Source organism: Shewanella sp. SG44-2, from assembly GCF_014164215.1.
Taxonomy (GTDB): domain Bacteria; phylum Pseudomonadota; class Gammaproteobacteria; order Enterobacterales; family Shewanellaceae; genus Shewanella; species Shewanella frigidimarina.
In genome coordinates this window covers 1-45,042 of record NZ_JACJEU010000033.1, presented here as the reverse complement: position 1 = coordinate 45,042, position 45,042 = coordinate 1, and the positions used below count along the sequence as shown (strand labels likewise).

44 protein-coding genes and 1 tRNA gene are annotated in these 45,042 nt (G+C 41.6%); 27 read left to right on the top strand and 18 right to left on the bottom strand.

Annotated elements, in window-relative coordinates:
• Window positions 1-74 precede the first annotated feature (74 nt).
• From H5181_RS18115 to H5181_RS18010, 22 genes are all read left to right on the top strand, one after another.
• Window positions 75-150, top strand: a tRNA-Gly gene (locus tag H5181_RS18115).
• 746 nt (window positions 151-896) lie between these two features.
• On the top strand, window positions 897-1,352 hold the full coding sequence (locus H5181_RS18110; RefSeq protein WP_011638755.1) for a hypothetical protein: 456 nt from the start codon (window positions 897-899) through the stop codon (window positions 1,350-1,352).
• Window positions 1,353-1,524: 172 nt separating this feature from the next.
• Window positions 1,525-1,983 carry a tRNA (adenosine(37)-N6)-threonylcarbamoyltransferase complex ATPase subunit type 1 TsaE gene (tsaE, locus tag H5181_RS18105; protein ID WP_102036635.1) on the top strand — a complete coding sequence of 153 codons (459 nt, stop codon included), beginning with the start codon at window positions 1,525-1,527 and terminating at the stop codon, window positions 1,981-1,983.
• 7 nt (window positions 1,984-1,990) lie between these two features.
• Window positions 1,991-3,334: an N-acetylmuramoyl-L-alanine amidase gene (locus H5181_RS18100; RefSeq protein WP_102036636.1), complete on the top strand. Its 1,344-nt coding sequence runs from the start codon at window positions 1,991-1,993 to the stop codon at window positions 3,332-3,334.
• 1 nt (window position 3,335) lies between these two features.
• On the top strand, window positions 3,336-5,195 hold the full coding sequence (gene mutL / locus H5181_RS18095; protein WP_182751685.1) for a DNA mismatch repair endonuclease MutL: 1,860 nt from the start codon (window positions 3,336-3,338) through the stop codon (window positions 5,193-5,195).
• A gap of 1 nt (window position 5,196) precedes the next feature.
• Window positions 5,197-6,123, top strand: coding sequence for a tRNA (adenosine(37)-N6)-dimethylallyltransferase MiaA (gene miaA, locus H5181_RS18090; RefSeq protein WP_182751683.1), 927 nt, complete (start codon window positions 5,197-5,199; stop codon window positions 6,121-6,123).
• Between the two features lie 82 nt (window positions 6,124-6,205).
• Complete coding sequence (gene hfq / locus H5181_RS18085; protein WP_011638750.1) at window positions 6,206-6,463, top strand: RNA chaperone Hfq; 258 nt, start codon at window positions 6,206-6,208, stop codon at window positions 6,461-6,463.
• A 20-nt stretch (window positions 6,464-6,483) separates the two neighbouring features.
• Complete coding sequence (gene hflX, locus H5181_RS18080) at window positions 6,484-7,791, top strand: ribosome rescue GTPase HflX (RefSeq protein ID WP_011638749.1); 1,308 nt, start codon at window positions 6,484-6,486, stop codon at window positions 7,789-7,791.
• 33 nt (window positions 7,792-7,824) lie between these two features.
• The gene (gene hflK / locus H5181_RS18075; protein WP_011638748.1) at window positions 7,825-8,985 is read left to right on the top strand and encodes an FtsH protease activity modulator HflK; all 1,161 of its coding nucleotides are present in this window, start codon (window positions 7,825-7,827) and stop codon (window positions 8,983-8,985) included.
• A 2-nt stretch (window positions 8,986-8,987) separates the two neighbouring features.
• Window positions 8,988-9,866, top strand: a complete 879-nt coding sequence (hflC, locus tag H5181_RS18070; protein WP_011638747.1) for a protease modulator HflC — start codon at window positions 8,988-8,990, stop codon at window positions 9,864-9,866.
• Window positions 9,867-10,279: 413 nt separating this feature from the next.
• Complete coding sequence (gene petA, locus H5181_RS18065; RefSeq protein ID WP_011638746.1) at window positions 10,280-10,870, top strand: ubiquinol-cytochrome c reductase iron-sulfur subunit; 591 nt, start codon at window positions 10,280-10,282, stop codon at window positions 10,868-10,870.
• Complete coding sequence (locus tag H5181_RS18060; protein WP_011638745.1) at window positions 10,870-12,084, top strand: cytochrome bc complex cytochrome b subunit; 1,215 nt, start codon at window positions 10,870-10,872, stop codon at window positions 12,082-12,084. Before petA ends, H5181_RS18060 begins: the two co-directional genes overlap by 1 nt.
• Window positions 12,084-12,818 carry a cytochrome c1 gene (locus H5181_RS18055; RefSeq protein ID WP_102036265.1) on the top strand — a complete coding sequence of 245 codons (735 nt, stop codon included), beginning with the start codon at window positions 12,084-12,086 and terminating at the stop codon, window positions 12,816-12,818. Before H5181_RS18060 ends, H5181_RS18055 begins: the two co-directional genes overlap by 1 nt.
• Window positions 12,819-12,913: 95 nt before the next feature.
• On the top strand, window positions 12,914-13,543 hold the full coding sequence (gene sspA, locus H5181_RS18050; RefSeq protein ID WP_011638743.1) for a stringent starvation protein SspA: 630 nt from the start codon (window positions 12,914-12,916) through the stop codon (window positions 13,541-13,543).
• Window positions 13,543-14,013, top strand: a complete 471-nt coding sequence (locus tag H5181_RS18045) for a ClpXP protease specificity-enhancing factor (protein WP_011638742.1) — start codon at window positions 13,543-13,545, stop codon at window positions 14,011-14,013. Before sspA ends, H5181_RS18045 begins: the two co-directional genes overlap by 1 nt.
• Before the next feature lie 97 nt (window positions 14,014-14,110).
• A complete protein-coding gene (locus H5181_RS18040) occupies window positions 14,111-14,680 on the top strand; it encodes an aminodeoxychorismate/anthranilate synthase component II (protein WP_182751682.1) in 570 nt (189 codons plus the stop codon).
• Between the two features lie 128 nt (window positions 14,681-14,808).
• Window positions 14,809-17,298, top strand: coding sequence for a prolyl oligopeptidase family serine peptidase (locus tag H5181_RS18035; protein ID WP_182751680.1), 2,490 nt, complete (start codon window positions 14,809-14,811; stop codon window positions 17,296-17,298).
• A gap of 102 nt (window positions 17,299-17,400) precedes the next feature.
• Window positions 17,401-18,543, top strand: a complete 1,143-nt coding sequence (locus H5181_RS18030; protein ID WP_182751679.1) for an HDOD domain-containing protein — start codon at window positions 17,401-17,403, stop codon at window positions 18,541-18,543.
• A 336-nt stretch (window positions 18,544-18,879) separates the two neighbouring features.
• Window positions 18,880-20,097 carry an aspartate aminotransferase family protein gene (locus H5181_RS18025; RefSeq protein ID WP_182751678.1) on the top strand — a complete coding sequence of 406 codons (1,218 nt, stop codon included), beginning with the start codon at window positions 18,880-18,882 and terminating at the stop codon, window positions 20,095-20,097.
• Between the two features lie 117 nt (window positions 20,098-20,214).
• Entirely contained in the window at window positions 20,215-21,234 is a 1,020-nt protein-coding gene (gene astA, locus H5181_RS18020; RefSeq protein WP_011638737.1) for an arginine N-succinyltransferase, read from the top strand.
• 9 nt (window positions 21,235-21,243) lie between these two features.
• On the top strand, window positions 21,244-22,704 hold the full coding sequence (astD, locus tag H5181_RS18015; protein WP_011638736.1) for a succinylglutamate-semialdehyde dehydrogenase: 1,461 nt from the start codon (window positions 21,244-21,246) through the stop codon (window positions 22,702-22,704).
• 69 nt (window positions 22,705-22,773) lie between these two features.
• Window positions 22,774-23,574 carry a DUF1338 domain-containing protein gene (locus H5181_RS18010; protein WP_102037572.1) on the top strand — a complete coding sequence of 267 codons (801 nt, stop codon included), beginning with the start codon at window positions 22,774-22,776 and terminating at the stop codon, window positions 23,572-23,574.
• 77 nt (window positions 23,575-23,651) lie between these two features.
• Here H5181_RS18010 and H5181_RS18005 read toward each other — a convergent pair whose 3' ends face one another.
• From H5181_RS18005 to crp, 4 genes are all read right to left on the bottom strand, one after another.
• On the bottom strand, window positions 23,652-24,986 hold the full coding sequence (locus tag H5181_RS18005; protein ID WP_123883393.1) for an ATP-binding protein: 1,335 nt from the start codon (window positions 24,984-24,986) through the stop codon (window positions 23,652-23,654).
• Window positions 24,983-25,657, bottom strand: coding sequence for a response regulator transcription factor (locus tag H5181_RS18000; protein WP_011638733.1), 675 nt, complete (start codon window positions 25,655-25,657; stop codon window positions 24,983-24,985). Before H5181_RS18000 ends, H5181_RS18005 begins: the two co-directional genes overlap by 4 nt.
• A complete protein-coding gene (locus H5181_RS17995) occupies window positions 25,638-25,988 on the bottom strand; it encodes a PepSY domain-containing protein (protein WP_182751677.1) in 351 nt (116 codons plus the stop codon). Before H5181_RS17995 ends, H5181_RS18000 begins: the two co-directional genes overlap by 20 nt.
• A 130-nt stretch (window positions 25,989-26,118) precedes the next feature.
• A complete protein-coding gene (crp, locus tag H5181_RS17990; protein ID WP_011638731.1) occupies window positions 26,119-26,754 on the bottom strand; it encodes a cAMP-activated global transcriptional regulator CRP in 636 nt (211 codons plus the stop codon).
• A 297-nt stretch (window positions 26,755-27,051) separates the two neighbouring features.
• Here crp and H5181_RS17985 point away from each other — a divergent pair, with 297 nt between their 5' ends.
• On the top strand, window positions 27,052-27,831 hold the full coding sequence (locus H5181_RS17985) for a tetratricopeptide repeat protein (RefSeq protein ID WP_011638730.1): 780 nt from the start codon (window positions 27,052-27,054) through the stop codon (window positions 27,829-27,831).
• Between the two features lie 238 nt (window positions 27,832-28,069).
• Here the strand turns inward: H5181_RS17985 and H5181_RS17980 are convergent, their stop codons facing one another.
• The 3 genes from H5181_RS17980 to H5181_RS17970 all read right to left on the bottom strand — a co-directional run bounded on the left by H5181_RS17980 (window position 28,070) and on the right by H5181_RS17970 (window position 30,374).
• Window positions 28,070-28,966, bottom strand: a complete 897-nt coding sequence (locus H5181_RS17980) for a phosphoribulokinase (protein ID WP_011638729.1) — start codon at window positions 28,964-28,966, stop codon at window positions 28,070-28,072.
• A 133-nt stretch (window positions 28,967-29,099) separates the two neighbouring features.
• Entirely contained in the window at window positions 29,100-29,348 is a 249-nt protein-coding gene (locus H5181_RS17975) for a YheU family protein (protein ID WP_059744600.1), read from the bottom strand.
• Window positions 29,349-29,372: 24 nt separating this feature from the next.
• Window positions 29,373-30,374 (bottom strand): hydrolase, encoded by a 1,002-nt coding sequence (locus H5181_RS17970; RefSeq protein WP_182751676.1) that lies wholly within the window; start codon window positions 30,372-30,374, stop codon window positions 29,373-29,375.
• A gap of 112 nt (window positions 30,375-30,486) precedes the next feature.
• Between H5181_RS17970 and H5181_RS17965 the strand changes: the two genes are divergently transcribed.
• Both H5181_RS17965 and H5181_RS17960 read left to right on the top strand, forming a co-directional pair.
• Window positions 30,487-30,999, top strand: coding sequence for a TAT leader-containing periplasmic protein (locus tag H5181_RS17965; protein ID WP_182751675.1), 513 nt, complete (start codon window positions 30,487-30,489; stop codon window positions 30,997-30,999).
• Between the two features lie 24 nt (window positions 31,000-31,023).
• Window positions 31,024-32,613 carry a GMC family oxidoreductase gene (locus tag H5181_RS17960; protein ID WP_102036283.1) on the top strand — a complete coding sequence of 530 codons (1,590 nt, stop codon included), beginning with the start codon at window positions 31,024-31,026 and terminating at the stop codon, window positions 32,611-32,613.
• Between the two features lie 72 nt (window positions 32,614-32,685).
• Here H5181_RS17960 and H5181_RS17955 read toward each other — a convergent pair whose 3' ends face one another.
• Window positions 32,686-33,177 (bottom strand): TIGR02444 family protein, encoded by a 492-nt coding sequence (locus H5181_RS17955; protein ID WP_182751674.1) that lies wholly within the window; start codon window positions 33,175-33,177, stop codon window positions 32,686-32,688.
• A gap of 72 nt (window positions 33,178-33,249) precedes the next feature.
• Window positions 33,250-35,160, bottom strand: a complete 1,911-nt coding sequence (locus H5181_RS17950; RefSeq protein WP_182751673.1) for an ABC transporter ATP-binding protein — start codon at window positions 35,158-35,160, stop codon at window positions 33,250-33,252.
• Window positions 35,161-35,336: 176 nt separating this feature from the next.
• Between H5181_RS17950 and H5181_RS17945 the strand changes: the two genes are divergently transcribed.
• Window positions 35,337-35,534 carry a YheV family putative zinc ribbon protein gene (locus H5181_RS17945; RefSeq protein WP_059744585.1) on the top strand — a complete coding sequence of 66 codons (198 nt, stop codon included), beginning with the start codon at window positions 35,337-35,339 and terminating at the stop codon, window positions 35,532-35,534.
• A 37-nt stretch (window positions 35,535-35,571) separates the two neighbouring features.
• Here the strand turns inward: H5181_RS17945 and H5181_RS17940 are convergent, their stop codons facing one another.
• From H5181_RS17940 to sfsA, 8 genes are all read right to left on the bottom strand, one after another.
• On the bottom strand, window positions 35,572-36,090 hold the full coding sequence (locus H5181_RS17940) for a hypothetical protein (protein WP_011638721.1): 519 nt from the start codon (window positions 36,088-36,090) through the stop codon (window positions 35,572-35,574).
• Window positions 36,091-36,589: 499 nt separating this feature from the next.
• Window positions 36,590-37,444: a pantoate--beta-alanine ligase gene (panC, locus tag H5181_RS17935; protein ID WP_182751672.1), complete on the bottom strand. Its 855-nt coding sequence runs from the start codon at window positions 37,442-37,444 to the stop codon at window positions 36,590-36,592.
• Window positions 37,445-37,685: 241 nt separating this feature from the next.
• A complete protein-coding gene (gene panB, locus H5181_RS17930) occupies window positions 37,686-38,480 on the bottom strand; it encodes a 3-methyl-2-oxobutanoate hydroxymethyltransferase (protein ID WP_011638719.1) in 795 nt (264 codons plus the stop codon).
• Between the two features lie 68 nt (window positions 38,481-38,548).
• Window positions 38,549-39,034, bottom strand: coding sequence for a 2-amino-4-hydroxy-6-hydroxymethyldihydropteridine diphosphokinase (folK, locus tag H5181_RS17925; RefSeq protein ID WP_182751671.1), 486 nt, complete (start codon window positions 39,032-39,034; stop codon window positions 38,549-38,551).
• 5 nt (window positions 39,035-39,039) lie between these two features.
• The gene (pcnB, locus tag H5181_RS17920; RefSeq protein ID WP_059744576.1) at window positions 39,040-40,341 is read right to left on the bottom strand and encodes a polynucleotide adenylyltransferase PcnB; all 1,302 of its coding nucleotides are present in this window, start codon (window positions 40,339-40,341) and stop codon (window positions 39,040-39,042) included.
• Window positions 40,342-40,582: 241 nt separating this feature from the next.
• A complete protein-coding gene (gluQRS, locus tag H5181_RS17915; protein ID WP_182751670.1) occupies window positions 40,583-41,464 on the bottom strand; it encodes a tRNA glutamyl-Q(34) synthetase GluQRS in 882 nt (293 codons plus the stop codon).
• A gap of 140 nt (window positions 41,465-41,604) precedes the next feature.
• Entirely contained in the window at window positions 41,605-42,048 is a 444-nt protein-coding gene (dksA, locus tag H5181_RS17910) for an RNA polymerase-binding protein DksA (RefSeq protein WP_011638715.1), read from the bottom strand.
• Window positions 42,049-42,166: 118 nt separating this feature from the next.
• Window positions 42,167-42,871: a DNA/RNA nuclease SfsA gene (sfsA, locus tag H5181_RS17905; protein WP_102036220.1), complete on the bottom strand. Its 705-nt coding sequence runs from the start codon at window positions 42,869-42,871 to the stop codon at window positions 42,167-42,169.
• Between the two features lie 144 nt (window positions 42,872-43,015).
• Here sfsA and pepB point away from each other — a divergent pair, with 144 nt between their 5' ends.
• Window positions 43,016-44,290, top strand: coding sequence for an aminopeptidase PepB (gene pepB / locus H5181_RS17900; protein ID WP_011638713.1), 1,275 nt, complete (start codon window positions 43,016-43,018; stop codon window positions 44,288-44,290).
• A 54-nt stretch (window positions 44,291-44,344) separates the two neighbouring features.
• On the opposite strand, the gene thpR is transcribed toward pepB, so the two are convergent.
• On the bottom strand, window positions 44,345-44,890 hold the full coding sequence (thpR, locus tag H5181_RS17895) for an RNA 2',3'-cyclic phosphodiesterase (RefSeq protein ID WP_182751669.1): 546 nt from the start codon (window positions 44,888-44,890) through the stop codon (window positions 44,345-44,347).
• Between the last annotated feature and the right edge of the window lie 152 nt (window positions 44,891-45,042).

The following is a 45,042-nucleotide window of genomic DNA, read 5'->3' as shown; positions in this document are numbered from 1 at the left end:
CGATACCTTGCCAAGGTATAGGTCATCAGTTCGAACCTGATATGTCGCTCCAAATTTCAACATGATTTTGTAATGCGACATTAGCTCAGTTGGTAGAGCGATACCTTGCCAAGGTATAGGTCATCAGTTCGAACCTGATATGTCGCTCCAAATCACTTCCCTAGTTTAAAATACAATATTAGCTCAGTTGCGCTTTTAGAAAATGCGATACCTTTTTTTTTGCCAAGGTATAGGTCATCAGTTCGAACCTCCTTTTTGTTAAAAGAAACGTCGCTCCAAATCAATCTTCTCGTTTCAAACTCTTCGTGCTAAAAATTCCTAGCCAAAAATCTAAGCGTTAAACCTGAATTGATTTTTGATTTGCAACGTTAGCTCAGTTGCGCTTTTAGAAAATGCGATATCTTTTTTGTTTGCCAAGCTAGACGTCATAAAGCGGTCATCCGTTCGAACCACTCTTTACTTATAAAGCAACGTCGCTCCAAATCATTTCCTCTTGTTAAATTCTCCATTAATTACCTTTGTGTCACTAAGCTCAGCTATGTTTTTAGGAAATACGATACCTATCTTTTTCAATCTAGACGTCGTATACGATCATCCGTTCGAACCATTATTGAGAAACGTATAGCTCGATCTACATTTTTAATGGCCATCAATCCGAGTCTAACTCAGCCTGAACCTTATTATTTTAATAAATTTGCACCATTTGTGTTTGAGCAAATCGTTTTGCAATCAACAAATAAGTGATCTAGTACTCACTTCTTCATGGATCTCTAAAGTAAGAGCATATTGGTGAAGTAAAACATGATCTGGTTCAAATCATTTACTGCTGTAATCTTTGATAATCAACTTAAGATAGATTTTCCTAAGAAGTTAGGGCTTTAAACGAGGTGAGTTTTATGCGGATCCAACAACTAAGTGAGCTACTTGATTACGTTGCTAATTGCCATCTCGATATGGAGAAATTATATAAGCGCTTAGATCGTAATGCGGATTCTTCTAGAGTAAAAATGATGTTGACCTATTTTCAACAACATCAAAGACATATTTACGAAACGTTAGAAAGCTATCTTGAAGATGCACCGTCAAGAATATTAAATACTTGGTACAAAGATATTACGTTTGAAGATTTTAGTAAGCGTTGCAATGAAACTTCACTCCCTGCCAATATGAAAGAAGACGAAGTGCTTGAGTTGCATTTAGACCTAGAAAACCGCTTAATCGCTTTACTTGAAAAAACAGCTAATAGTAGTCCAACTGATGAAATTAAAAGTGCATTAATGGACTTAGTCCGTGTTGCACAAACTCAACAAAAACGTTTAGTTCATAGCACAATCCGTATGGATGACATTTAAACGAGGCGTTGAAATTTTAATATAACTTCCTGAAGTGTGATTTTGCCAGCTATTCCCAGTAGCTGGTTTTTTTATTAACAAAAAATAACCACTATAACAGTGGGAGTTCCCCGGTAACTTCTGGTATATTTAGCATTCTTGTATCTCTTTTTTATGGAAGCTGACTTTACACATGACATCGCTGTTTAAAACCCTTGAAAATGAACAAGCTACTGTTGCCCTTGGACAACAAATTGCGCAGTGGATAAAGCCGCCACTCACTATTTATCTTACGGGGGATTTAGGGGCAGGTAAAACAACGTTTAGTCGAGGCATTATTCAAAGTTTAGGTCATCAAGGCGCGGTGAAAAGTCCGACATACACCTTGGTCGAACCCTATGAATTTAATGATATGGATGTATTTCATTTTGACCTATATCGATTAGCCGACCCAGAAGAGCTCGAGTATATGGGTATCCGTGATTATTTTACTGACAGAAGTGTGTGTCTAGTTGAATGGCCTGATAATGGTCATGGATTACTCCCTGAGGCTGACATCCATTTGCATTTGCGTTATAAAGAATCTCAAAGACAAATTGAATTACAAGCTTTATCCCCTGCAGGGCAGGCCATTTTGAATAATATAAAATAAAATAATAATGACTTTAAAAAATACGTTTTTTACCTCTGTAGTATTCATGCTGTTGTTTTTGCAGTCTAATGTGGTTTGGGCTGCCAACCAACTTGATAGCGTGCGCATTTGGGCTGCCCCAGAATCGACGCGAGTCGTATTTGATTTAACCCAAACCCCTAATTATGACAGTTTTACCTTAACCGGCCCTCATCGTTTAGTGGTCGATATTCAAGATACTGGCGCCAAGATTAATTTAGATAAAATAGCTAACAACAGTAAAATTATCAAAAAGATACGTTTTAGCTCTCCACCTAAAAAAGGTGTATTGCGCCTGGTTATGGATTTAACTAAACCGGTAAAATCCAGTCTATTTACTTTGCCTCCTACTGCTCCATATGGGAACCGCCTTGTCGTCGACTTAGAAGATTCTAACGGCGAGTCGCCAACGGTGAATGCGGTTAGTCGCTCTGCTAATCAGTCATCTAGAGACATTGTGGTTGCCATTGATGCTGGACACGGTGGTGAAGACCCAGGATCAATTGGTCCCTCCGGTACTTACGAAAAGCGTGTGGTGATGGAAATAGCAACTCGTTTAGCCAGTAAAATTAATCAAACTGCAGGAATGCGTGCTGTGATGACGAGGCGCGGTGATTATTATATTCATCCCAATAAACGTTCTGAGTTGGCTCGTAATATTAAAGCAGATTTATTGATTTCAATTCATGCAGATGCATTTACTTCTCCTAAGCCTCAGGGCGCTTCGGTTTGGGTATTATCTATGCGCCGTGCAAATACTGAAATTGGTCGTTGGCTTGAGCAAAAAGAGAAGCACTCTGAGCTATTAGGTGGTGCTGGAGAAATTATTCAAAATTCTGATAGCGAGCAATATTTAGCTATGACCCTTTTAGATATGTCGATGAATAGTTCTATGGCGATAAGTAATTCTATTGCTGGCGATGTATTAAAAGATCTCAACGGTGTCACCAAATTACATAAACATAAACCAGAAGCTGCGAGTTTGGCGGTACTTAAATCACCGGACATTCCTTCTATTTTAGTGGAAACCGGTTTTATTTCTAATCCACAAGAAGAGCGTTTACTCAGAAGCCCGGCGCATCAAGAAAAAATAGCACGCGCCATCCATTCGGGGGTGCAACGTTATTTTGCTAGTAATGCGCCCAGCGATACATTGATTGCGAAAGCGCGATCTAGTAGCTCGCAAGCACAAAAGCATAAAGTGCAACGCGGTGAGTCACTGTCTGTTATAGCCCTGCGATATCGCGTTTCTATTTCACGTTTAAAGCAGGCCAATAACTTGAAGTCGGACGTGGTACGTGTTGGTCAACATCTTGTGATCCCAAGGGCTTAATATGGCGATTCAGCTGTTACCTCCTCAACTTGCAAACCAAATCGCAGCCGGTGAGGTCGTTGAACGCCCGGCTTCTGTGGTTAAAGAACTGGTTGAAAACAGCCTTGATGCTGGTGCGACTAGAGTTGATATCGATATCGATAAAGGCGGCAGTAAGCTTATACGTATTCGCGATAATGGTGCGGGTATTGCTAAAGATGAGTTGGCATTAGCGTTATCGCGTCACGCAACCTCAAAAGTACATACGCTCGATGACCTAGAAGCTATTTTAAGCTTTGGTTTTCGGGGGGAGGCCTTGGCCAGTATTAGTTCAGTGTCGCGATTAACATTAACTTCGAAAACCGCTGAGCAATCTGAAGCTTGGCAGGCCTATGCTGAAGGCTCGCAAATGGACGTGAAAGTGACTCCTGCTGCGCATCCACAAGGTTCGACTATTGAAGTGGTGGATTTATTTTTTAATACTCCCGCCAGACGCCGTTTTTTAAAAAGTGATAAAACTGAATTTACTCATATTGATGAGTGGTTAAAACGTATAGCCATTGTTCGTAGCGATATTCATTTTACCCTGACACACAACGCTAAGTTAGTGCGTCAGTATCGTCCTGCAAATACTGACATTCAAACCCAACAACGTTTGGCGCAAATTTGCGGTAGAGCGTTTGCAGATCAAGCATTGAGCATTGCCTGTGAGCATGATGATTTCGTATTAACCGGTTATCTACAGTCGCCACAAGACACTGTTATCACTGACACCAACTTTTTTTATGTCAATGGACGATTAATTAGAGACCGATTGGTTAACCATGCCGTAAAACAAGCTTTTGCTGAATATGGTATTGAGCATCAGCCGGGCTATGTGTTGATGTTATCACTTGACCCACATCAAGTTGATGTCAATGTGCATCCTGCCAAGCATGAAGTGCGGTTTCATCAATCTCGTTATGTACACGACTTTATCCTTCAAGCTGTGCGCTCGGCATTAGTAGAAATGCCAGTACTACCTCTGTCTGATGAATTAGAACATCATGATAATGTTGCCCCAATGCACACAGAATCGAACTTGATGCATGATGTGAAAGTCGTCGATACCGCAGAAGATGAATTTACACTTAATCATGGCTCGAGTAAGGCGATTAACAGCGTTAGCCAATTTGGCTCGATGCATGTCCCTGGAAAGAATAATGGCTTATCTGGAGGTTATTCAGCTGCAATTAAGCCTAGTTATGATAAAAAGCCTTCTAGTGCATCTTCTGCCCAGACGAAAACGGCCATTGCCAATTATGGGCAATTGTTGCATACCCCGATGAATAGCGCGGTATCCTATGTTCATGAGGCAGCCCCTCAAGTTACTATGCCGCCGTTGTTAGCGGGTGAGCATTGGGTTATCTGTAAAGATGATAAGTTGTCATTACTGCCAATAAAAAGCGTGTTATTGGCAGTAAGAAAGAAAGATGTTGAAACCAAATTAGCTAACGGTTTAGTGTCGCAGCCTTTGTTAATGCCTGTGTCTATAGCAGCAGATTTGGATTGGATAGAAACCTTAGCTGCTCGTGATCAATTACTGCGTCAAATGGGTATTGAGCTAACAATTCGCTTCCAACAGTTGATTATTAAAAAAGTGCCCCCATATTTGAGGGAATGCCAACTTGCAATTGTGATTCCAGAGTTACTGCAATGGATACAATTAGAGCAACCTACCCAGAGCGCCATCGTCGGTTGGCTGGCACAACAGAGTTTATCGCAATTTGAGCCAGCTCAAGCTTTATGGCTACAATTTTGTTCACTTGACGATGAAACGCAACAAACTTGCTATGACCAAGAACGCATAATACCTTGGCAAAATTGGATGAAAGATAATTAACGTGAATAGTGTCGATAAGCCGGAAGTGATATTTTTAATGGGGCCTACCGCCTCAGGCAAAACGGCATTAGCCATTGATATGGCGACTCAATATAATTGCGAAATTATCTCAGTGGATTCTGCATTGATATACCGTGATATGAATATTGGGTCTGCTAAACCCAGTGCTGAAGAACTGGAAATGGCTCCGCATAAATTAATTGATATTCTTGACCCTAGCGAAAGTTATTCAGCGGCAGATTTTCGCCGTGATGCATTATTGGCTATAGAAGACATCATTAGCCGTGGTAAGACCCCTTTACTCGTGGGTGGTACCATGATGTACTTTAAGGCATTGTTAGAAGGCTTATCACCATTACCTAGTGCTGATGAAGCCATTAGGCAACAAATATTAGCGCAAGCGCAAACCGAGGGTTGGGAAGCGCTGCATCAAGAATTATGTAACATAGACCCTGTTGCTGGAGAAAGAATTCATCCAAACGATCCACAACGGTTGTCCAGAGCATTAGAGGTTTATCGGATCAGTGGCAAAACAATGACTGAATTGACACAAACTAAGTCAGCCGCTTTGCCGTATGATGTAGTGCAATTTGCTATTGCACCAAACGATCGAAAAGTTTTACATGAGTTAATCGCTAAGCGTTTTAATATCATGTTAGAGCAAGGTTTTATCGAAGAAGTTGCGCGTTTGAAAGCGCGTGATGATTTGCATTTAGAGCTACCATCAATGCGTTGTGTTGGTTACAGACAGTGCTGGCAGTACTTAGATAATGAATTTGATCATGCGACAATGGTCGAAAAAGCTACCGCAGCTACTAGGCAATTGGCTAAACGTCAATTAACATGGTTGAGGAGCTGGCCAGATTTACAGTGGCTTGAAAGTGGTGTAGAAGGGAATTTAGTTACGCTTATGCGACAAAGCCGCTAGCTTATTAGCTGTTGCTGTATAATACTAAAACTAAACAATAAAACTTAATTCAACATATTTTAAAATAAAAAAGGAAATTGAAATGGCTAAGGGGCAATCTTTACAAGACCCATTTTTGAACGCATTGCGTCGAGAGCGTGTACCAGTCTCTATCTATTTAGTGAATGGTATTAAATTACAAGGCCAAGTTGAGTCATTTGATCAATTTGTTATCTTGTTGAAAAATACTGTAAGCCAAATGGTTTACAAACACGCTATTTCAACAGTTGTACCAGCACGCCCATTTAATGTTTCTGCTCACCAGGGTACTGCCCATGGTGAAGAAAGCGATGCTGAATAATTTGAAAAGGAATATAATTTTTGTTTGATCGTTATGAAGCGGGTGAAACAGCTGTATTGGTTCATATAGACTTTTCAGACGAAGAGCGTCGTGAAGATCTAATTGAATTACAGTTGTTAGTTGAATCTGCTGGTGCTCGCTCTGTTGGAGTGATTACTGGCAGCAGACGCTCGCCGGACCGAAAGTTTTTTATTGGTTCCGGCAAAGCAGAAGAACTTGCTGCTATGGTCGCTGCTACTGAAGCCAATGTAGTGATTTTTAATCATGCATTAAGTCCTGCTCAAGAACGTAATCTTGAAGTGGTGTGTCAGTGCCGAGTCTTAGATCGAACTACGTTGATTCTTGATATTTTTGCTCAACGAGCGAGAACTCATGAAGGCAAGATGCAAGTGGAGCTAGCGCAATTGCGCCACATGTCGACACGCCTAATTCGTGGTTGGACTCATTTAGAGCGACAAAAAGGTGGTATCGGGATGCGAGGGCCGGGTGAGACCCAGCTTGAAACAGACCGACGTTTATTACGAGGCCGGATCAAGAATATCAATCGTCGCCTCGACAAAGTAGATAAACAACGCGAGCAAAGCCGACGAGCTCGTAAGCGCAGTGATTTAGCGACTGTGTCTTTAGTAGGTTATACAAATGCGGGTAAATCGACATTATTTAATGCACTAACGTCATCGGATGTTTATGCTGCTGATCAGTTATTTGCAACATTAGATCCGACACTGCGTAAATTATCGTTACCTGATGGTGCGGTCATTTTAGCGGATACAGTTGGGTTTATTCGTCATTTACCTCATGATCTCGTCGCAGCATTTAAAGCCACATTACAAGAAACTCGACAAGCTGAAATTCTTTTGCATGTGGTTGATTGTGCTGATGACAATATGACTGAAAATTTTGACCAAGTACAAAAAGTATTGGAAGAAATTGATGCAGATGAAATCACTCAATTGATTGTATGCAATAAGATAGATTTACTTGAAGATTTCGCGCCTCGTATCGATTACGATGAAGACGGTAAACCTGAGAGGGTTTGGGTCTCTGCGCAAAAACGCATTGGATTTGATTTGCTGCTGAAAGCGATAACCGAATTAATCGGTGAAGTGATTTGCGAGCTTACATTGAAAATACCTGCATCAGCAGGACATTATCTTGGCCAGTTTTATCGACTGGATGCAATACAGCAGAAAGAGTATGACGATCTGGGGAACTGTATTTTATCTGTTCGTTTATCGGACGCCAATTGGCGCCGGTTAGCTAAACAGAGTCAGGGGGAATTAGAGGCATTTATTTTTGAACCTTCAGAAGTAGACGTCACTTGTTAATCTCATTTATTTCATCCAATTATGGAGTGCTAAATGGCTTGGAATGAGCCCGGTAACAAGGGAAACAAAGACCCTTGGGGAAATAAAGGTGGTAACGATAAAGGGCCACCAGATCTTGACGAAGTATTTCGTAACCTATCAAAACGCTTTGGTGGCAAGGGGGGCGGTAGCGCCACTGGTCAGCCATTTAATTCATCTTTACTGATTGTAATTGCCTTGATTGCCTTAGTTATTTGGGCATTGTCTGGCTTATATACGGTCAAAGAAGCTGAGCGTGGAGTGTTACTCCGTTTTGGTCAACACATCGGTGAAGTGAGTTCCGGTTTACATTGGAAAGCCACTTTTATTGACGAAGTGACAATGGTTGATGTGGAAACGTTCCGTTCGATTCCTGCGTCTGGCAGAATGCTGACATCTGATGAAAACATCGTGAATGTTGAACTTGTGGTTCAATACAGCGTATCAGATGCTTATTCATATCTGTACAGTGCTGTTGATGCCAATTCGAGTTTACGTGAAGCGACAGATAGTGCGTTGCGTTATGTCATTGGTCATAATCGTATGGATGACATTTTAACCACTGGTCGTGATGCTATTCGTCGTGACACTTGGACTGAGTTAGAGCGTATTATTGAACCGTATAAACTAGGCTTACAAATTCGTGACGTTAACTTTTTACCAGCTCGTCCTCCTGAAGAAGTCAAAGATGCATTTGATGATGCTATTTCTGCTCAGGAAGATGAACAGCGTTTTATTCGCGAAGCTGAAGCTTATGCTCGTGAAATCGAACCTAAAGCGCGTGGTACTGTCGAACGTATGGCACAACAAGCTAGTGCTTACAAAGAGCGTGAAGTTCTTGAAGCTAGAGGTAAAGTCGCTCGATTTGAGAAGTTATTACCTGAGTATAAAGCTGCTCCAGGTGTAACCCGAAATCGTTTATACATTGATGCGATGCAATCTGTGTTGGCTGATACTAATAAAGTACTTATCGACACTAAGAATAGCGGCAATCTGATGTATTTACCTTTGGATAAGTTGATGGATTCTTCTAAGAGTCTGCGCAATCAAGTAGAACCTGAGGTAGAACGTCACATCAATTCTGTTTCTAGTAGTGGTGTTGATACGCCGATTACTAGCATGCCGACTGATGGTCGTCTCAGCCGCGAAGATCGTATTCGCCAAGGGAGGAACTAACAATGGGTAGATTAGCTCTGATCATTCTCGTGATCATTTTAGGGGTGAGCTTTTCCTCTTTGATGGTGGTAAGCGAAGGTGAACGCGCGATTGTTGCACGTTTCGGTAAAGTGCTGAAAGAAGATGGCGCAACTACTGTTTTTGCACCAGGCCTTCACTTTAAATTGCCTTTGGTAGATAAAGTTCGATATTTGGATTCTCGCATCCAGACATTGGACGGTGCTGCGGATCGTTTTGTGACTTCTGAAAAGAAAGACTTAATGGTCGACTCTTATGTTAAGTGGCGTATTCGTGATTTTGAAAAGTACTATCTTTCTACTAATGGCGGTATTAAAGCCAATGCAGAAAGCTTATTACAAGCCAAGATTAGCAACGATTTACGTACTGAATTTGGTCGTCGCACAATCAAAGAAATTGTTTCAGGTAAGCGTGATGAATTGCAAACCGATGCATTAGAAAATGCTTCTGAAAGTGCCGAGAATCTAGGTATTGAAGTGGTTGATGTGCGTGTAAAGCAAATTAACTTACCTGCTAATGTCAGTACTAGTATTTACCAACGTATGCGTGCTGAACGTCAAGCTGTGGCGAAAGAGCACCGTGCGCAAGGTAAAGAGCAAGCTGAAATTATCCGTGCGACTATTGATGCCAATGTGACAGTAAAGATTGCTGAAGCTGAACGTAAAGCCCTTACCATTCGTGGTGAAGGTGATGCATTAGCGGCAAAGATTTATGCTGATACCTACAGTAAAGATGCTGAGTTTTATAGTTTTTTACGTAGCTTAGAAGCGTACAAAGACAGTTTTGCCGGTAAAAATGACATTATGGTGTTAGAGCCAGAAGGTGATTTCTTCAAGTACATGAAATCATCAAACGGTAAATAATACCCGCGTATGTTTTTGCATTAAAAAGCTCGGTTTTTACCGAGCTTTTTTGTGCCTGTAATATAATGTTTTTAGTATGAATTCTGTTTCCCCAAAAGTGGTCGCAAATCACATTAATGCATCTTTCCGATGTCTTTTATTATTTATGATTAATAATTTATTGTTTTAAATGTATTTATAAGACTTTTTACAGCTAATTAAGCTGCTGCTAATTGTTATAACATGACTGATTTGTAAGCGTTTTTGAAAAAAATGTTAATATCCTCATCTTAGATGTGTGTTTTCACTATGATCTGGTTCTAATTTTTCGCTATAATGAGCACCGCCTCAAACTATGATTTTAGCGTTTCACCATTTATGGTCGCTAAAGTATTGAAATATAAAAATTCCAACACCCTCTGGGAGATAAGTGGATGAGCAATGCGCCAGTCGATACCGGACGTCGCAGATTCCTGACAGCCGCAACCGCCGTAGTAGGTGGTGCTGGTGCCGTCGCTGTAGCGGTTCCTTTCATCAAGTCATGGAATCCGAGCGCCAAGGCGAAAGCTGCAGGTGCGCCGGTCGAAGTAAATATTAGTAAAGTAGAACCAGGTCAGTTAATTCGTGTCGAATGGCGCGGAAAACCGGTTTGGGTCGTTCGTCGTACAGAAGCTGTGCTAAATAATCTTAAAACATTAGACAGCAAATTACGCGATCCTGCTTCAGAAGAAATGCAGCAACCAGAATATGCAACTAACCCTGCGCGTTCTATTAAGCCTGAATTTTTTATTGCAGTCGGTATCTGTACTCACTTAGGTTGTTCACCAACTTATCTGCCTGATTCATTCGGTGAGCAGGTTGAAGGTGTAACTTCTGGTTTCTTCTGTCCTTGTCATGGTTCTAAATTTGACATGGCTGGTCGTGTATTCCAGGGTGTTCCAGCACCACTAAACTTAGTGATCCCACCGCACAAATATGTCGATGATGCCAACGTTATCATCGGTGTAGATACAGGAGCGGCGTAATGGTTAAGAATATTATTGATTGGATTGATGCTCGCATCCCAATGACGGCTACATACAACCGTCATGTTGGACAGTATGCGACACCAAAGAATTTTAACTTTTGGTATTTCTTTGGTTCATTAGCGCTATTAGTTTTAGTTAACCAATTACTAACTGGTATTTGGTTAACCATGAATTACGTACCAACAGCAGAAGGCGCGTTCGCTTCTGTTGAGTACATCATGCGTGATGTTGATTACGGTTGGTTGCTACGTTACATGCACTCTACAGGTGCATCGGCATTTTTCTTTGTCATCTATATGCACATGTTCCGTGGGTTAATTTACGGTTCTTATCAAAAACCAAGAGAGCTATTATGGCTGTTTGGTATGTTGATATTCCTTGTGCTGATGGCTGAAGCATTTATGGGTTACTTACTACCTTGGGGACAAATGTCTTACTGGGGTGCGCAGGTGATTATCTCTTTGTTTGGTGCCATTCCTGTTATTGGTGATGACCTAACATTGTGGATCCGTGGTGATTACGTTATTTCAGGTGCAACACTAAACCGTTTCTTCGCATTGCACGTTATTGCGCTACCACTTGTATTGGTTGTATTGGTGTTCTTACACCTAATCGCCTTACATGAAGTGGGCTCGAATAACCCTGATGGTGTTGAAATTAAAAAGAACAAAGATGAGAACGGATGGCCTATTGATGGTATTCCATTCCACCCTTACTACACTGTAAAAGATATTATGGGTGTCGCTGGGTTCTTAATCGTGTTCTGTTATGTGTTGTTCTTCATGCCTGAAGGCGGTGGATATTTCCTTGAAAAGCCAAACTTTGAAGCGGCTAATCCAATGAAAACACCTGAACACATTGCGCCAGTTTGGTACTTCACACCTTTTTATGCCATTTTACGTGCTATCCCTGATAAATTAGTGGGCGTTATTGGTATGGGTCTGTCAATTGCAGTGTTATTCCTACTGCCTTGGCTTGATCGTTGTAAAGTGAAGTCTATTCGCTATCGCAGCATGATCCACAAGATCAACATTGCACAATTTACTGTGTCGTTCATTATTTTAGGATATTTAGGTGTAGTTCCTGCAACGCCTGAGCTAACTATTGCGGCACGTGTATTCACTTTCACTTACTTTGCTTTCTTCGTAGCCTTATGGGTTTACAGTAAGAATGAGAAAACAAAAGAAGTCCCAACGAGGGTGACACACTAATGAAAAAGTTATTAATTGCATTAGTTACATTGCTGCCATCTCTCGCAATGGCAGCAAGTGGACATAGTGTTCACTTAGAAAGTGCTAACGTTGACTTGCATGATAAAGCGTCATTAGAGCGTGGTTTGGATTCATTCCAACACTATTGCTCTGGTTGTCACAGCACTCAATACCAACGCTACGAGCGTGTTGCAACTGATTTAGGCATCTCTAACGATGATATGCGTAACAAGTACATGTTCACTGGTGCAAAAATCGGTGATTTAATGGAAAACGCTATTCCTACTCCAGATGCCGCTAAATGGTTTGGTGCAGCGCCTCCTGATTTAACGTTGGTTGCTCGTGTTCGTGGTGCTGATTGGGTATTTTCATACCTAAAAGGTTTCTACGCAGATGAGACTCGTCCATTTGGTGTGAACAACACAGTGTTCCCATCAGTGGGTATGCCACATGTTTTACAAGACTTACAAGGTCTTGCTACTGTTACGAAAGATGAAGCTGGTAATGCATCTCTTGTAAAAGATAAAGATGGTAATCTTGTTACCACAGGAGGCAAATTGACGGCAGAAGAATACGACCAAGTCGTTCGTGATATCACGGGTTTCTTAGTTTATTCAGCTGAACCAGTTCAGTTAGAGCGTGAAGCTTTAGGTTGGTGGGTACTTGGATTCTTGTTTATTTTCTTCATCATTGCTTATTTGTTGAAGAAAGAATACTGGAAAGATGTGCACTAGCCATCAATAACGGTTAATATACATTATCCGCATTTTGTAAACGGGGGGCTTAGCCCCTCGTTTGTTTTGTTTTTTCTAGATTCTGGAGGGTATCAATGGCTGTTGCTGCCAACAAGCGCTCTATCATGACACTTTTTTCTGGTGCCGATGATTTATATAGTCACCAAGTACGTATCGTATTGGCTGAAAAAGGGGTTACCGTTGATGTTTTACAGGTAGACCCAAGTGAAATGCCTGAAGATTTACTTGAAGTAAATCCATACAACTCTGTACCGACTTTAGTTGATCGTGAACTAGTGTTGTACGAATCACGCATTATTATGGAATATTTGGATGAGCGTTTTCCACATCCTCCATTAATGCCTGTATATCCGGTATCTCGCGGCCAAAGCCGTTTAATGATGCACAGAATCGACACCGATTGGTATGCGCTTGTAGAGCGTATCCGTAAAGGTGAAAAGGCTGATGCAGCGCGTAAAGAGTTAATGGAAAGCTTAATTGCTTTAGCGCCAGTATTTGCTGAAATGCCATACTTCATGAGCGAAGAGTTTGGTTTATCTGATTGCTACTTAGGCCCATTATTGTGGCGTCTACCAGTATTAGGCATTCACTTAGACCCACGTACATCGAAAGATATCAGTGCTTACATGACACGTATTTTTGAACGTGAATCATTTAAGGCATCGTTAACTGAGGCTGAGCGCGAAATGCGCATGGGCATGTAATGAAACCAATAACAGCTAATCGTCCATATTTGTTGCGTGCTTACTACGAGTGGTTGATGGATAACCATTTGACGCCACACGTAGTCGTGGATGCATTTGTTAACGGTACGCAGGTTCCGCAGCAATTTGTCAAAGACGGTCAAATCGTCTTGAATATTGCAACCGGAGCGGTGGCTAATCTTCACATGTCTAATGATGCAGTAGAGTTTAATGCACGTTTTGGTGGTGTACCACAGAATGTGTTTTTGCCTATGGCATCGATCGTGGCCATTTACGCTCGTGAAAACGGTGCTGGCACGGTGTTTGATATGGAAGATGCATATATGATCGAAGGTGAACATGATGAGTTATCATCTGTACCGCCATCAATGAAATCTGTTGATGACACTTCGACATTGCCACCATCGTCTAAATCGACAAAGCCTGATGATAAAACTAAGCGTAAAAACCATTTAACTGTGGTGAAGTAGCGGTTAATTAACATTACATAAAACCAGTCGCAAGGCTGGTTTTTTTTAAGCTAAAATTGATGTGCTACAAACATTTATAGCGCAACTGGAACCCATAATGTTGTTGATGATTGATAATTATGATTCTTTTACGTTTAACTTAGTTCAGTACTTCCAAGCTCTGGGGCAAGAGATACTGGTTAAACGTAATGATGAAATCAGCATTGAACAAATTGAAGCTTTAGCACCTACACATTTGATTATTTCTCCTGGTCCATGCACTCCTAATGAAGCGGGTATTTCACTTGCAGCTATTAAACATTTTGCCGGTAAAATTCCTATTCTTGGTGTGTGTTTAGGACATCAAGCTATCGCACAAGTGTTTGGTATTGATGTTGTGCGTGCCAAACGTGTTATGCACGGTAAAACCAGCTTGATTGAACATAATCAACAGGGATTATTCCGTCAATTAGCATTACCTCTGCAGGTTACTCGTTATCATTCATTGTTGATTAACCATGTACCTCATGGCTTTAGTCTGGATGCGTGGTTTGATGACCCAATTTATGGCCGTGAAATTATGGCGATGAGCCATGACGCGTTACGTATTTACAGCGTCCAGTTTCATCCTGAATCTATTTTGACTCAGCAAGGCCATGAACTTTTGGATAACTTTTTGTATTTATAAAGCGTTTTCGAATTTATATCTTCGGGTTCATTATCACGTATTCTGTTACAACTTCTGCAACTAATCTGGCTAAATTCTAGCGTCTATTTGTGCTATAAATAGCGCTTAAAATAATAAAAGGGATAACCATGACAAGCTTTATGCGAAACTTTGCGGTGAGCGCACTTTCTTTGGCAATGATAAGTGGTTGTGCTGCCACGGCCAAACATGACGATACAATGGTTATCGCAGCGCCGAGTGCAACAACGTTGACCGTGCCATTAGCACAGCCTCCAAAAGCCCAGCAACCGTTGACACTTAATCAAATTATGGCCAATCCAGATTGGATGGGAATATTTGCTCAAGGAGCTTATTGGAGCGATGACAGTCAATCGGTATATTTCAGTCGCCAAGCACATCAATCTCCGGTCCGTGATTTTTATCAACAAGCTATTGGACAGTCCGAGGCAAACAAGCTTGCACTTAATCAGTTGCACCTTGCCGATCAACGTAATGGTGTCTTCGATCAGGCCAAGACTCAAAAAGCCTATATTTATCAAGGTAACGTATTTGTAAAAGATTTATCAAACGGTGAAATAAAGCAATTTACCCGTCAAAACGATGCAATTAATGGCGTACGTTTTTTAAATGGTGGCGACCTTGCATTCTGGCAAGGTAATAATATTTTCCGAGTGCACCAGTCTAGCGGCCTAGTAGAACAAATTGCCGCAATCCAAATGGAAAACGAACCTAAAACGACGCAACAGCCAAGCAGCTTTATTGCTAAGCAACAGCATAGACTTATTCAATATGTTGCCATGGAACATGACAACAGTGTCACACGTGATGAATACCGAGATTCATTGGCTAAAGCCGATCCTACTTTTTCAGCTAAACCTTGGTATTTAGGTGATGCTGAAGTGGTTTCAGAAATGAGCCTGTCGCCTGATGGACGTTATGTGATATTGGCCTTAACGGACAAAAATTATGATTGGCGTGCAGAACACGACATTATGCCGAATTATTTGGGCCAAGAAGGTTATGTCGATCCTGTGCCAGCACGTTCACGTGTTGCAGAAGACGCTTTTCCAGGTCAACGTTTAGTGCTACTCGACCTTATTGAACACAATAAAAAAGACATTACCATCGAAGGTCTAACTGGTTTTGATCAAGACGTATTGGCAAGTGTCAAAACTGAAAATGCTAAGGCCCAAGGCAAAAGCTATAAAAGCGAAAATGCCCCGCGTTTAGTCCAGTTAATGCAAGATTGGGAGTGGAGCCAAAGCGCAATTCAGTGGCATGAGTCTAATGATAAATTATTAGTGATGCTGGAAGCCGTTGACAACAAAGATCGCTGGATCGCCAGTGTCGACCTTCAAAAAGGCAAACTAACAACCGAACATCGGTTACATGACGATGCTTGGGTAAACTATAATTTTAATCAATTTGGTTGGATAACCGGTACAGATAGCATGTACTACTTATCTGAAGAGTCTGGTTTTTCTCAGCTCTATACTAAAACGGCAGCTGGCAAAGTAGTCGCTCTTACCAATGGCAAATTTGTGGTTGATAATGTGACTTTATCACCCGACGCAAAACACTTTTATTATCGTGCTAATAAAGACCATCCAGGTAGCTACAATGTTTACCGTGTAGAGATTGCCACAGGTAAAACAGAGCAACTGACTCAGTGGATGGGCACATTGGATTACAATTTGAGCCCTGATGGACAATCATTGTTACTAACGGCTTCATCTGCTGTTCACCCTGATGAACTGTACATTCAACCTATTGGCGGAAAAATGAGCCAATTAACGCATTATACTAGCCCTGAATTTGCACAATATCCTTGGCAAACACCGCAGATAGTGACGGTTCCTTCAAGCCATGGGGCGGGAAACATTTATGCGCGGGTTTATTTGCCTCAAGGTTATGATGCTACCCAAGCAGACAAATATCCTGCTGTAGTGTTTAACCATGGTGCAGGTTATTTACAAAATGCCCATTATGGTTTCTCGGGGTATTTTCGTGAGTTCATGTTCCATAACCTCCTAACCCAACAAGGTTATGTAGTGATGGACATGGATTACCGTGGTTCAAAAGGTTATGGCCGTGATTGGCGAACCGCTGTGTATCGCAACATGGGGCATCCTGAAGTTGAAGATTTAAAAGATGGTGTAGCATGGATGGCAAGTAATGCTAACGTGGATGCACAGCGTGTGGGCACTTATGGTGGTTCGTACGGTGGTTTCCTTACCTTTATGGCGTTATTCAATGAGCCTGAGTTGTTCCAAGCAGGAGCCGCATTGCGCCCTGTAGCTGATTGGGCACATTATAATGCACCTTATACCTCTAATATTTTAAATACGCCTGACGTCGATCCTATCGCTTATGAGCGTAGCTCACCAATAGAGCATGCTCAGGGGTTACAGAAACCACTATTGATCATGAGTGGTGTGTTAGATGACAACGTGTTTTTCCAAGACAGTGTGCGCATGGTGCAACGGCTTATTGAATTAGAAAAGCCGATGTTTGAAACCGCAATCTATCCTGTCGAACCGCATGGATTTAAGCAACCTTCAAGTTGGTTAGATCAGTATCGTCGTATTTATAAATTGTTTGAACAAGAATTGAAGTAATCGGCTCTGAGTTCAAAAAAACAAATAAATATCTATTAAGGCTTCCTTTGAGAAGCCTTAATTTTTATGATTAAGTGATGAAAACTGTAAAAGGCAATGTGAGTGGCAATATCAATAGCAGGTGGAGTTCGGCCCGGAAAAGTCATTGAGATTGAGCGCCGACTCTATAAACAACTTATTGTGGGTAAGCATAAAGCCAATGCTATGCCTGATGAGTTGAGCGCAGAATTAGAAGAGAGCGCTAATAAGCTTGATATTGAGCGTAAAGCATTAAAAATGCGTCTTGAGAAACAAGCAAAAGAGAAAAGTGTATATGTTGAGGTATCCGCACTGTTAACTCATACAGTTAATAATGCGATAGAGCATCAATTAGCTCATCCTCAAATGATATTAGAAGCATCAGCAATTAGCGAAAATCAAATTTTATTGTTAGACCTTCTATTACACCCAGATCTGAACATTAATCGACTTCGACCGATTATCGAAAGTATTAACTGGTTATCACGTGATTTAATCAATTTAATTAATAGTCCAGCATCTCGTCACCGCCGCCCTAAACATGGCGATGTTCAAGTGACCGACATTAAGCTAGTGCTTAACTACATTGGTATTGAACATTTACGTTTGTTGATCCCTTATTTTTGTTTACGTAACTGGTTACCTTCAGGTAACGCTAACTTATTATGGATCACCCGCAAGCTTTGGCGTTACAGCATGGTAAGTGCCATAGCAGCGCAAACCTTAGCAGAGTTACATAATGAAGAGCCTGGTTTGGCTTATAGCTGTGCGTTAATGTACCAATTTTCTACCTCAATTATATTGAGCCAAAGTGGACGTATATTTGATAATACTTGGGGGACTTGGTTACGAGAGGCAAGCCATAGCCGAGAAAAACAAGTTTACGATGCCATTATGGCAACAGACTTTCCTGCCGAGGAAGTATTGGGCCAAGTATTACTCCATAGCCACCGTTTAAATTGGCAACTATTGAGTTTACTGAAATTCGATGATTCCCCGATGACACAAGTGTTAAAAGAGTTAGACCACGATTACCACTTTACAGAGCTATCAGCCGATGCCGCCATTGTGGCTAAGGCGAGTTGTTATGCCAAAGTGCTTTTGTTAGAAGAGCAACAACAAATCGATCCACAAGAGAAACGTATTATGTTTGATTATTATCAGTTTTCGGCGCAAGAACTGATTAGGCTTAAAGGGCAAAATTTTCGGAAGCTTGATTTACTTTAAATAGCTTTTTTCTATCAAAAGGATAAATGTTAAATATGTGTAATTATTCACTTTTGATGAATAGCTACACAAATTCGAGTCAAATAACTTTTTTTATGACTATTTATGCTTCATAACCCCCCAATAAATGCGTTGTTTAGTCATATTTATCAATCTTTATGCAGAATGCCAATAAGGCCTGCAGAAGTTAATTGTACTGAACTGGTATTTTGATCACATTTTCGCTAATAATGTCGCATAAATAACACAAACTTCCGCTAATGCACTTACAGAATATAAAGCAGACAGCGGAAACAGCGGCTTTCAAGCCGCTTACAACCTGAAGGATGAAATGCAATGAGTGTAGAAATGAATCTAACCCGTGCCCAATTCGATGAAGTTATGGTGCCTAATTATGCGCCTGCCGCTGTTATTCCTGTTCGCGGAGCAGGTAGCCGAATATGGGATCAAGAAGGTAATGAATTCATCGATTTTGCCGGTGGTATTGCAGTAAATTGTTTAGGTCATTGTCACCCAGCTTTAGTGTCAGCATTAAAAGAGCAAGGCGAAAAGTTATGGCATTTATCAAACGTAATGACCAACGAGCCAGCACTAGAATTAGCGACAAAGTTAGTTAATGCCACATTTGCTGAGCGCGTCTATTTTGCTAACTCAGGTGCAGAAGCCAATGAAGCAGCATTAAAATTAGCTCGCCGTTATGCATTAGATAACCATGGTGCAGATAAAGATCAAATCATCGCATTCGATAAAGCGTTCCACGGCCGTACATTCTTTACTGTAACAGTTGGCGGACAAGCTGCTTATTCAGACGGTTTTGGCCCTAAGCCACAAAGTATTACTCACGTGCCATTTAATGATATCGCTGCACTTGAAGCGGTAATTTCTGACAAAACTTGTGCCATTATGCTTGAACCTCTTCAAGGTGAAGGCGGGATTATCAATGGTGATCCTGAGTTCTTAAAAGCAGTACGTCGTTTAGCTGATAAGCATGACGCATTAGTGATTTTTGATGAAGTACAAACTGGTGTAGGCCGTACTGGTGAGTTATTTGCTTACATGGGTACAGACATCGTGCCAGATATTTTAACCAGTGCCAAAGCGCTAGGCGGTGGCTTCCCTATTGCTGCAATGCTAACTAGCGCAAAAATTGCTGCTCACCTAAAAATTGGTACTCACGGTTCTACTTATGGCGGCAACCCACTGGCTTGTGCTGTAGGTAATGCAGTAATGGACGTGGTTAATACCAAAGAAGTGTTGGACGGAGTTAAACATCGCGAACAGTTATTCCGTGATGGTTTAGCGGCTATTAACGCCAAATACAACGTATTCAGTGAAGTACGTGGTAAAGGCTTGTTAATCGGTGCGGTATTAAATGAACAATATGAAGGTCGTAGCCGTGACTTCTTGGTTGCTTCTGTTGCTGAAGGCCTTATGAGTTTGATGGCTGGTGCAAACGTTGTGCGTTTTGCTCCTTCATTAGTGATCCCAGAAGCAGACATCGCAGAAGGCTTGTTGCGTTTTGAACGCGCAGTAGCAAAAGTGGTTGCTGGTTAATTTGCAAATTTAGTGCAGGCTTAGCTTGCACTAATTTGTTTGGGTACGCCAATTGGGTGAATACGCGTTGAAATGTATTTCAGCGCGGTTCGCTTATGGCGCAATGAGGAGATTAAGATGTTAATCATACGTCCTATCCGTGCAAGTGATTACGATGCACTTTATGGTATCGCAGTTGAGTCAGGCCACGGTTTTACATCTTTACCAGTTAACGAAGAGTTACTGCGTTCAAAGATTGCTAGGGCAGAGGCATCTTTTATCAAGCAAATTGATAAACCTTTTGACGAAGGTTATTTAATGGTGCTTGAAGATACAAAGACCAATGAAGTTGTCGGTACCTGTGGTATTGAAGCCGCCGTCGGCATGCAAGATGCTTTTTATCATTACCGTTTAGGTACTGAGGTCTATCATTCTCAGCAAATTTCTGTTCGCAATGAAGTTGAAACCCTCACATTATGCCACGACTACACTGGCGCAGCAGAAGTGTGCACCCTGTTTTTAAAAGACGGATATCGCAAAGGCAACAACGGCCGCATGTTATCACGCTCGCGCTTTTTATTATTAGCACAGCATCCTGAGCGCTTTGGCGATACCGTTATTGCTGAAATGCGTGGTGTGAGTGATGATCATGGTGACTCGCCGTTTTATGAATGGTTACAACATCACTTTTTAGGTATCGATTTTGTTGAAGCTGACTACTTGTCTGGTTTAGGCAAAAAAGCCTTTATGGCCGAAATGATGCCGCGAAACCCCGTTTATGTTTGCATGTTGCCTAAAAAAGCCCAAAAAGTGATTGGTGAAGTGCATAAAAACACCAAGCCAGCATTGCGTTTATTACAGGCAGAGGGTTTTAAGTTCCGTAATTATGTCGATATTTTTGATGGCGGCCCAACGGTTGAATGTGCACTAGCTGAGATCCGCTCAGTGAAAAAGAGCCGTTTATTGACCGTTTCAGTTGGCAAGATGCCACATGCCGATCATCATTTTATTATCTCCAACACCTCGCTTGCTGATTATCGTGCGTCAGCAGCTAAATTGTTGGTCTCTGATGAACACGACAATGTTGTGCTCAGCCCTGAAATCGCTGCTGGTTTACTGGTGAGCGATGGCGAGCAAATTCGTGTTTTAGCAATGTAGGAGCAAGAAATGACACAATATATTCAAGGTCAGTGGTTAGCTGGCGAAGGTCATGAAATCAATTCAAAAAACCCTGCCAACGGTGACGTAATTTGGCAAGGTAACACGGCTACTGCTACTCAAGTGAATGCAGCTGTAGATGCCGCTCGTGCGGCACAGTTTGATTGGTTTATGCTGGGTTATGAAGCTCGCTTAGCCATAGTCGAAGCGTATCGTGCACAACTAGAAGCTAATAAAGCCGAGATCGCAGAAACCATCGCTCAAGAAACCGGTAAGCCACAGTGGGAAACTGCCACTGAAGTGGGTGCTATGATTGGCAAGATAGCATTGTCGGCAAAAGCCCATGACAAACGTACCGGCACTGAAACCAATGATTTACCTGCAGGGCGTGCCGTATTACGTCACAAGCCTCATGGTGTTGTAGCGGTATTTGGCCCTTATAATTTCCCAGGCCATCTACCAAACGGACACATAGTACCAGCATTATTGGCCGGTAACACAGTGGTGTTTAAGCCATCAGAATTAACGCCTAAAGTGGCTGAGTTAATGCTGAAGTGTTGGGACAAAGCTGGTTTACCACAAGGTGTGGTTAACTTAGTGCAAGGTGAAGTTGAAACCGGTAAAGCATTAGCATCACATCCACAAATTGACGGTTTATTCTTTACCGGTAGTTCACGTACTGGGCATATTTTACATGAACAATATGCTGGCCTCCCAGGTAAGATTTTAGCCTTAGAAATGGGCGGTAATAATCCGCTTATCGTTAAAGGCGTTACCGATACCAAAGCTGCGGTCCATGACATTATTCAGTCTGCTTATATTTCGTCTGGCCAGCGTTGTACTTGTGCCCGTCGTTTATATATTGAAGAGGGCGCACAAGGTGATGCGTTAATCGCAGAGCTAGTAAAGGCTATTAAGCAAATTAAAGTGGGTGCTTGGAACGTTCAACCACAACCTTTTATGGGCTCGATGATTTCTGAAACCGCTGCACGTGGCATGGTTGCCGCACAGGCGACACTTCAGTCATTAGGTGGTGTTTCATTAGTTGAGTTAGTGCAAGTTGAAGCTGGTACTGGTTTAGTCACTCCAGGCTTAATAGATGTCACTAAAGTCGCTGAGTTACCTGATGAAGAATATTTCGGTCCATTATTGCAATTAGTACGTTACAGCGATTTTGACCAAGCTATTCATTTAGCCAATGCGACTCGTTATGGTTTATCAGCTGGTTTATTAGCGGATAGCCGTGAAGATTACGATTACTTTTTAGCGCGCATTCGTGCTGGTATTGTTAATTGGAATAAGCAGATTACAGGCGCATCAGGTGCGGCACCATTTGGTGGCGTTGGCGCTTCAGGTAATCATCGTGCAAGTGCATTTTATGCTGCTGATTACTGTGCTTACCCTGTCGCTTCAATGGAAGCAGATGCCGTAAGCTTACCTGCTACTTTAAGCCCTGGTTTATCAATTTAACTGATAAATTCATCGCATGATCCGTGCTGGTGACTTTGTTCACCAGCCTTATTTTAGAAGGATTTAACCATGCATACTGACGTTAATGCTTTATTTGCTGCCTTGTGGCAAGACTACATTAAGATGACGCCTTCAGCGGCGAAAATTCATCAGCTTTTAGGCCATGGCGCGCCAATCATCAATGACCATATCGCTTTGCGTACTTTTAATATCGCTAAAGTAAATTTAAGCGTATTGGCTAAACATTTCACCTCTATCGGTTATGTCGACAGTGGTGATTATAAGTTTGAGCAGAAAAAGCTGATAGCTAAGCACTTTGAACATCCGGATCCAAAACAGCCAAAGGTGTTTATCTCTGAGTTGTTAGTTGAAGAATTTAGCCCTGAGCTGCAAAAGAGCATCCATGGTTTAATCGATCAGGTTGATATTGCGGCAACCACGGCAGATAACTTCATATATTCTGGTCGTCATTGGGATGTAGATAAAGCGACTTACCAAGCATTACTTGCTGAAAGCGAATATGCTGCGTGGGTTGCTGCGTTAGGTTACCGTGCCAATCACTTTACGGTTTCAATTAACGATCTGCCTGAATTTGAGCGTATTGAAGATGTAAACCAAGCCTTAAAGCAGGCTGGGTTTGTGTTAAATAGCTCTGGCGGTGAAGTTAAAGGATCGCCAGAAGTCTTGTTAGAGCAGTCTTCTACCATGGCTGATAAAGTGGTTGTGAACTTTACCGATGGCGATGTGGAAATTCCAAGTTGTTTCTATGAGTTTGCCCGTCGTTATCCAATGGCTAATGGTCAGCTTTATACTGGCTTTGTTGCAGCATCTGCCGACAAGATTTTTGAAAGTACCAATGCAATGATGTAATGTTTATGCATGGACGAAAAAGACCTAATTGATCGCTCAGTTAGGTCTTTTTTATTGCTTATTCTAGGCAAAAAAGCTTAGTTGCTCATCAATATACTGACATTAAGCCCTTGTAATGCTTTACTTCGACTAAATTGCAATACAAAACCATATTGGTCACAAATCTCTTTAACAATCGATAAGCCCAACCCGTGGCCAATAGTTGCTTCATCTAGTCGGGTGCCACGAGAGGTTAATAATGCAATTTGCTCTTGTTTTACACCGAGACCATCGTCTTCAATTTGAATTAATATCACTCCCGATGGTAACTCTTCGATGCTGACATGAACCTGTGAGTTTGCCCATTTAAAGGCATTGTCGAGCAGATTGCCAAACAGCTCCATACCATCTTCGCGATGTATTGGAATACGACTAATATGTTGCGGATTCACAATGCTGCAATCAATGCTCCGCTGATGATGCACTTTATGTAACGTTTGGATTAAGCTATCAAAATCTTTTGGCACCGCCAGTTGTGCTGCGGGCAGCATGTCTCCCGTTATCCTTGCTGCAGCCAATTTACGTTCAATCATTTTATGAACTAAATCTAATTGCTGCTGCATTGCTATAGCGGCATCCGGATGAGTGAGCCCGAGCGCTTCAACTTGTTGCTGCATGACTGCTAATGGGGTTTTTAAGCCATGGCTTAAATTACCTAGGTTATTGCGGCTACGTTCAATTTGTTTGGCTGTGTAGTCTAACAACTCATTGTAGGTTTCGGCTAGCGGGCGGATTTCTGCTGGAATTTGTGAAATGGCTAATGAAGCGATTTCACCTTCGCGCAATTTAGCCAGTGCCCCTTGGATTTGATTTACCGGTTTAAATGATTGGCGTAAAATAATGAAGATACCGGCGATCATCGCCAATAACATACCGATATTGATTGCCAGTTTAGTACCAAACACTTCGCTAAACACACGCCGTCCGATACTGAGATCTTGGGCGACAGTTAATGTGGCTGTGTTGTGACTGTTTGGCGCGCCGATGCCGATAGATAACAACTGCATATCATTGTTTTTTGGCCCTTTAGCCTGCCAAACTCGTTTCTGCTGTGCTTGTAACTGTTCAATTTGTAATTCGGCATCCCACAATGAACGGGATCGAATAGTGCGGTCGGGCAGATTTAATTGGAAATAACGCCCTGAATAAGCTGGTCGGTAAAAGCTGGATAATTGGTTTTGGTCGATAACGATCTCACCCTCATCGAGCCTAGTGGCGATAATGATATGTTCTAAATCTTCTTCAAGACGATTAATAATAGAGTCATGAAACGCATCTCGAAGCATCGACTCAAATAAAAATAAGCCTATTAGCGTAGCAATAATGATTAAGCCACTGAGCCAGAGGCTTAATTTAAACCGAATCGAAATCATTCAATAATGCCATGGAAAATATAACCCTGACCACGGCGAGTTTCGATAGCGGTTTTACCGAGTTTTTTACGTAAGTGTGTGACATAAACTTCAACGACGTTACTTTCTTTTTCATCATCAAATTGATAAAGCTTATCAGTAAGCTGTTGCTTCGAAAGAAGCTTCTTTGGTGACATTAAGAATATTTTCAGTAACCTAAACTCCATCGACGTCAGCTCATATATGTGTTCGCCAACAGTCACCTTTTGCTCGTTTTCGTCTAAATTAACCCCTGCATAACAAAGTTGCTTGGATGACGAGTTAACCCGCCCATGGGCTCTATGAATGAGTGCCTGAATACGGGCGAGGAGTTCTTGCGCATGAAACGGTTTGCCTAAGTAGTCATCTGCGCCAGCATTAAAGCCTTCAACTTTTTCATGCCACTGACTTCGGGCAGTTAACATTATTACCGGGGTATTTATGCCACGTTCACGCCATTTAGTGACTAATGACAAGCCATTGCCGTCTGGTAATCCGATATCTAAAATGACACAGTCATAATCAGTTTCTTTCATCAAATAATCGGCTTCAATAGCTTTGTCTGTGACATCCGTAATATAACCAGCTTGCTTGAGTTGTTTTTCAAGCTCGGCAACCAGTAAAGGGTTATCTTCAACGAGTAACAGTTTCATGTTTAGTACATTCGCTCGGTAATTGAGTCAATGAATCTTGCATACCGTTAGCTGCATCTAATTGCAGATTAACAACATGCCCTTGTTTTAGCTTAAATTGTAAATCATAGCGCCACTTATCTTGATGTTGATAAAGCTGGGCGTCGATTAAGTGACCATCACAATACTGCGACAACCAAGTTAAGTAATCATCTAATGAACGTATATTACCAGAAGATACTAATTTTTGGACGTTGTCATGGTCCAGAGGGCGTTCTTTTGCGGGAATATCTTGTTGATTAATGGTGATGGCCATTAAGCTGCTTATTGCTGTTAAGAACAAGCTATTCATGGGCGCTCCAAAATAAAAAAGTGGCGTTCAGAGTATGAACACCACTTTAAGTATCTTGGCTTAAATCAAGCTGAAGCCTATATGATTAAGGCATAAACATTTAGTTTGATTCGTCGTTAGCCTTTGTCGTTTAGCGCGTACCGTAAACTACGATCGTTTTACCGTGTGCTTGGATTAAATTTTGTTCTTCAAGCATTTTTAAAATACGACCGACGGTTTCACGTGAACAACCAACAATTTGACCAATCTCTTGACGTGTAATCTTAATTTGCATGCCGTCAGGATGTGTCATAGCATCAGGTTGTTTTGCAAGGTGTAATAACGTTTGTGCAATGCGACCAGCAACGTCAAGGAACGCTAAGTCGCCTACTTTTTGGCTAGTACTTTGTAAACGATAGGCCATTTGCGCCGAAAGTTTCATCAAGATTTCAGGGTTTACCTGAATCAATTGCTTAAATTTCTTGTAAGAAATTTCTGCAATTTCACATGCTTGTTTAGCACGAACCCATGCAGTACGTTCAGATTGTTCTTCAAACAATCCTAATTCACCGATAAAGTCGCCTTGATTTAGATAAGAAAGGATCATTTCTTTACCTTCTTCATCTTTGATCAATACAGCAACGGAACCTTTGACGATGTAATATAAAGTGTCAGAATCTTCACCTGCGTGAATTAAAGTACTCTTTGCAGGGTACTTATGAATGTGACAATGTGAAAGAAACCATTCTAATGTTGGGTCAGGTTTTGGCTTACCAATCAGAGCCATACGATGTTCCTCGATTGATTAAAAATGAAAGTAAGTAATATCTAATTAAGCATTCTACGCTATTGAAACCGTGAAAACTTTGATAGAGATCGTATTTAGAAGTGTGCGTAGTGTATATTAACTTGTTAAATTTAAGATTAAATTTATCTCATTTGTGATGACGGTCGACTTTTTTTGTGAATTTGTCTTAATCATCACTACGATTGAATTATTGCTAATGTCATTTGTCTATTGTATTGGATCCATGAGTTAGCTAATGTTATTTAATCAGCTTCATAAATAGTTGTCGAGGTATGTGTGAAAAAACTGAGTCAAATCGGGTTTATTGCCTGTGTTGTTTTATTAAGTGGACTTAGTTCATCTGTAAAAGCGTTTGTTATCCCGCCCTCTATTGAGTCTCAGGCGGCGACTAAGCTGGTTCATATTCAGATTAAAGCCAAACAGGGCAATGCAGATGCACAATTTTTATTGGGTTTAATGAACCTTTCCGGACGATTTGTTACTCAAGATACTAAGCAAGGATTAAGCTGGGTTAATCTTGCTGCACAACAACACAATATTAAGGCGCAACAAACATTAGCTGATTTAGCCTTTGACGGTAAATTAATTCCGCGTGATTTAGCGCTGGCAGAAAAATGGTATCTGCAAATGGTCGCACAAGGAGATAAGTGGGCTCATTTTCGTTTAGGGTTTATTTATTCTGCTGGTGGTGATGGTGTAGTGCGTAATTGCGGCAAAGCAATGGAGCAGTTTAGTGCTGCGGGGGATGCCGTTTCAATGGGCAATATTGCGTGGATATTAGCCACGTGCCCTGAGGCCGAATACCGAGATGGTTCGCGTGCAGTATCAATGTCGTTAAAATTACTCGAACAAAATCAAAATGATCCAACGGTATTAGATAATCTTGCGGCCGCGTATGCTGAGCTTGGTGATTTTTCTGCGGCAATTGATACCCAGAAAAAAGCAATTGATGCGTTAAAGGATAATCCTGAGATTGTGCGCAGCGATGAGTTTATTTTACGTTTGAAACAGTATCAGAATAATCAAGCTTATCGAGAAATTATCCCACTGATGTAATGCTCAGGATAAGCAATGTGAGTCATTTACTATTATCAACCGGTCCGTGTATTGACTTGTTTATCAGAAGGGATAATAGCTGATGTGAGTGCTTGAGCATCGATGTTGTTTGGTTTCGTTGATGTGCTCAATGCGCTAACAGAAAAAAGGGGGAATTAGCACCCCAAGCACATCAACTGCCGTTCTTTCGCTCGAAATCACGATGCGGCTATCTTAATTGTTCTGACTTAAATCAAACTTAATCGAGTTTGATATCATCAAGGTTTTGCAACTCTAGACGTTTATCCATTAAGTCTTTAACCAAAGGCGTTAAAATTAATTCCATAGCCAGAGACATTTTTCCACCAGGAACAACTAGTGTATTGACGCGTGACATAAATGAGCCTTGGATCATGTTGAGGTAATAAGGGAAATCAACATTATTAATACCGCGAAAGCGAATCACTAAAAAGCTTTCATCTAGGCTAGGTATGTCTTTTGCGCTAAAGGGATTTGAGGTGTCTACGGTCGGCACTCGTTGAAAATTAATGTGTGTCCGTGAAAATTGCGGCGTCATGTGCTTGATGTAATCGTCCATACTACGGACTATCGAGCCCATAACTTTTTCACGACTGTGGCCTCTATCGTTTGTGTCGCGAATAATCTTCTGGATCCACTCTAAGTTAACAATCGGCACCATGCCTATCAAAAGATCAACATGTTTAGCGACATCTGCATCTTCAGTCACCACACCACCGTGCAGTCCTTCGTAATACAGCATATCGGTATTGGCTGGCAAATCACGCCATTGCGTAAATGTACCGGGCATTTGATTAAATGGCACCGCTTCATCAAAGGTGTGTAAGTAGCTGCGGGTTTGGCCATTACCTGTATCACCATAACTGGTAAAACATTCTTCGAGCTTTTTGAAATTATTCGCTTCGGGACCAAAATAGCTTAAGTTTCGATTTTCAGCCTGTGATTTTCTAATTAACACTTCCATTTCAGCGCGGGTGAAATTATGGAAACTATCACCTTCAACGAATGCAGCATTGATACCCAACTGTCTAAATATATGAATGAAGGCAGTTGTGGTCGTAGTTGTGCCAGCACCGGATGAACCGGTTACAGCAATAATAGGATGTTTTGCTGACATATTATTTGCCTAGGTAATGTTGTGGACGTGAAAAATCGAGTCACTAGTTATACGGTAATCATCACCCGTGGGTCAATTATTCGCAGGTAACAATGTGATCATTTTGTAGTAAAACCATCGTTTTGTATTACAGCTAGTCGAAAGATGAGCGTGAAATATGCTCGCGTTGCCTAATGGCGATAGACTCATCATCCTCGCTATATTCAACCACTAGCTCGCCCTTTTTTAGTGCTAGCTTACATTGGTCCATTGCGCGACTTAATTGTTGCTCGTCTGCGTCACTAAAACTGCCATCTTCAAGTTGTGATAACAGATATTCTTTTATCATACGCTGAAGTACTTCTTGAGGTAATGAAAGTAACGCTTCATAAGGCACAAGCATGGTGTATTTCCTATTTATGACTGACTAAAGAAGCGGGGCATCGTGTTCGGTTACTGTATCATCTGTAGTTCGAATAAACTCGATGATGCGACGCTCGAGGTAAAAGCGCGGTTTCCAAGGCCACCCACCTTCAACAAACCCTACATGTCCACCACACTCATGCAACTCGTATTCAACCATAGGTGATAATTGAGCTTGCTTTGGGATCACTTCATCGGTCATGAAGGGATCATCCTTGGCGTGGATGACTAAAGTAGGCTTGGTGATATGCTGCAAATAGCCAAGGCCGCTAGATTGTTGATAGTAATCATTTACGTCAATAAAACCATGCAAAGGTGCAGTGACTTTATCGTCAAACAAATAAAAGGTATTGAGCATTTTGAGCTGCTCTTTAGTGATCGGCATTTGCTCGGTTAAATCAGCAGTGTTGATTTTGTCGAGCATTTTATGTTGTAAGCGTTTAATTAAAAAGCGTTGATACAGAGTTGAAAAGCCACTTTCTAAGCGTTTAGCACAGGCTCCTAGCGTGAGAGGGGCCGACACCACCACAGCACGTTCAAGTAAGCTATGCTGTTTTTTACTGCCTTGGTATTTTGCTAGTACATTACCGCCCAAGCTGTAGCCGACAGCATACAATGGTGAGTCTGGATAGTAATGCTTTAGTTGCTCTAGGGTATGGGCTAAGTCGTTAACATCGCCGCTATGATAACTGCGAGCTAAGCGATTGGGTTCACCAGAACACCCCCGATGATGGTGAACAACAGCAGACATTTTGGCTTTTTTTGCTTCGATGAGCATTCTGCGTGCATAATGCGATTCAGTGTTACCTTCAAGACCATGAATGATAACTAAGATAGGCGCGCCATTTTGGGCCTGGCCCAGCCAATCTAAATCGATAAAATCGCCGTCGGGTAACTCTTGTCTTTGCCTAAATGTTATTGGTCTGGCCACTTTGAAAATGAACGGTAGAATCGTTTGTACATGCGGGCTAGCAGCCCACCAAGGCGGAGTGAACAAGGTTTTCATAAAAGGAATATTTCTGTAATAGTTTGTGAAAATTTAAACGTATGTTTAAATGTTACTCATGCCACTCTACCACATAAAAAATAGAGACAACAATAAACTCAAGGGGAAGTAAATGAAGCGGCGTACCTTTATTACGGGTGCTTTTGCTGGAACTGCAGCAATAGCACTAGGCGTTAATTTATATTCACCCATTATCACGACTTCTAGCGATGATATTCATCACCGAGTGTTGTTTAGTGTATTGCTGCCAGTGTTCTTAGACGGTGCATTGCCCGAGGTTCCTAGCCATAGAGAAATCGCGATAAATCGCACATTGGATGCAATTTCACAATCAATTACCCATTTGCCGATTGAACAACAGCAAGAGCTGATGGAATTGTTAGAGTTGCTTGAAGGTCGCTTTGGTCTATTGTTGCTCAGTGGCAGTATGACACCGTTATTAATGCGTGAACCACAGCAATTGATCGACATGTTAGAGTTTTGGCGTAACAACTATTTGGACATGTTAACAACCGCTTATAACGGATTACGTGAATTGATAATGGCAAGTTATTACGCCTGTCCGGAACATTGGGGCAATTTACGTTATGTAAAGCCTACTTTCTTGGTGCATAACGCGCATTAACCCCCTTATGTAAGGAGCTCTCCCTTGGCCATTATTGATCCTATTATTACCGGATTAAGTGCAGGCTGGCATCATATTGATGCCAGTACCTTAGAAATGGATCGTCACTTTGACGCTGATGTTGTTATTGTTGGTACCGGAGCGGGCGGTGGCACCGCAGCAGAAATACTCACTGAAGCTGGATTGAAAGTGATTATGATTGAAGGCGGCTCGCTTAAATCATCAACTCACTTTGATATGGAAGAGCGCCACGCTTATCCGAATTTGTACCAACAAGCTGCTGCAATGAAAACTGCTGATAAAGGTATTGGTATATTTCAAGGTCGAACGGTAGGCGGTTCAACCACGGTCAATTGGACTACTTCAATTAGAACCCCCGAGCAAACCTTGGCATTTTGGGAGCAAGAAAAGTCAGTAAAAGGCCTGTCTTCGCAAGATTTACTGCCTTGGTTTGAGTTAATGGAACAGCGGCTCAATATTGAACAGTGGCAGTTTGAACCCAATAGAAATAATGGTGCATTGCGCGAAGGTTGTGAAAAACTGGGTTGGGATTACACCGTTATTAAACGTAATGTTAAAGGTTGCTGGAATACCGGTTATTGTGGCATGGGTTGCCCCGTAAACGCCAAGCAATCAATGCTAGTGACCACCATACCTGCTGCCTTAGACAAAGGCGCAACGCTGATTTCTCGCGCTAAAGTGATCAAACTTGAACACAAAGGCGATCAAGTTGTTGGTTTAACGGCCCAGGCATTAACCGAAGGGCTAAAGCCAACATCGGTGAACATTACCTTTAGTGCTAAACATTATATTTTAAGTGCGGGTGCAGTTCATACACCAACGATATTAATGCGTTCTAACACCCCAGATCCACATAAACAATTAGGTAAAACGTTTTTACATCCGTCATTGTTATCGGGCGGTATTTTTGCAGAACAAATTAATGGTCACAGTGGTGCGCCGCAATCTATCTATTCAGATGAATTTGTTTGGCGTGATGGCGCGTCTGGTGATCTAGGTTATAAGCTTGAAGTTGCGCCTGTACATCCCGTGTTGATTGCATCTAAAACCATTGGTTATGGTGTGAGCCACGCACAATTAATGGCTAATTTTAACCAAATGCAGGTGACTATTGCGCTTATTCGTGATGGTTTCAATCAGCAATGTCCTGGTGGTCAGGTAAGATTAACCGATACTAGTTTGGCGTTAGATTATCCTTTAGATAAAGGTTTTTGGGACGGTGCTCGTAGGGCATTTTTGTCGATGGCCGAATTACAATTTGCTGCAGGTGCCAAAAAGGTGTTGCCGATGCATGATGGCTTGGCTTTTCTTAATTCGTGGAGTGAAGCAAAGCAGGCTATTAATAATGCCGATTTAGGTTTATTAAAAACCATTGTCGCGTCGGCCCATGTGATGGGCGGTTGTGCAATGGGTGAAGATAAAACCCTTTCAATGGTCGATGGTTTTGGTAATTCGCATTACCTTGAAAATTTATCGGTGATGGATGGTTCGGTATTCCCAACCAGTTTAGGCGCGAATCCGCAGTTGTCTATTTATGGTATTGTGGCTCGAAATGCAACGGCATTAGCACAAAAATTGACTCAAACTGGCTAGATTAACTACCTTGATATGCCGCCGCTGGGCGGTATATCAAGGTAATATTACAAGTCGTAACCAGACAATGTGTTACGAGTTAGTCAAACCTGCTTGGGTGGTTAATTCAGCCATAATGCTTACATCTAAGCCAAATAAGCTAAGATAGTGTTGTATATTACTCGGCTCAGTATTATCAGGCTCAGCATCTAACGTTGTCCCCTGCAGCAAGTTCAATTTATGCAATAACATGTACTGAGATTTACGTTCCATAATTAGCTCTACGTCGAGCATTTTTTGATATTCTTCACTGTCTAAGTGTACTTTAGCAATCCGACGTAATCGTCGATAAGGTTGCAACACATTTTCTTCCCATTGTTCTATAGCACCCGTTAATAATTCCCACTGCTGCTGGGTTAACACATAATGTTGTTGATCTAGGTATTGAGCTAATAGTAAAAGGTTAACATTTACTTGGTAATAATCTTGTAAGCCCATGTAAAATTTAGGATTAATTGAATAGTTTTGTTCGCAATCACGCCAAATTAAATAACTGAATGTTTGGTGGTGAGAAGGCCGCGACATACCGTATTCCTTGTTGCCTTTGTGATGCTATTTTACACCACAAATGACAATAAAATAATGAAGAGCAATTGCTTATAGGCAATCTTGCTCAAAAATTTCGATCTTCTCTTGAATCTCTAACCAATGCATTTCACTTTCATCCATAGCTTGAGTCAGCGTAGTCCGTTCGTTGAGAACATTGGTCATTTTAGCTTTGTTCTCTGTTTCGTATAAGCTGCCATCGGCTAACTCAATTTCTAATTCGGCTAATCGGGCATTAATTTTTTGCTGTTGAGTTTCTAACTTTACTTGTTGTTTTTTCAGCGGCGATACTTTCTGACGTAATTCAGCTTCCATTCTTTTTTGCTGTTTTTTATCAACAGCATCGCTGCTAGCGCCTACATCTGTTTTGTTGTTGGCTTGTGCTAGTTTAGCGGCATCTAGCAACCATTGATGGTAGTCATCTAAGTCGCCATCAAAAGGTGTTACAACACCTTGGTCAACTAAGTAATAATCACTACAACTTAATCGTAATAGGTGACGATCGTGTGACACGATAACCATTGCGCCCTCAAAGGTTTGCAATGCCATGGTGAGTGCGTGACGCATCTCTAAATCTAAATGGTTGGTCGGTTCATCGAGTAATAGTAAATTTGGACGCTGCCAAACCACTAATGCTAATACTAGGCGGGCTTTTTCGCCGCCAGAAAACGGCCGTACTGGCGATAAGGCCATATCACCATTAAAGCCAAACCCACCTAAAAAGTTACGTAATTCTTGTTCGCGAACACTTGCTGGCGCGAGTCTAGCCAAGTGTTGCATTGGAGAATCATCAAGCGTTAAAAATTCAACTTGATGCTGAGCAAAATAACCAATATTTAATCCTGGGTTAGGTTGATACTTACCCGTTTTGGCTTGTAGTTGGCCTGATAACAGTTTGATTAGTGTCGATTTACCGGCACCATTTCTACCCAACAAACCAATACGCGCACCAGGAACGAGATTTAACTCAACCTGTTTCAGGATGGTATTATCTTCATAACCAATAGAGACATTTTCCATTACCACTAATGGGTTCGGTAGCGCTTCTGGTTCTCTAAAGGCCATTTGAAATGGATTGTCTACTTGCGATGGCAGCAACTCGGCCATGCGCTCGAGTGCTTTCAAGCGGCTTTGTGCTTGTTTAGCTTTACTGGCTTTATAGCGAAAACGATCAACAAATGACTGCATATGCGAGCGCTCTTTTTGCTGACGCTCAAAGGCTACTTGCTGCTGGGCCATGCGTTCAGCGCGAACTCGTTCAAAAGAAGAGTAATTACCTTTGTAGTAATTTAATTTGTGATTTTCAACATGAACAATTTCACCAACAATGCCATCGATAAAGTCACGATCGTGACTGATCAAAATGAGTGTCCCTTGATAAGATTTTATCCAACCTTCTAACCAATACATGGTGTCTAGGTCTAAGTGGTTGGTTGGCTCATCGAGTAACAATAAGTCTGAACGACATAAGAGTGCTTGGGCTAAGTTGAGGCGCATACGCCAACCACCAGAGAAGCTTTTTACCGGGTTACTTTGGTCCGCATCCTTAAATCCTAAGCCTGCTAATAGCGCGCCTGCTCGCGCTTTAATGGCATAGCCGCCAATTGCATCAATTTTGCCATGAATAAGCGCAATGGCATTACCATTATTGTCGGTTTGAGCTTTCTCTAGTTGGGCTTCTAAATCTCGGTATTCGGTGTCACCGTCGAGGACATACTCAAGTGCCGACACATCTAATGCTGGAGTTTCCTGCGCAACAGAGGCAACTTGCCAACCTGAGGGGAAACTAAACTCACCTTTATCTAGATGTAAATGACCTAAAATCAAGGCAAGCAATGATGATTTACCTGTACCGTTGGCGCCGACAAGGCCAACCTTGTGTCCGGGATAAATCGTCAGTGAGGTTTCATCGAGTAAGGTTTTACTGCCGCGAATTAACTGAGCTTGGCTTATGTTGATCATTAATTACAACTTGATACTTAAGAATAGAATAATGGTGCAGATAATATCGCATCTACGATTTATTTCCCACAATCACGGGACTCATGTGGGCTAATCATGGCAAAATAGGCGTATAAATCAGGTAAAGACCTTATTGAGTTAACAGCTCAACCAGTAAACACTAAGTCGAGTAAATCATGACCAAAATTAAAAAGCGTTTTGTTGCAGGCGCTAAATGCCCTAAATGCAGTGCTAAAGACAGTATTTTATTGTTTAAAGAAAATGGAATTGAAACGGTTGAATGTACTGACTGTGATTACCGTGAGCAACAAACAGATATTAAAGTGCCTCAAAAAACGACTGGCAGCATGATAGGAGTGTTCAAACCGGATTAACATTGAGTGACACCTCAACGCTAATGACGAGTTGAGGTTAGTTACTCATATATTCGTCTGGTGGAGTTTCTGCAGATATCTTCATTTTATGCTTAGTTAATATTTGGATAACATTAGTATTATTTTTAATGAGGTCGTTAAAGCGTGTAGTGATTTCTTGTAATTCTAGGCCATAACTTGGGTCATCTTTGGGTTTAGTTTGCCAGTAACGCTTACGATCTAATTTTTGCACTTCGCTAGCGCGTAAAATTTCGAAATAGCTGTTTTCTTGATTTAAGCGATAAATTTCACCATCAAGTAGTTGCAGTAATTCCTCTTTAGAAATGGTTTGTTTATTGAGGAGTGCTTCTAAGGGATCTTGTTTGAGCTCGCGCTTGTCAGAGTCGACCTCAGTGGTGATACCTAATTGATATTCAATTTTATGCTGGCTATATTCTTGGGGGCAAGTTGTTTGGCTGAAAACGACTTTTTCATCCATCATGCATTTGTAAATAGTATTAGCTTGAGCAGTAAAAGCGCCCATGGCGAGTACGATGAATAACAGTCTTTTTGCCATGCGGCCACACATCCTTTTGTCATCACTATTACGATTTTGATATCAGAGGTTTACGTTTTCGACACTAGGGCCTTGTCGATGATGCATTCAACCTAACAGCTGACCACCATGTCTAGCTGTTAATAGGTAAGCAATCACCATTTACGGATTTTGGTTACAGGTTTTTTTATTGAATCTTACTAACCCACTTATTTAGCTCGTGTTTTGATGAGCTTATTTACTTAAGCAGATTAGCATATTTTAGCGCTTTGCAAGTAAGACATTCCCCATACTCGTTACCGGACATTGAATACTTCGCAATCATATTTTTGCTAACAAAATAGCAATAATCACGTCGGTAACATTACTCTACCGATTAAATATGGTTCAATTTTATCGATAAAACCAGTTTTTTGACAATGGAAATTTCAATAATAAAAAAATCTTTTTATTTTATTTTATTTTATTTTATTGGCTTAAGCTAAAACTGAATGATTTTTAGCTTAAGCCATCTATATGCCTAACTTGAATGACGAGAAAATGACACATTGTCAATCAAGCGCGCTTTACCGAGATACGCTGCCCCAATAACCACTAGCTCACTGTCTGCTGCTGTGACTTGACGCAATGTATTGGCATTTCTCACTTCGAGATAATCAGGAGTAAAACCAGCTGTTATCAGTAGTTTTTTGGCTGTGGTGATAGCTTGTTGTGTTGCTTCACCGCGTTGAATCGCGTTAACAATACTGTCTAATGCTTGTTTTAATGTTGCTGCTGAGTGCTTTTCTTCAATGGTTAAATAGCCATTACGAGAGCTCATCGCAAGACCCGATTGTTCTCGGATAGTTTCCACCCCTATTACATCAATCGGCATCGATAAATCTTCAACCATGGTTTTGATAATCATCAATTGTTGAAAATCTTTACGGCCAAATAAGGCAATATCAGGTTGAACAATATTAAACAGTTTGGCGACTATGGTGGCCACACCACGAAAATGACCTAGACGACTTGCACCGCATAATTCATCGCCAATTTCAGGTACTTCAATGTAGGTTTGTTGCGCCAAGCCTTTGGGATAAATGATTTCTGGTGTTGGAGTGAAGAGTATTTCTGTTCCGGCAGCCATCAGCTTGTCACTATCTTGTTCAAGTGTACGTGGGTAACCGTCTAAGTCTTCATTAGCGCTAAATTGCATTGGATTAACAAAAATAGATACCACCACATGGTCTGCGCGCTTTTTAGCTTCATTCACTAAGGTGATGTGACCTTGGTGTAAATTACCCATAGTCGGCACAAAAGCAACCGTTTCGCCTTTGCTGCGCCAAGTCTTAACATGTTCGCGAATGGTTGAGATAGCGGAGGTGGTTATCATTTTCTGTTCGAACCTTAATAAAAACAATGTAGTCATTGATATAGATTTATTGATTAGCCTTAACCCTGGTAAGAGCTAGGGTAATCGATAACAACGGGTGTATTTTACATCTGCAAATCAAACTTGCCGTGTGTTGCTAACTAGGTGCATCGACTTATCAATTGTCGATAGAGTGTAAGTCAATGCAGCGTAGATAGCAGGGCAAAAGATTGTAATAAACCTTTATTATCAGAATTATATACTAATTAAAGGTATGTTCTTCAGCAGGGAATGTGCCGTTAGCAACTTCATCAATATAGGCTCTGATAGCCGAGCGAATTTCGCCGGTTTGTTTGAGGTAGTTTTTTGAAAAACGGGGAATGTAGCCACTCGAAATGCCTAACACATCATGCATAACAAGTATTTGACCATCGGTGTCAGCACCCGCGCCGATCCCAATAACTGGAATGGTTAGTGCTTCAGTAATGGCTTTAGCCAGTGGGGCTGGAATACACTCAACCACTAATAATTGCGCACCAGCAGCTTGCAATGCTTTAGCTTCATCTAGAATGCGTTGCGCGTTATCAGCATCGCGACCTTGCACTTTAAATCCGCCAAAAACGTTCACCGACTGTGGTGTTAATCCTAGGTGAGCACAAACTGGAATACCACGTTCGGTTAACATTTTTACGCTTTCAAGTAACCAATGTCCGCCTTCTAATTTGACCATGCTGGCACCTGCCTGCATTAATATTGCCGCGTTATTCATGGTTTGCTCTGGGGTGCTATAACTCATAAACGGCATGTCTGCGATGAGTAATGCGCGCGCAACACCACGTTTAACACAAGCAGTATGGTAAGCTATATCGGCAATGGTTACTGGTAAGGTATCGTTATGGCCTTGAAGCACCATACCGAGTGAATCACCCACTAAAAGTACATCCACACCTTCACTGTCAAATGCGCCGGCAAAACTAGCGTCATAAGCCGTTAATGCGGTGAACTTTTTACCTTCTTGTTTGAACTTGATCAGGGTCGAACTGGTGACTTTTGACATAGTAGACTCTTAAAACAATATTGAAATACTAAAAGCTGAGCTTAATGTTCTGTCTGTTAAGATCAACTTTAATCGATAAGCTTTTGCAATTCATCACGCATTGCCACTCTAATAAGGCTTTCAAGGCTTGTATTACACGGTAATATTAGCGCTGGTGCAATGTCTGCTAATGGAACTAACACAAAACTGCGTTGCTTCATGCCGTAATGAGGCACACAAAGACGAGGTTCGTTGATGTGTTGTTGACCATAGAGTAACAAATCTAAATCTAAGGTACGAGGTCCCCAATGCTCAAGCCGTACACGCCCTTGTTGTTGCTCAATCTCTTGTAAAGCATCGAGTAACTCAATGGGCATTAGCGAGGTTTGAAACCCCGCGACAGCATTGACATAATCTGGCTGAATAACATCACCCATGGGCTTGGAACCATAATAAGCTGACACTGTAAAAGTGTTGTTTATTGCCAATGCTTTTAGCGCCAATACCGCAACATCGAGTTGTTGTATTGGTTCGGCTAAATTAGCGCCTATGGCGACATAAACTTGGACCGCCATGATTGTTATTCTTCCGCAGGCTTGGCTGCTGGTTTACGGCGACGTTTACGCTGTGGTGCATTTCTGTTGCGACTATTACTGCCTTTGATGCTTTTAGCTATATCGCTACGGTCAGTTTCATCGGCTTCTACAAATGCCTTCCACCACTCAGCTATCTTGGCAATATTACCCATTTCAACTTCACCGCGCAGTAGCAGTAAATCATAAGCTGCTCTGAACTTAGGATGCTCTAGCAGTTTAAATGCTCGAGTGCCTTGACCACGTTCTAATCGTAACTGCAATTGCCAAATGTCGCGTGCAGGAGTGCTGAATCGGCGTGGTAAACTAATTGTTAGGCACTGTTTTTCAAGCACATCACCCATTGCAGCAACATATGCATCGTAATGAGTTAAGCCGCTTTCAATGGCAATATCATCAGCTCGTTGCTTAACGGGATACCATAAGATTGCCGCAAAGAAAAATGCCGGAGTCACGGTTTTATCTTCGCTAACACGAATATCGGTATTACGCATAACGACTTGCAGCATTTTAGCGGCATGCCCTTTAGGCGACTCTTCAATTAATGCACCGACTTGTGGGAACAAGGGCGCGAATAAACCAAAACGTTGCATCATGTGGTAATTGGCTTCTGCTTTACCAGCAAAAAACAGTTTTAATACTTCTTCATACATGCGCGCAGCAGGAATATCGGCTAGCAATGGAGCAAGGGCTTTGATGGGATCCGCTGTCACTGCATCGATTTGCATATCAAGTTTCGTTGCAAAACGAACTGCACGAAGCATACGTACCGGGTCTTCGCGGTAACGCGTATCTGGATCGCCAATAAGCTTAATCGTTCTAGCATTGAGATCGTTTATTCCACCACCATAGCTGCGAATAGAATAATCACTGATGTCGTAGTAGAGCGCGTTAATGGTGAAGTCGCGACGTTCAGCATCTTCATCAATCTCACCGTAGACGTTATCGCGTAATAGACGACCTTCAGCGTTGGATTTGGACACTTTATCATTGCTTTCACTGTGGTGACCGCGGAATGTGGCAACCTCAATGACATCACGACCAAACACGATATGCGCCAGTCTAAAACGACGGCCGACTAGGCGACAATTGCGAAATAACTTTTTAATGTCATCTGGAGTGGCATTGGTAACGACGTCAAAATCTTTCGGTTCAAGACCTAATAGAATGTCACGTACTCCACCGCCGACTAAATAAGCTTTGTAGCCTGATTTATTAAGACGATAAAGGACTTTTAGTGCATTTTCACTAATTTGACGACGTGAAATTGAGTGACCATCTCTGGAGATAATATCCAGACGTAAGCCATCTTCTTGAATCGGTTCTTCAAGGACTGGAGCTACTTTGTTGTTTTCAAATAGCTGTTTACAGAATTGGCTAATACGGCGAAAAATAATACACCTCGGAATGCTATAATAATTTGATTAAAAATCTGGCGGGTATAATACATTAAATGTGACTGAATGAGTATACGTGCAGTTGCGCTAAAAAGGGCTTAATGCAATAACTTATGTCGGTTAATGACGATACCTAGTCGTTTATTGTCGATAAGACAATTTCTTTTTGTGCTGGAATCGTGCTTAGGTCAAATTGTTCAACAGCCTGTTTTAGCATCACCTCTACTGAATCTATATCGACAGCTTTTTGGCCTAAAAAGGTAAGCGCGGCATTAATACTGGCTTGAGGGTGAATGACATCGATAGCTGGAGCATAATTTTGCTTGGATAATTTAAAGCCTTTCTCGGCACAAACTAACGGCAAATGTAGCCAATCAGGAGGCGTAAATTCCAATTGGGTAAACAAACTTATTTGTCGGCAACTGGCTTCAAGTAAATCACAACCTCTGACCACTTCAGTTATGCCTTGATACGCATCGTCGAGTACAACGGCGAGTTGGTAAGCATACAAACCATCACTGCGTTTAATAATAAAGTCTTCTTCGGCGAAAGCTTTATCAACCACCACCGGGCCTTGAAGTTTATCAACAAAATGATCAACTTTAACGTGATTACGAATTCGAATTGCACCGTGTGTCAGTCTAGGCTGAAGTCGGCCACAACGGCCGTCATACACGCCGCCACTGGTTTGGATTATTTTACGTGTGCATTGGCAATAATAAGCAAGATCACTGGCGATAAACGCTTCAATTTGGTCTTGATAAACCTGATATCGTTGCTGTTGAAATAGTACGGTTCCATGCCAATGTAAGCCGTAGGCATCGAGTGTTCTAAGGATATTATCGCTTGCACCGGGGACTTCGCGTGGCGGGTCGATATCTTCTATGCGGACAAGCCATTGGCCTTGCTGACTGTGCGCGCGAAGATAACTGCCTAATGCTGCAACGAGTGAGCCAAAATGCAGTGAACCTGATGGTGAGGGCGCAAAACGTCCGATATAGGATGGGGGAATCATGTTATAGCGTTGTTTGTCGTTAACATCGTATTGTTATTATCGTCAGTTAATCTGACAACACAATAGCCTTGTTAATTTGTTAGTGGGTAAATAAAGTAAAATAAAAAGGGCGAGATAATCTCGCCCTAATCAATAACGGGTTAACCCGCCATTTGTTTTTCTTTTATTTCAGCTAACGTTTTACAATCGATACATTGATCGGCTGTAGGGCGAGCTTCAAGTCGACGGATACCAATTTCTACACCACATGAGAAGCAGAAACCAAAATCATCTTCTTTGATCAACTGTAAAGTCTTTTCAATCTTTTTGATCAATTTACGTTCTCTGTCACGAGCGCGTAATTCTAAGCTGAATTCTTCTTCTTGTGCTGCACGGTCGACAGGATCAGGAAAGTTTGCAGCTTCATCTTGCATGTGAGTTAACGTACGGTCGACTTCTTCACGCAATTGGTTACGCCATGCTTCGAGGATCAATGTAAAGTGACCACGTTGCTTGGTATTCATATACTCTTCACCAGCCGATTCCTGGTAAGGATCTACTCCAGCGATAGCGAGTACGCCAAGTTTTTTCGTGCCTTGAGGCATAACGCATCTCCTGTAATCATTTGCGTTTTAAGGACGTCTTAAATTTATGGCCGCTATCTATACCAGAAACTCTATAGCGTGGCAAATTTTTTACCTGTTATTTAATTTTTATTTTGATCTACAGCATGACTTTACAAGCTGAAGTGATCAGGCTTCCCTGTGGCGAAAGCGCTGTTTTATAAGCTAGCACTTCAACGCCATTTGCTACGGCTTGTTCAAGTAAGTCTGCGTAATGTGGATCTATGTGTCGCGCGGGTTTAACACTCGTGATGCCACTGTGCTGCACCACAAATAATAAAACCGCACGATGGCCTAATTCCACCATGTGGATTAATTCTCGCAGATGCTTCTGTCCACGCGTGGTTACAGCATCTGGGAAGTAACCTATTTGATCTTCTAGCAAAGTACAGCTCTTCACTTCAATATAGCACTCAGGTCGGTTTTGGCTAGTGAGCAAGATATCGATGCGGCTATTTTCACTGCCGTACTTCACTTCACGTTTTAAATGCTCGTAACCTAACAGTTCGGTAATCACTTGCCGATTAATCGCTTCTTCTGCAAGAGCATTGGCTCGTCCGGTATTAATCCCGATATAATGCTGCTGATCTGTCTGCATTAGTTCCCATGTGTGGGCATATTTTCGTTTTGGATTGTCGGAGGTGGAAAACCACACCTTTTCACCAGGGAATAAGCAATTTTTCATTGAACCAGTATTTGGGCAATGAATAGTGATTTCTTGCCCGTTAGGTAGCATGATATCGGCAAGAAAGCGTTTGTATCGTTTAATTAATACACCGGACTCTAATTCGGGAGTAAATTTCATCGATGACTCATCTAATGAGTTGATTTACAACAATGCTAACAAACTTTAGCTTGGTTTATCGATTATGTTTTGTCTACACTACTGCCATTAGCTCGTGATTAAGCTCGAGCATTGGTGTTATTTGGCTTACTACAAGGGATTATTATGAATATTATGACCGTTACGCTCACCACCGAAGCCCCTGCAGAACATTGGGGTAAAGCTGATGTGACTTACCAAGGTACTAAGGCAACAATCCATCTATCGGGTAGCGATGAACTGCGTCAAGTACAGATGGCGGCAAGAAAAATCCGCAATCAAGGCATTAATTATGTGCAGCTGGACGGCGGCTTATGGACCCTGAATTCACAGTGGGCATTTGCACAAGGTTTTGCCACGGCTAAAGCAGGATACCAAGTGGATTGGTGTGGTAGTGACGCCGATAAAGAGACGTTGAATCAACGTGCTGTAGCGGCCCAGTTTGCTCGTAAATTGATTAATGATACTCCTGAAGATTTATCGCCATTATCGTTAGCTAATCAAGCGGCGTCTTGGTTAAAAAATATTGGTGGTGACCATGTCAGTTTTAACATTATTGAAGGTCATGAATTATTAGAAAAAAAATGGGTCGGAATTCATGCTGTTGGTCGTGGTAGTGAACGTCCTCCTGCATTGTTAGAGCTTGATTTTAATCCGTTAGGTGCAGATGCTCCTGTCTCTGTTGCGTTAGTGGGCAAAGGCATAACGTTTGACTCAGGCGGCTATAGCTTGAAGTCGTCAGAAGGCATGTTAGCGATGAAGTGTGACATGGGCGGAGCTGCCACGGTTACTGCTGCATTAGGATTAGCCATGAAGGCTGGTTTGAACAAACGCGTTAAGCTATTTTTATGTTGTGCAGAAAACTTAGTTAGCGGTAATGCTTTCAAGCTGGGTGATGTTCTAACCTACAAAAACGGCACCACGGTTGAAATCGTTAATACTGATGCTGAAGGACGTTTAGTGCTAGCTGATGGTTTACAAGCTGCATCAGAAACGGGTGCAGGCTTAATTATTGATGCTGCAACGTTAACTGGTGCCGCAGTGATGGCAGTGGGCTCAAACTACAACGCCATTTTTTCACCACAAAAGGCGACATTACAGCTTGCCCAACAATGTGCTGAAGCCGTTTCTGAAAACGTTTGGCCATTGCCGTTGGATGCTTGGCATAAAGATATGTGTCCATCAGCTTATGCTGATACAGCAAACAGTCGACCAGTTAAAGGTGGCGGTGCTGGTGGTGCATCAAATGCGGCCGGTTTCTTATGGCGTTTTGTTTCACCAAAAGCGAATTGGTTACACGTTGATCTTGCTGGAGCTTTTGAATCATCAGCGTCGGCGTTATGGGCCGCTGGTGCGACAACGCATGGCGTATTGACGATTGCTGAGTTATTAAAAGACTAGCCATCAGGTGCCAGTATCATAAAACCGTCGCTCACATTCTGTGGTGACGGTTTTTTATTTTTGCAGTAATGGCCAACTTTCTAATATTGTGTAGTTAACGTTATTGTGGTGGCCAGTCGATTGATATAAGTGCAAATGGCTTGGTGCGATAATGAGCTGAGTGTCCTTTACCACGGTTGGTAAAGAAGCTGTTGTCACCCCACGAAATAGACTAATGTGCGGAACATAATCGTATTGACTGACGGCAAGATGATGAGTTTTTGCAATGTTCTTAATGTCATTTGCCATAGTGTTTAATGATGTACTCGCTTGTCCTTTTAAACAGATTAATTGTGCTGTTTGCCACCAAGCGAAGGTGTCGATAATTTGGCTGAAAGTTGTTTTAGGCATCTGATTTATTGCTTCGCGGATTTTTGAACAAGTGGTCGGATCTATTTGACCGAAAAAGCCTAATGTTATGTGTAAGTTGTGTGCTAAAGTGGCTACTGAATTTGTATTTATTTTAGTTGTAAGTGTTTGTTGTAGATGTAATATTTTATCTATTTGTGGTTTGTCTAAGCTAAAGCCGACAAATAATCTTGCTGACGAAGGTGTTTGCATCTGGTTGGCCCTATTATTTATTGAGCTGAAACATAAACGTTGATAGATTAACAATGCTACTAATTTTAAAAACATATCGTGGTTTCAGTTAACTATATAATCAATATTGTGCTTATAGTTAGTGCTTATAGTTAGTGCTTATAGTTAGTGCT

What these genes read in the sequence shown, in the direction of transcription:
- H5181_RS17940 (WP_011638721.1), bottom strand. Translation starts at nt 36,090, where the DNA reads ATGGCAAAAAGACTGTTATTCATCGTACTCGCCATGGGCGCTTTTACT.
- hfq (WP_011638750.1), top strand. Translation starts at nt 6,206, where the DNA reads ATGGCTAAGGGGCAATCTTTACAAGACCCATTTTTGAACGCATTGCGT.
- H5181_RS18060 (WP_011638745.1), top strand. Translation starts at nt 10,870, where the DNA reads ATGGTTAAGAATATTATTGATTGGATTGATGCTCGCATCCCAATGACG.
- panB (WP_011638719.1), bottom strand. Translation starts at nt 38,480, where the DNA reads ATGTCAAAAGTCACCAGTTCGACCCTGATCAAGTTCAAACAAGAAGGT.
- H5181_RS17980 (WP_011638729.1), bottom strand. Translation starts at nt 28,966, where the DNA reads ATGTCAGCAAAACATCCTATTATTGCTGTAACCGGTTCATCCGGTGCT.
- gluQRS (WP_182751670.1), bottom strand. Translation starts at nt 41,464, where the DNA reads ATGATTCCCCCATCCTATATCGGACGTTTTGCGCCCTCACCATCAGGT.
- tsaE (WP_102036635.1), top strand. Translation starts at nt 1,525, where the DNA reads ATGACATCGCTGTTTAAAACCCTTGAAAATGAACAAGCTACTGTTGCC.
- petA (WP_011638746.1), top strand. Translation starts at nt 10,280, where the DNA reads ATGAGCAATGCGCCAGTCGATACCGGACGTCGCAGATTCCTGACAGCC.
- mutL (WP_182751685.1), top strand. Translation starts at nt 3,336, where the DNA reads ATGGCGATTCAGCTGTTACCTCCTCAACTTGCAAACCAAATCGCAGCC.
- H5181_RS18000 (WP_011638733.1), bottom strand. Translation starts at nt 25,657, where the DNA reads ATGAAACTGTTACTCGTTGAAGATAACCCTTTACTGGTTGCCGAGCTT.
- hflK (WP_011638748.1), top strand. Translation starts at nt 7,825, where the DNA reads ATGGCTTGGAATGAGCCCGGTAACAAGGGAAACAAAGACCCTTGGGGA.
- H5181_RS18055 (WP_102036265.1), top strand. Translation starts at nt 12,084, where the DNA reads ATGAAAAAGTTATTAATTGCATTAGTTACATTGCTGCCATCTCTCGCA.
- H5181_RS18010 (WP_102037572.1), top strand. Translation starts at nt 22,774, where the DNA reads ATGCATACTGACGTTAATGCTTTATTTGCTGCCTTGTGGCAAGACTAC.
- H5181_RS17945 (WP_059744585.1), top strand. Translation starts at nt 35,337, where the DNA reads ATGACCAAAATTAAAAAGCGTTTTGTTGCAGGCGCTAAATGCCCTAAA.
- H5181_RS18005 (WP_123883393.1), bottom strand. Translation starts at nt 24,986, where the DNA reads ATGATTTCGATTCGGTTTAAATTAAGCCTCTGGCTCAGTGGCTTAATC.
- astA (WP_011638737.1), top strand. Translation starts at nt 20,215, where the DNA reads ATGTTAATCATACGTCCTATCCGTGCAAGTGATTACGATGCACTTTAT.
- H5181_RS17965 (WP_182751675.1), top strand. Translation starts at nt 30,487, where the DNA reads ATGAAGCGGCGTACCTTTATTACGGGTGCTTTTGCTGGAACTGCAGCA.
- H5181_RS17950 (WP_182751673.1), bottom strand. Translation starts at nt 35,160, where the DNA reads ATGATCAACATAAGCCAAGCTCAGTTAATTCGCGGCAGTAAAACCTTA.
- sspA (WP_011638743.1), top strand. Translation starts at nt 12,914, where the DNA reads ATGGCTGTTGCTGCCAACAAGCGCTCTATCATGACACTTTTTTCTGGT.
- pepB (WP_011638713.1), top strand. Translation starts at nt 43,016, where the DNA reads ATGAATATTATGACCGTTACGCTCACCACCGAAGCCCCTGCAGAACAT.
- crp (WP_011638731.1), bottom strand. Translation starts at nt 26,754, where the DNA reads ATGGCTCTGATTGGTAAGCCAAAACCTGACCCAACATTAGAATGGTTT.
- H5181_RS17995 (WP_182751677.1), bottom strand. Translation starts at nt 25,988, where the DNA reads ATGAATAGCTTGTTCTTAACAGCAATAAGCAGCTTAATGGCCATCACC.
- H5181_RS18040 (WP_182751682.1), top strand. Translation starts at nt 14,111, where the DNA reads ATGTTGTTGATGATTGATAATTATGATTCTTTTACGTTTAACTTAGTT.
- H5181_RS17970 (WP_182751676.1), bottom strand. Translation starts at nt 30,374, where the DNA reads ATGAAAACCTTGTTCACTCCGCCTTGGTGGGCTGCTAGCCCGCATGTA.
- thpR (WP_182751669.1), bottom strand. Translation starts at nt 44,890, where the DNA reads ATGCAAACACCTTCGTCAGCAAGATTATTTGTCGGCTTTAGCTTAGAC.
- H5181_RS17975 (WP_059744600.1), bottom strand. Translation starts at nt 29,348, where the DNA reads ATGCTTGTGCCTTATGAAGCGTTACTTTCATTACCTCAAGAAGTACTT.
- folK (WP_182751671.1), bottom strand. Translation starts at nt 39,034, where the DNA reads ATGGCGGTCCAAGTTTATGTCGCCATAGGCGCTAATTTAGCCGAACCA.
- panC (WP_182751672.1), bottom strand. Translation starts at nt 37,444, where the DNA reads ATGATAACCACCTCCGCTATCTCAACCATTCGCGAACATGTTAAGACT.
- H5181_RS18035 (WP_182751680.1), top strand. Translation starts at nt 14,809, where the DNA reads ATGACAAGCTTTATGCGAAACTTTGCGGTGAGCGCACTTTCTTTGGCA.
- dksA (WP_011638715.1), bottom strand. Translation starts at nt 42,048, where the DNA reads ATGCCTCAAGGCACGAAAAAACTTGGCGTACTCGCTATCGCTGGAGTA.
- H5181_RS18025 (WP_182751678.1), top strand. Translation starts at nt 18,880, where the DNA reads ATGAGTGTAGAAATGAATCTAACCCGTGCCCAATTCGATGAAGTTATG.
- H5181_RS18110 (WP_011638755.1), top strand. Translation starts at nt 897, where the DNA reads ATGCGGATCCAACAACTAAGTGAGCTACTTGATTACGTTGCTAATTGC.
- astD (WP_011638736.1), top strand. Translation starts at nt 21,244, where the DNA reads ATGACACAATATATTCAAGGTCAGTGGTTAGCTGGCGAAGGTCATGAA.
- sfsA (WP_102036220.1), bottom strand. Translation starts at nt 42,871, where the DNA reads ATGAAATTTACTCCCGAATTAGAGTCCGGTGTATTAATTAAACGATAC.
- H5181_RS17955 (WP_182751674.1), bottom strand. Translation starts at nt 33,177, where the DNA reads ATGTCGCGGCCTTCTCACCACCAAACATTCAGTTATTTAATTTGGCGT.
- H5181_RS18045 (WP_011638742.1), top strand. Translation starts at nt 13,543, where the DNA reads ATGAAACCAATAACAGCTAATCGTCCATATTTGTTGCGTGCTTACTAC.
- hflC (WP_011638747.1), top strand. Translation starts at nt 8,988, where the DNA reads ATGGGTAGATTAGCTCTGATCATTCTCGTGATCATTTTAGGGGTGAGC.
- H5181_RS18100 (WP_102036636.1), top strand. Translation starts at nt 1,991, where the DNA reads ATGACTTTAAAAAATACGTTTTTTACCTCTGTAGTATTCATGCTGTTG.